This is a genomic window from Agromyces albus, assembly GCF_004134825.1.
GTDB lineage: Bacteria > Actinomycetota > Actinomycetes > Actinomycetales > Microbacteriaceae > Agromyces > Agromyces albus.
Genome location: NZ_SDPN01000020.1, coordinates 1 through 57,263, shown reverse-complemented (window position 1 = coordinate 57,263; position 57,263 = coordinate 1). Strand labels below are relative to the sequence as shown.

Here is a 57,263-nt window from a genome sequence, read left to right as displayed (position 1 = left end):
GCATGGGTCGGGACCATCTTTTCGACGCTCGGCCTCGAACACGTTTCGTGGCGGCACTATCTGGGCCGGCTCGACGGCGAGCCGGTCGCCACGGCGACCCTGTTCCTCGGTGCCCGCGTGGCCGGCATCTACTTCGTCTTCACGGTGCCCGAAGCCCGGCACCGGGGGATCGGCGCAGCCCTGACCATGGCGCCGCTGCTCGAGGCACGGGCGCTCGGCTACCGCATCAGCGTCCTCGCAGCTTCCATGATGGGCGAACCGGTCTATCGCCGCCTCGGCTTCCGGGAATACTGTCGCATCGGGTTGTTCGAGTGGCGGGACAGGTAGCGTCCTTCTCCTCTCCGATCAGTACCCCGCACCAGAGTCGAGTGAGCGATCAAACGGCGTCGCGTAGAATCGATGGATGCCCCCGCCTCCGCTGGGGCTTGGTGAAAGGTGCTTCCCGGATGACCCTGCTCGAGACCATCTCCGGACCGCGAGACCTCGATGCGCTGAGTACCGAACAGCTTGAGCAGCTCGCACGCGAGATCCGCGAGTATCTCGTGGCATCCGTCTCGCAGACCGGAGGTCACCTCGGCCCCAACCTGGGCGTCGTCGAGCTCACGATCGCCATGCACCGGGTCTTCGACTCGCCGCGCGATGCGATCGTCTTCGACACCGGGCACCAGTCGTACGTGCACAAGCTCCTCACCGGACGCAGAGACCTCTCGACCCTTCGACAGACCGGTGGCCTCGCAGGGTATCCGCAGCGCTCGGAGTCCGAGCACGACATCGTCGAGAGCTCGCACGCGTCGAGCTCGCTCTCATGGGCCGACGGCATCTCGAAGGCGTTCGAGATGACCGGGCAGCACGACCGGCACGTCATCGCCGTCGTCGGCGACGGTGCCCTCACGGGCGGCATGACGTGGGAGGCGCTCAACAACATCTCCGACGACAACACGCGCAAGCTCATCGTCATCGTCAACGACAACGGACGCTCGTACGCTCCGACCATCGGCGGCATGGCGCGGTTCCTCAACACCGTGCGCACGAAGCAGACCTACCGCAACCTGCACCTGTCGAGCCGTCGGGTGTTCGATCGCCTCGGCGAGCCCGCGCGCGCCTTCTACCGCGGTGTGCGAGGTGGCCTGCACGGGTTCCTCAGCCGCTTCACTGGCAACGAAGCGCTCTACTCGAACCTCGACATCAAGTACATCGGCCCGATCGACGGCCACGACGAGCACGCGATGGAAGCTGCACTGCGCCAGGCGCGTGAGTACGGCGCCCCCGTGATCGTGCACGCCATCACCGACAAGGGCCGCGGCTACGAGCCCGCCCTCCGCGACGCTGCCGACCAGTTCCACGCCGTCGGCCAGATCGATCCCGAGACGGGCGAGTCCCTCGAACCGGCGTCGTCGCCGTCGTGGACCAACGTCTTCGCCGACGAGCTCGTGAACCTGGCCGAGCACAACGAACGGCTCGTGGGGATCACGGCGGCGATGCTGCGGCCCACCGGCTTGCACCGCATGGCGGAGCGCTTCCCGACCCGCGTCTTCGACGTCGGCATCGCCGAGCAGCACGCCGCCACGTCGGCGGCCGGGCTCGCGTTCGGCGGGCTGCATCCCGTCGTCGCCGTCTACGCGACCTTCATCAACCGCGCGTTCGACCAGGTGCTGATGGATGTCGCGCTGCACAAGGCGGGCGTGACGTTCGTGCTCGACCGCGCCGGCGTCACCGGTCCCGACGGGCCGAGCCACCACGGCGTATGGGACCTCTCGATCCTCCAGGTCGTGCCCGGCATCCGCATCGCGGCGCCGCGAGACTCCGTGCGCCTCGCGGAAGAACTCGCCGAGGCGGTCGCCGTCGACGACGGGCCGACCGTGCTGCGATTTCCCAAGGGCACCGTCGGCGTCGACTACGACGCGGTGCGCCGCGCCGACGACGGAGTCGACGTGCTCGCCGAATCGGACCGCAACGACGTGCTCATCGTCACCGTCGGACCGATGGCCGGTATCGGCCTCGCGGTCGCCGAACGGCTCGAAGCGCAGGGCATCGGCGCGACCGTCATCGACCCGCGTTGGGTCGTGCCCGTGCCACGAAGCCTCATCGGTCTCGCCGCCGAGCACCGCATCGTCGTGAGCATCGAAGACGGCATCCGCGTCGGCGGCATCGGCACCCGCATCCGCCAAGACCTGCGCCAGGCCGGCGTCGACACCGCGGTGACCGAGGTCGGGCTCCCCGACGAGTTCCTCGACCACGGGTCGCGCGCCGACATCCTCGAACGCGTCGGCCTCACGCCGCAGCACATCGCTCGCGACGTCACGGCGATGGTGCTCGGCTCGAAGCTCCCGCACGCCCGCGGAGTCTCGACCGACACCGGATCCACCACCGTGCGCGCAGGCTCCGGCGACCGCTGAGTCTCCGCCGCCTCCCGGTTGTGGCCACCGGCCGACCGCGAGCGGCCACGCAGACGGCAGCGGCCCCCGACTTCCGTCGAGGGCCGCTTCGTCGTTCGGCTACGCGCCGACACCCTTGATCGGCGGGTGGTGGAACGTGTCGCCGAAGACCCGTTCGCTCGCACCCACGCGGTCGAGGTAGGGCGTCACGCCGCCCATCTGGAACGGGAAGCCCGCGCCGAGGAGCATGCAGAGATCGACGTCTTCAGGTGCCTCGACGACGCCGTCTTCGAGCATGCGGTGCACCTCGTCGGCGAGGCCGTCTTGCAGACGAGTGAGGATCTCATCGGCCGTCAACGGGTTCTTGCCGCCCGACACGAGCTTCAGCGCGCCCTTGTCGAAGCCCTTGACCTTGCCCTTGTCGTCTTTGTCGAGGAGCTTGCCGTAGTCGGCGAGCTTGTGCAGGTTCTCGCTGCGGTAGAACCGGTCGGGGAACGCCGAGTGGTGGGTGTCGAGCACGTGAGCGCCGACCTTGAGTCCCACGAGGTCGAGCAGCTGCGACGGAGGCATCGGCAGCCCGAGCGGCGCGATGGCCTCGTCGACGACCTCGAACGAGGTGCCGTTGTCGACGGCGTACATCGCCTCGCCGAGGAGCTTCGCGAGCACGCGATTGACCACGAAACCGGGAGTATCGGCGGTGATCACGGCGTTCTTCTTCAGGTTCTTCGCCGTGACCATCGCGGTCGACAGCGTCGCGTCATCTGTGTGCGGGGTCTTCACGACCTCGATGAGCGGCATGACCGCGACGGGCGTGAAGAAGTGGAATCCGACGACGCGCTCGGGGTGCTCGAGCTTCGCCCCGATCTGCTCGACCGACAGCGACGACGTGTTCGTGGCGAGCACGGCTTCGGGGGAGACGAACTGCTCCACCTCGGCGAACACGTTCTGCTTGATCTCGAGCTCCTCGAAGACCGCCTCGATCACCCAGTCGCAGTCCGCGAAATCGGCCTTGTCGGTGGTGCCGGTGACGAGTGCCTTCAACCGGTTCGCCTCATCGGGGGAGATGCGGCCCTTGCCGAGGAGGGCCTCGATCTCTTCGGTGATGTGGGCGACGCCCTTGTCGACGCGCTCCTGGTCGAGGTCGGTGATGACGACCGGAACCCGCAGACGGCGCACGAACAGCAGGGCGAGCTGGCTCGCCATGTATCCGGCGCCGAGCACGCCGACCTTCGTGACCTTCTTCGCGAGCGCCGTGTCGGGCGCACCGGCGGGTCGCTTCGCGCGCTTCTGCACGAGATTGAAGGCATAGACGGATGCCTGGAGCTGGTCGCCCGCGATGAGCTCGGCGAGCGCTTCGTCTTCACGCGCGAACGCCTCGGCCTTCGAGCCGTTCTTCGCGGCCTTCAGCAGGTCGAGGGCGATGTACGGCGACCTCGGCACCGATCCGATGCGGCTCTTCAGCATCTTCGAGGCGATGCCGATCGCGACATCCCACTTCACGAGCCGCTCGACCTTGCCGGGCTCGTTCGGGCGCTTGACCTTGATGCGGCCGGACACGACCCCGTCTGCCCACCTGATCGAGTCCTCGAGGAAGCTCACCGCCGGGAACAGCGCATCGGCGATGCCGAGCTCGAGCACATCCGACGCCTTGAGCGTGCGGTTCTGCTTCAGCGGGTTCTCGATGACGACCTTCAGCGCGTTCTCGATGCCGATGAGGTTCGGCAGCAGGTAGGCGCCGCCCCAACCCGGGATGAGCCCGAGGAACACCTCGGGAAGCGCGACGGCCGGAACCGAGGCATCCACGGTGCGGTAGTCGGCGTTCAGCGCGATCTCGAGACCGCCGCCGAGCGCGAGGCCGTTGATGAAGGCGAACGACGGCACGCCGAGTTCTGAGGCCTTGCCGAGCGCGTAGTGCCCGAGCTGTCCCATCTTGCGCGCGGTCTCGGCGTCGGGGATCTCGGCGACCTTGGTGAGGTCGGCGCCCGCGGCGAGGATGAACGGCTTGCCGGTCACACCGACGGCGTGGATCTCACCCGCCGACGCGCGCGCCTTCAGGGCGTCGAGCGTCTTCGCGTATTCGAGTAGCGAGACCGGGCCGAGGGTGTTCGGCCGAGTGTGGTCGCGTCCGTTGTCGAGCGTGACGAGCGCGAGGGTCTTGCCGTCGGAGAGGGGGATATCGCGCACGAACGAGCGCGTGACCACCTCGTCGTCGGAGAGGGCGGCGAGCGAATCGAAGTCGATGGTCGTGTAGTCGGTCATCCGCGGGCCTTCTTCGCCTTCTTGTTGAAGTTCGGGTTCTCCCAGATCATGGTGCCGCCCTGGCCGAGGCCGACGCACATGCTCGTGATGCCGTAGCGCACGTCGGGACGCTCGGTGAACTGGCTCGCGAGCTGGTTCATGAGGCGCACGCCCGAGGAGGCGAGCGGATGCCCCACCGCGATCGCACCGCCCCACGGGTTGACTCGGGGGTCGTCGTCGGCGATGCCGTAGTGATCGAGGAACGAGAGCACCTGCACGGCGAACGCCTCGTTCATCTCGAAGAGGTCGATGTCGTCGATGGAGAGGCCCGCCTTGCGCAGCGCCTTCTCGGTGGCGGGAATGGGGCCGATGCCCATGATCTCGGGGTCGACACCGGCGAAGGCGAAGCTCACGAGCTTCATCTTCGGCGTCAGTCCGAGCTCCTTCGCCGCGGCGCCGGAGGCGAGGATCGCCGCCGTCGCGCCGTCGTTCAGGCCCGAGGCGTTGCCCGCGGTGATGCGGCCGTGCGGACGGAACGGCGTCTTCAACGCTGCGAGGCCCTCGAGCGTCGTCTCGGGGCGCATCATCTCGTCACGCGTGGCGAGACCCCAGCCCTCCTCGGTGCGGATCGCAATCGGCACGAGGTCTTGCTGGATCTTGCCGGCGGCGTACGCGGCAGCCGTCTTCTGCTGGCTCGCCATCGCATACCGGTCGCTTCGCTCCTTCGTGAGCTGCGGGAACCGGTCGTGGATGCGCTCGGCGGTCGCGCCCATCACGAGGGCGTCCTCGCCCACGAGGCGCTCGCTCAGGAAGCGTGGATTCGGGTCGACGCCCGACCCCATGGGGTGGTGGCCCATGTGCTCGACGCCGCCCGCGATGGCGAGGTCGTACATGCCGTATCCGATCGACCCCGACATCATCGCGGTGGCCGTCATGGCGCCGGCGCACATGCGGTCGATCGAGAAGCCCGGCACGGTCTTCGGGAGCCCTGCGAGCAGCGCCGCCGTACGACCGATGGTCAGGCCCTGGTCGCCGGTCTGCGTCGTGGCCGCGATCGCGACGTCGTCGATGCGTTCCTTCGGTACGTTCGGGTTGCGTTCGAGGAGCGCGACGATCGCCTTCACGACGAGGTCATCGGCTCGGGTGTTCCAGTACATGCCCTTGTCGCCGGCCTTGCCGAACGGGGTGCGGACCCCGTCGACGAACACGACTTCAGCTTGATCAGCCACGCTGCAGCTCACTTTCGATCAGGATGTCTCCGATCCTACGAAGCGCGTTGTGGGGCCGCTGAATCGCTTGACGGAACCTACGAAGCGCTCGTCGCGGCGTCCTCGACGGTTTGTGCCGCCTCGACAAAGGCATCGGCGATTGTCTGTGAGGTTGCCTCAATCTGCCATGGTCGGGCGCCGAGCCTCGCGAGCACCTCGCCGACGGCGTCGGCCGTGACCTCGGCGGGCGGGCTCCACGCGACGCGTCGCAAGTGGTCGGGAGTCAGCAGGTTCTCGACCGGCATCTCGACCTGCTCGGCGATGTCGAGGATCCCGGCACGCGCGATGCGGAGCCGCGCGTCGGCCTCGGGATTGCGCGCAGCCCAGGCGCGCGGCGGAGGTGGCGAGTCATTCGGCACGCGCACGGCCGGCAGATCGGTGGTCGTGAGGCCGCGCTCGATGGCCGCCCACCAGCGATCCAGCTCGGAACGGCTCGCTCGCCCGTTGAACTCGCGGAGGTCGGCGAGGGCGCGTCGGGTCGTCGGCATCACGCGGGCCGCGGCCAGCAGGGAGGCATCCGGAACCAGGCGGCCCGGTGCCACATCGAGCTCGGAGGCAAGCGCATCACGTGTCAGCCACAGCTCGCGCGCGACCGCCAGGTTGCGGGCGTTGCGCATCGCGTGGATGCCCGAGAGTCGTCGCCACGGTTCGGCCGCCGCGGGCTTCGCCTCTTTGTGCAGCACGGCGTCGAACTCCTGCGCGGCGATATCGGCCTTGCCCGTCTCGTCGAGCCGTGCGCCGAGCTTCTCGCGGATGTCGATGAGCAGCTCGACGTCGAGCGCCGCGTAGCGGAGCCACGATTCGGGCAATGGGCGGGTCGACCAGTCGGATGCCGAATGCTCCTTCGCGAGCCGGATGTCGAGGAGCTCCTCCACGACCGACGCGAGCCCGACGCGCGGCATCCCGAGCAGCCTCGCGGCGAGCTCGGTATCGAAGATGCGCTCGGGATCGAGGCCGACCTCTCGGAGGCACGCAAGGTCCTGGCTCGCCGCGTGCAGCACCCATTCGTCGGAGTGGATGGCGCCCTGGAGAGCCGAGAAGTCGGGGATCTGCGGCGGATCGAAGAGGAACGTCCCGGATCCGCGGCGATACATCTGAATGAGGTAGGCGCGCTGCGAATAGCGGAAACCGCTCGCGCGCTCGGCGTCGACGGCGATCGGACCCTCGCCGCCGGCGAGACGCGCGACGGCGTCATCGAACTCGGCGGGAGACTCGATCACCCGGAATTCATCCACGGTTGGACCTCCGACGGGGAAGGGCGGTCACCCCTTCCGATCTGGGCGGCAGTCCTGCCAACATGCACAACAACTCGCTCCAGCCTTCCACATGTGCGCCCGCAGACGAATCGAGGGGGGTCCAGGAGGCCCGCAACTCGATCTGCGCACCGTCGCCCTGGCGTGCGAGTTCGCCGAATCCGGTGGAGAGGATCTTCGTCGCGGTGCCGGATGCCGCGATGTATCGTGCGCCGCGAGCGTCGAGTGCATCGACGAGCCACGACCACGCGACATCCGCGAGGAACGGGTCGAGTCCGATGTCGGTCTCGAGGGGTGCCTGCGCGAAGCACACGACCCGGAACCGTCCGCCCCACGCCTCGGGCTCGCTGGGATCGTAGAGGAGCACGAATCGCCCCGTGCCGAGTTCGGAGTCGTCGCCGTGGCGGCTCGGCATGACATCCGCCGACAGGGCCACGGCGTAGGGGGCGAGCGAGCCCGGCGCCGGAATCTCGGTGACCACGAGCTCAGGACGCGGCGAGGCCGCACGCAGCGAGTCGAGTGCGGCCGCGAACTCGGGCGGCGGAGCGATCGCAGAGTCGGGCACGAGTGCAGACTAGAGTCTCGACTGGGGCGGATGCCGACGGCACGCCGCACCGCATGCACACGATGACCGCTTCGCTCTGGGAGGGCACGGATGAGTCGGCGCGAGAGCACGGCAAGGATGATCGGGATCGCAGCGGGAGCCTCGGCTCTCCTCATCGCCGGGGTCGCCGCGCTGACCGCGGCCGTGACGGTGCGCTTCGCGCGCAAGGTCGTGATCCCGATCTCCACTCGGGAGGAAGACGTGCGCGTCATCGGGGTCGACCTCGCGAGCGGTGCGATCACGCTCGCGACATCCGACGAGGCTCGCATGAGCGGACGCTACGGCTTCTGGTTCGACCGTGACGCCGGACACGCCCGCCTCGGCGACGTCATCGACGACGAGCACCGCACGGTGCGTCGCCGCATCGAGTCCGTCGACTTCGGGCGCCTCGAGCGCACGTCGCGCGGGCGCATGAACGCGTCGTTCCACCTCGGTCCGTGGGAGCTCGGGCACCCGTACGAGAACGTGGTCGTCGAGACGTCGCTCGGCCCGGCGCCCGCGTGGCTGGTGCCCGCGGAGTCGCCGTCGGGCCGCTGGGTGATCCAGGTGCACGGCCGGGGCGCGACGCGTCACGAGGCCCTGCGCGCGGTCGAGCCCGCGCGGGAGGCGGGGTGGAACTCCCTGCTCATCTCCTATCGGAACGACGGCGAAGCGCCCGAGAGCGAGGATCGTCGCTATGGGCTCGGCGGAACGGAATGGGCCGACGTCGTCGCCGCAGTGCAGTTCGCGGTCGACCACGGGGCCCAGCACGTGGTGCTCATGGGGTGGTCGATGGGCGGATCGATCGTGTTGCAGGCGGTGCTCCGCTCCGCTGCGGTGCGCGAGCGGCTCGTCGGCATCATGCTCGACTCGCCGGCGATCGACTGGGTGGACATCCTCAGATTCCAAGGGCGGGCGTCGAGGCTGCCGAACGGCATGGCCGATGCGGTGGCGCGCGTTCTCGGCGGACCGTTCAGCGGCGGCCTGACGGGGCTCGCAGCCCCCATCACGTTCGCCGAGCTCGACCCGGTTGCCCGCGCCGAGGAGTTCGCGGTGCCGATCCTGCTCATGCACAGCGTCGACGACGGGCTCGTACCGATCGACGGTTCCCGACGATTCGCCGCCGCGCGGCCCGATCTCATCGAGTTCGAGGTCTTCGAGGGTGCGCGGCACACGAAGCTCTGGAATCACGACCCCGAGCGATGGACGAACCTCATCGCGGGCTGGCTCGCACGGCGCGCAGAGGGCGTCGAACGACTCGGCGACGAAGCGCAGATCGTCGGCTGAGGATCAGCCCGCGAGGCGCTGACGCAGCTGACGCTTGGTGCGGGCGAGCATCCCCGTCATGCCGCGGACCCGCAGTGGGGAGACGGCCTCGCCGAGTCCGAGCGACTGCGGGTAGTCGTCGGGGATCGCGAACACCTCGTCGACCGTGAGACCGTCGAGGCCCTGCGCGAGGATCGAGGCGAAGCCGCGCGTCGTCGGCGATTCGGCCGGCGCGGTCGCGTAGAGGTGCACGCGGCCTTCATCGACCTCGAGGAAGATGAAGACCGGGGACTGGCACTCCTCGACCCGCTCGAGCAGGTCGGGGTGGTCGGCGTATCGCGCCGGCAGGGCGGGCAGCTCGTTCGAGAACTCGAGCAGCAGCTGCAGGCGATCGCGCACGTCGAGCGCGAGGAAGTCCTCGCGGGTCTCGGCGAGTCGGGCGGGCAGGGTCGTGGCATCCATCGGTTCTATTGTCCCACTCCAGTCTGCGACCCCGCCCGCGCCGCCGCTCAGCGGCTCGGAACCTCGCCGCGCTCGGCGCCCGTGACGATCGGCACGCGCACGGCGCTGCCCCACTCGGTCCACGATCCGTCGTAGTTGCGCACGTTCTCGAAGCCGAGGAGGTGGGTGAGCACGAACCACGTGTGGCTGGAGCGCTCGCCGATGCGGCAGTACGCGATCACGTCGTCGCCGTCGGCGAGACCGACCTCGTCGCGGTAGATGGCATCGAGCTCTTCACGCGTCTTGAACGTGCCGTCGCCGGCGGCGGCACGAGCCCACGGAACGGATGCCGCGGTGGGGATGTGCCCGGCGCGCAGCGCGCTCTCTTCGGGGTAGGCGGGAGCGGTCGTGCGCTCCCCGTTGTACTCCTCGGGCGAGCGCACGTCGATGAGCGGATTGCCGAAGTGCGCGAGCACGTCGTCTTTGAACGCGCGGATGGCGGAGTCATCGCGCTTCACGACGGGGTATTCGACGGGTGTCGCCTGGGGGACGTCGGTCGTGATCTCGCGGCCCTCGGCGATCCACAGGTCGCGACCGCCGTCGAGGAGGCGCACGTCTTCGTGGCCGAAGAGCGTGAACACCCAGAGAGCGTACGCGGCCCACCAGTTGTTCTTGTCGCCGTAGATGACGACCGTCGAGTCTCGCGAGATGCCCTTCGAGCCGAGCAATGCGGCGAACTGCTCGTCGTCGACGTAGTCGCGGACGACGGGGTCGTTGAGGTCGGTGTGCCAGTCGATCTTCACCGCACCCGGGATGTGCCCGGTCTCGTAGAGGAGCACGTCTTCATCGGATTCGACCACGACGAGGCCGGGTTCACCGAGGTGTTCGGCGAGCCACTGGGTGGTGACGAGACGCTCCGGGTGGGCGTACTCGGCGAACTTCGCTGCGGAGTCGAACTCGGCGGACATGGGACCTCCTGGGATCGTCCGATCGGACGGGCTGTGCGGGGGAGCGGACTAGGCTGTTGACCTGTCCACCTCGAATCTACGCGGCGCGGCGGTCGAAGTCAGTACCCCCGTCATCCGGTGCAATACGGGAGCCACTCAAGCATGACCTCGGCATCGACCAACGTCCTCATCCGCCTCATCGAGCGAAATCCGTCGATCTCCGGTGCCGAGATCGCCTCCGAGCTGGTGCCGCCGCCGCAGTTCGAGCACGCGTCGTTCGAGTCCTATCGGCCCGACCCCGACTTCCCCTCCCAGCAGGAGGCGCTCGATCGGCTCGGCGAGTTCGCGGCCGTCTGGCGCGCGCAGCGGCCCGGCGGGTTCTTCTCGCGGAACCGCAAGCCCAAGGCGGAGCTGCCCGGCGTCTACCTCGACGGCGGATTCGGCGTGGGCAAGACCCACCTGCTCGCCGCGCTCTGGCACATCGCGCCAGGACCCAAGTACTTCGGCACCTTCATCGAGTACACGGCGCTCGTCGGCGCGCTCGGCTACGCGGCCGCGCTGAACCTGCTCAGGGGCGCGCGGCTCATCTGCATCGACGAGTTCGAGCTCGACGATCCGGGCGACACGATGCTCATGACCAGGTTCCTCGGCGAGCTCATGGCCGGCGGCACGCGAGTCGCGGCGACGTCGAACACGCCTCCGAACGCGCTCGGTGAGGGTCGCTTCGCGGCAGCCGACTTCCTGCGCGAGATCCATGCCCTCTCCGCGAACTTCCAGACGCACCGCATCGATGGCCTCGACTACCGGCGCCGCGACACCGAGGGGCACGCGGAGGCCCTTCCCGACACGGCCGACGTCACCCGCACCGCCGAGGCCCTCGCGTCACGCGGGCATCTCGTGTCGCTTGACGGGTTCGACGAGCTCATCGCACATCTCGCCACGGTGCATCCAGCGAAGTACATCAAGCTCATCGACGGCGTCGAGATCATCGCGCTCGAGGGCGTGCACGAACTGAACGACCAGAACGCCGCCCTGCGGCTCGTCGCGTTCATCGACCGCGTCTACGACGCCGAGGTGCCCATCGTCGCGAGCGGCATCCCCCTCGATGAGGTCTTCGACGGCGAGATGATGGCCGGCGGCTACCGCAAGAAGTACCTGCGCGCGATGTCGCGGATGATCGCGCTGACGACCGGCGAACTACCGCCGCACGACTGAATCACGGCTCGATTCACATCGAACGCCCCGCGATCCGAAACATGCTGTTTACATACCGCTCGTTTACGTAACGGCTCGGAAACGGAACGCGATCCGATCGGAAACCTCAGCTGGTGAAACTGGGGCCCACAGGATCCCCCTGATTTCCGAGAGAGGTTCGAGATGGATCAAGGCAACACAGCGTTCCTACTGATCATGGCGGCATTGGTGCTGCTCATGACTCCCGGGCTCGCGTTCTTCTACGGCGGACTCGTCAAGGCCAAGAGCGTCATCAGCATGATGATGATGAGCTTCGGCGCCATCGGCCTCATCGGAGTCCTCTGGGTGCTGTACGGCTACGCGATCGCGTTCCCGGGCGCGGAGGGCCTCGTTGCGCCCTGGTCCATCGACTGGTCGGCGCTCGGTCTGACCAGCCTTCTGGAAACTCCCGAAGACGCTGCCTACCCGCCGCTCGCGTTCGTGGCGTTCCAGGCGACCTTCGCGATCATCACGGTCGCGCTCATCTCGGGTGCGATCGCCGACCGTGCCAAGTTCGGCGCCTGGATGATCTTCGCGGGAGTGTGGGCGACGCTCGTCTACTTCCCCGTCGCGAGCTGGGTGTTCAACTTCGGCCTTGCAGATGACGGCAGCTTCGCCTACGGAGGCTGGATCACCTACGGGATGCAGGAGTTCTTCGGTGTCGGTGCGCTCGACTTCGCCGGTGGTACCGCGGTGCACATCAACGCCGGTGCTGCTGCACTCGCCCTGGCCCTCGTGCTCGGCAAGCGTGTCGGCTTCTCGAAGGGTGCACACGTTCCCCACAACCCGCCCTTCGTGCTCCTCGGCGCCGGCCTCCTCTGGTTCGGCTGGTTCGGCTTCAATGCGGGCTCCGAGCTCGCCGCTGACGGCGCCGCCGCGCTCGCGTGGATCAACACGCTGGCGGCACCGGCTGCGGCTCTGCTCGCCTGGCTCGTCGTGGAGAAGATCAGGGATGGCAAGCCGACCTCCGTCGGAGCCGCATCTGGCGCCGTCGCGGGTCTCGTCGCCATCACGCCGGCGTGTGCGTTCCTGACGCCGTTCTGGGCGATCGTGCTCGGTATCGTCGCTGGAGCCGTATGTGCCCTCGCGGTCGACCTGAAGTTCAAGCTCGGCTTCGACGACTCGCTCGACGTGGTCGGCATCCACCTCGTCGGCGGCCTCATCGGCACGCTCTACCTGGGCTTCTTCGCGAACGGCACCGGTCTCATCTACAGCGGCAACCTCACGCAGCTGCTCGTGCAGGCGATCGCGGCCTTCTCGGTCATGATCTACTCGTTCGTGCTCGCCTTGGTCATCGGGTTCGTCATCCAGAAGACGATCGGGTTCCGCGTGAAGAACGAGGACGAGATCGCCGGCATCGACACGGTCGTGCACGGCGAAGAGGGCTACAAGCTCGAGACCGTCTGATCGACCGCTTGGTCCCCCGGGGGACCCGAGGGCGGTGAGGAAGCGGCTGGTGTGCGGGTGTGTCGAACACCAGCCGCTTCCTCACCGCCCTCGGGCGTGTCATCAGCTCGTTGTCCCGAGGCGGTCGGCAGCAGGGTTCGACGGATGTCACGAGCCCCTCGTCCGTCGCGATCGACGAGCGCTCTCCGGGGCAGTCGGGCGCGTTCGCCACGGTCGAGATCGACCCGCGCCGACTCCGCGGAGTACGGCTCGCCTACGCACCGACTCGCGACGGCGATCCCGATCCCGGTGAGATCGTCTGGACGTGGGTGCCGTTCGAGGAGCGCGACGGCCGCGGCAAGGACCGCCCGGTTGTGATCGTCTCAGCGGCGGCGACTCCAGGCGGGGGATTCCTCGCCGTGCAGCTCACGAGCAAGCCGCACGACGGCGACCCCGACTTCGTCTCGCTCGGCGACGGCGCGTGGGATCTCGAGGGGCGGCCGAGCTGGGCCCGCATCGACCGAGTCTTCCGTGTGCACACCGACGGAATGCGCCGTGAGGCGGCCTCGCTCGATGCCGATCGCTTTCGGCTCCTGGCCGACGTGCTGCGCCGCCGCTACGGCTGGACCTGACGCCGTCGTCCACCTCCGCGAGCCGTCAGTGTCGCGGCGGGCGATGCAGTCCGAACGGCGATCCCTGATCGTCGCGGCAGAGCCGGAACTCGCCGTAGATCGCGACGGATTCCTCGTCGCCGGCATCAGCGATCGGCTCCGCCGTGCCGCCCAGGCGTTCGACCGCCGCGACCGCGGCCTCGAGGTCGTCCACACGGAAGAAGACGTACGGTGAGGCTCCTGCGTCGCCGCCGTGGACGCCCGCCGGTACACCGACTCCGCTGATGACATAGCCGTCGCCGCCCGGGCCGGGTTCGAACGACCACCCGAAGAGCTTCCCGTAGAACGATCGGGCCGTCATGGCATCCGTCGCCCCGAATTCGATGAACGACACTTCGCCGGCCATGGTGCCTCCTCGCGTCGATGCGATCCTCTGCGTCACGCTAGACGCCCGGAGGAGATGCCACAACGGGCGGAGCGGGCCGGAGATGGGGGAGAAACTGAAGAACGCCCCCAGCGGAGTGGGGGCGTACGTGGGCGATGCCGGGCTCGAACCGACGACCTCTTCCGTGTGAAGGAAGCGCGCTACCAGCTGCGCCAATCGCCCAAATGCTGCGGTTTCAGAACTCGTCATGACCGCGGATTCGATACTAGCCGACGCGACAGGCCGAATGCACATCGGGCGTGACCGCGGGACGCGTGGCCATCGACACGCCCGGGAAACGGGCCCCGAATCCGCGACTGACCGGGCGGAACCGGCCACACGGCCGCCTCGGTTTGTGAATCGATCGGGGAATCCGTTAGAGTCTCTCTGCACGCAGTAATGCGGGCAATGCGGATGTGGCGCAGTGGTAGCGCATCACCTTGCCAAGGTGAGGGTCGCGAGTTCGAATCTCGTCATCCGCTCTGATCAGGATCGGGCGAAAGCCCGATTCCTGTTCTTTTGGTGGTGAACCCATACACGGTGGATTGGCCGAGAGGCGAGGCAGCGGCCTGCAAAGCCGTATACACGGGTTCGAATCCCGTATCCACCTCCAAGCTGAGAACCCGTTCTCGACTTGGGCGATTGGCGCAGCGGTAGCGCGCTTCCCTGACACGGAAGAGGTCACTGGTTCGATCCCAGTATCGCCCACCACGAAGCCCCGGCTCTATGCCGGGGCTTTTCTTGTTCCTCCGTGACATCACGACGCGATCTCGAGCACCAACGACGGGTGGCTGATGCGGGTGCTGTACCAGGCAGGGGCCACGGCGGCGCCGCACTACAGTTGAAGGGTTCGTTTCGACTCACAGGGAGTGGTACACAGTGGCCGACGGCTTCGAGCTCTTCACCGATCGATCCGTTGTCGCGATGCGCGTCAACGGCGAGCTCAAGGACCTCGCGACGACGGTGACCGAGACCGATGTCGTAGAGCCCGTGACGATCGACTCGCCCGACGGCCTCGACATCCTCCGCCACTCCACTGCCCACGTTCTGGCGCAAGCCGTGCAGGCGGTCAATCCCGACGCGAAGCTCGGCATCGGCCCGCCCGTCACCGACGGCTTCTACTACGACTTCGACGTCACCGAGGCGTTCACGCCCGAAGACCTGAAGGCGCTCGACAAGGAGATGGCCCGAATCATCCGTGCCGGCCAGCGCTTCATGCGCAGGGTCGTGACGGATGACGCGGCGCGCGAGGAACTCGCGAGCGAGCCCTACAAGCTCGAGCTCATCGGGCTGAAGGGCGCAGCCGGACACGGCGAGTCGAGCGGCGACGACCACGAGTCGGTCGAGGTCGGCGCGGGCGAACTCACGATCTACGACAACGTCGACCCGAAGAGCGGCGAGACCGTCTGGAAAGACCTCTGCCGCGGCCCGCACCTGCCGAACACCCGCATGATCGGCAATGGCTGGTCGCTCACTCGCATCGCCGCCGCCTACTGGCGCGGGTCCGAGAAGAACCCGCAGCTGCAGCGCATCTACGGCACCGCGTGGCCGACGAAAGACGAGCTGCGCGCCTACCAGCACCGGCTCGAGGAGGCGGCGAAGCGCGACCACCGCAAGCTCGGGCGCGAACTCGACCTGTTCAGCTTCCCCGAGGAGATCGGCTCCGGGCTCTCGGTGTGGCACCCGCGCGGCGGCATCGTGCGCATGGAGATGGAGCAGCACGCGCGGCGTCGTCACATCGCCGACGGCTACACGTACGTCTACACGCCGCACATCTCGAAGGAGGATCTCTTCCTCCAGTCGAACCACCTCATCACCTACAAGGAGGGCATGTTCCCTCCCATCCGCATGGATGAGGAACGCGACGCCGACGGCAACGTCACGAAGCAGGGCCAGGACTACTACCTGAAGCCCATGAACTGCCCGATGCACATCCTCATCTACAAGGAGCGCGGCCGCAGCTACCGCGACCTGCCGATGCGGCTCGCTGAGAACGGCACCGTGTACCGGAACGAGCTCTCCGGCGCGCTGCACGGACTCACCCGGGTGCGCGGCTTCACGCAAGACGACTCGCACCTCTTCGTCACCCCGGATCAGCTCGAGGAGGAAGCCACCAAGGTCATCGCATTCGTCATCTCGATGCTGCGCGACTTCGGCCTCGACGATTTCGAACTCGAGCTCTCGATGCGCGATGACCAGAAAGACAAGTGGATCGGCTCCGAGGAGTTCTGGGAATACTCCACGAACGCGCTCCGCAACGTCGCCCGAGCGAGTGGGCTAAAGCTCACCGAGATGCCCGGCGAGGCGGCGTTCTACGGACCGAAGATCGACCTGAAGACACGTGACGCGATCGGCCGCACCTGGCAGCTCTCGACCGTGCAGGTCGATCCCAACCTGCCCGAGCGCTTCGAACTCGAGTTCACCGATCGCGACGGTCAGCGCAAACGCCCCATCATGATCCACCGGGCACTGTTCGGCTCGATCGAGCGGTTCTTCGCCATCCTTCTCGAGCACTACGCCGGAGCATTCCCGGTCTGGCTCGCTCCGGTGCAGGTCGTCGGCATTCCCGTCGCCGACGAGTACGCCGACTACCTCGGCGACATCATCGAGCAGCTGAAACGCGCCGGCGTGCGAGCGGAACTCGACACGAGCGACGATCGCATGCAGAAGAAGATCCGCACGCACACCACGCAGAAGATTCCGTTCCAGCTCATCGCGGGCGAGAACGATCGCGCGGGTGAGACGGTCAGCTTCCGATTCCGCGACGGCAGCCAGGAGAATGGCGTGCCGATCCCCGAAGCGGTCTCGCTCATCCTCCTCGCCATCGACGATCGCCGACAGGTGACCACGAGGGACGACTTGTTCGCATGACGGCCTACCAGCCCGACGAGTTCGATGGCGTGCCGACGGATGCCGCGGCCGATCTCGCCGGCGTGCCCGATGCGTTCCAGCGCCTCTGGACGCCGCACCGGCTCGTCTACATCCAGCACGGGCAGCAGCCCGACGAGCACGCCTGTCCGTTCTGCCGCGCGCCCGAGATGAGCGACGAGCAATCGCTCATCGTCGCTCGAGGCGAGCACGCCTACGTCCTGCTGAACCTCTACCCGTACAACAGTGGTCACCTGCTCGTGTGCCCGTACCGCCACGTCGCGACGTACGACGAGGCGACGCCCGACGAGATCGCCGAGATCGGCGAGCTCACGCAGATCGCGATGCGGGTCGTGAAGCAGGTCTCGCACTGCGACGGGTTCAACATCGGCATGAACCAGGGCCGCATCGCCGGAGCCGGCATCGCCGAACACCTGCACCAGCACCTCGTGCCGCGCTGGGCGCTCGACTCGAACTTCTTCCCGATCATCGCCGGCACGAAGGCGCTGCCGCGCCTCCTCGGCGAGGTGCGGCAGGAGATCGCCGACGCCTGGCCGGCCTGAACCAGCGCGAGCGCGGTGTGGACGCCACGTCCAACGAGCGCTCCCGCGCACTCCACCGCGGCAGAGACCGCATCCATTCCGAAGACTAGGATTGACCTCATGACCGAGAGCTCCGTTCCCGCGCCCGTCGGCACGTCACTGACCGGCTCGAGCCGTGTCAAGCGCGGCCTCGCCGAGATGCTGAAGGGCGGCGTCATCATGGACGTCGTCACCGCCGAGCAGGCGCGCATCGCCGAAGACGCCGGCGCCGTCGCCGTGATGGCCCTCGAGCGCGTTCCCGCCGACATCCGCGCCCAGGGCGGCGTGGCCCGCATGAGCGACCCCGATCTCATCGAGGCGATCATCGCCGAGGTCTCGATCCCCGTCATGGCGAAGGCCCGCATCGGGCACTTCGTCGAGGCGCAGGTGCTGCAGGCGCTCGACGTCGACTACATCGACGAGTCCGAGGTGCTCTCACCGGCCGACTACGTCAACCACATCGACAAGTGGGCGTTCAACACCCCGTTCGTGTGCGGTGCCACGAACCTCGGCGAAGCGCTCCGCCGCATCAACGAGGGTGCCGCGATGATCCGTTCCAAGGGCGAGGCCGGCACCGGCGACGTGTCCGAGGCGACGAAGCACATCCGCAAGATCAGCTCCGAGATCAACCAGCTGAAGTCCATGACCCGCGACGAGCTGTACGTCGCCGCGAAAGAGTTGCAGGCGCCCTACGAGCTCGTGCTCGAGGTGGCAGAGACCGGCAAGCTGCCGGTCGTGCTCTTCGTGGCGGGCGGCGTCGCCACTCCGGCGGATGCCGCGATGATGATGCAGCTCGGCGCCGACGGCGTGTTCGTGGGCTCCGGCATCTTCAAGTCGGGCAACCCCGAGGCTCGGGCCGCGGCCGTGGTCAAGGCGACCACCTTCTACGACGACCCTTCGGTCATCGCCGACGTGTCGCGTGGCCTCGGCGAGGCGATGGTCGGCATCAACGTCGGCGACCTCGCGGCCCCGCACCGCCTCGCAGAGCGCGGCTGGTGACGACAAACCTCCGCAGCGAATCGATCGCGCCCGACGATGCGGTCCACACGGGACCGCGCGTCGGCGTGCTCGCCCTGCAGGGCGATTTCCGTGAGCACGCACATGTGCTCGGACGGCTCGGCGCGCACGTGTCGCTCGTGCGACGCCCCGAGGAGCTCGACGCCGTCGACGGCCTCGTGATCCCGGGCGGCGAGTCGAGTGTCATGGACAAGCTGTCGCGCACGTTCGGACTCGCCGAGCCGCTGAAGGAGGCCATCGCCGGTGGGATGCCGGTCTACGGCACCTGTGCCGGCCTCATCATGCTCGCCGACACGCTGCTCGACGCGATCGCCGGCCAGCAGAGCCTCGGCGGGCTCGACGTCGTGGTGCGCCGCAATGCCTTCGGTTCGCAGAACCAATCGTTCGAGACCGACCTCGAGGTCCCCGCGCTCGGCGAGCCGCCCGTGCACGCCGTATTCATCCGCGGCCCGGTCGTCGAGTCGGTCGGTCCGGCCGCGACGCCGCTCGCCTCGCTCGCCGATGGGCGCGTCGTGGCGGTCGAGCAGGGCAACCTCCTCGGCACGAGCTTCCACCCCGAGATCACGGGGGAGTACCGCTTCCACGAGTACTTCCTGGCGAAGGTCGCAGCCCGGGTCACTCGATGAGTGCGTAGGCCGAGTGCTGAAGCAGGATCGTCGTTCGTCCGATGCTCAGCATGGATCGGAGCCTACACTCGCCCCATGACGCAGTACATCGCCCTGCTCCGCGGCGTGAACGTCGGGGGCATCACCGTGAAGTCCGCCGAGCTGCGGAGCCTCTTCGAGGAACTCGGCTTCGAAGAGGTGCGCACCGTGCTCGCGAGCGGCAACGTCGTGTTCGAGAACTCGACGCGCACGGCCCGCAGCACAGTGAAGCGGCGCATCGAGGACGCGCTGCGCGACCGGTTCGAGTACGACGCGTGGATCATCCTCGTGACGCGGTCCGAGTTGCAACGGGCAATCGACGGGTTCCCGTTCGATGCCGACGACCCTGCGCGACAGCCGTGGGTGATCTTCGCGTCGGAGTCCGCAGTTGTCGACGAGCTCATGCGCTTCGCCGTCGACGCCGATCCCGAGGTCGATCCGCTCGCACGCGGCGACGGCGTCGTCTACTGGAACCCGGTGAAGGGCACGACCGTCGACACCCCGTTCGCGAAGCTGCTCGCGAAGCCGAAGTTCAAACCGCTGACCACGAATCGCAACCTCAGGACATTGCTGAAGATCCTCGGCTGAGGTGGATCAGGGAATGCCCGGATCCGGGAGCCGGGTTTCCACGGGTGCGGCGCCGCGCGGCATCCGCTTGAATACGTGCCATGACCACCCGACTCCCAAGTTCCGGCGCGCCCGGGCCCGGCGACGCCGCCGCTACGACCTGCCGCAGCGACGAGATCGTGCTCATCCACCGGCTCCTGCGCCGCCTGTTGGGCGAGGCGCCAGGCCTCGTGCGCGACGTCGCGCCCGGTGACGAGAAGCGCGTCGCGTTCCTCGCGGACCACCTGCGCTCGCTGGTAGCGCTCCTGCACATGCACCACCACGCCGAGGACGAGTTCTTCTGGGACCGGATGACCGAGCGGGCGCCGGCCTGCGGCGTGCACGTGGCGGTCATGCGACGGCAGCACCGGGCTGTGTCCGATCAGCTCGACGAGATCGAGGTGCTCCTGGACGAATGGGTGTCCGACACGAGTGCCGCGAAGCTCGCCGACGCGCTCGACGCGGTCGACCGCACTCTCTCCGAGCACCTCGTCGACGAGGAGCGCGACGCATTCCCGGTACTCGATGCCGTGCTGTCCGACGCCGAGTGGGACGAGATCTCCGAGCACGCCCAGCGCGAGAAGCCCCCGCTTCCGCTGTTCCTGCTGCTCGGGCTGCTGATGGAGAGCGTCCCCGAGGCCGATCGTGCGGCGTGGATGGCCCGCGAGCTGCCCGCGCCCATGCGCCTGGCGTACCGCCTCGTCGGTCGTCGCCAGTACGAGCGGGGGATGCGTCGACTCCATCCCGAGCGCGGGGCGTCGTCGACAACCGCTTGACGTCGGATCTCGCCCGCCGTGGCGCTGGCGTCGGCGTCGTGAAGTCGACCGAGGCCAAGCGTCGCCTCGTGACTCTGCGCGGCTTCCGCTCGTCGACTCGGCGCAGTGCGAGCGCTGCAATAGAATGGTGCCTCGGCGGATGCACCCGCCGCGCAGCGATTCAGGAGCGACATGTCCGGGCATTCCAAGTGGGCGACGACGAAGCACAAGAAGGCGATCATCGACTCGCGCCGTGCGAAGTCGTTCGCGAAGCTCATCAAGAACATCGAGGTCGCTGCGAAGATGGGCGGCGCCGACCTCTCGGGCAACCCCACCCTCGTCGACGCCGTGCAGAAGGCGAAGAAGACCTCCGTCCCGAACGACAACATCGACCGGGCGATCAAGCGCGGCGCCGGCCTGACCGGTGAGTCGATCGAGTACATCACGATCATGTACGAGGGCTACGGGCCCAACGGCGTCGCCCTCCTCATCGAGTGCCTCACCGACAACCGGAATCGCGCCGCCGCCGAGGTGCGCACGCTCATGTCGCGCAATGGCGGCACCATGGCCGACCCCGGCTCGGTCGCCTACAACTTCGCCCGCAAGGGCGTGATCGTCGTCGCCAAGACCGATGGCCTGACCGAAGACGACGTGCTCGGCGCGGTGCTCGACGCCGGCGCCGAAGAGGTCACCGACGAGGGCGAGACCTTCGAGGTCGTCACCGAGGCATCCGACATGGTCGCCGCACGAACGGCGCTACAGGAGGCCGGCATCGACTACGACTCGGCGGATGCCGCGTTCGTGCCCTCGCTCAAGGTCGAGATCGACGCCGAGACGGCCCGCAAGGTGTTCCGCCTCATCGATGCGCTCGAAGACAGCGACGACGTGCAGAACATCTACAGCAACTTCGACCTGACCCCCGAGGTGCAGGCCGAACTCGAGGCGGAGTAGCGCATCGCCGTGCGCGTGCTCGGCATCGACCCCGGCTTGACGCGATGCGGCGTCGGCATCGTCGATGTGGAGCCGAACCGCACGGCACGGCTCGTCGACGTCGTCGTGCTCCGTTCGCCTCCCGACCTCCCGATCGAGCAGCGTCTCGCGCGCATCGCCGACGGCATCGAGGCGATCATCGAGGAGCACCGGCCGCACGCGGTCGCCCTCGAGCGGGTCTTCGCCCGTAGTGACGTCTCGACGATCATGGGCACGGCGCAGATCTCGGGCGTCGCGATGCTCATCGCCGCGCGGAGGGCGCTTCCGGTCGCCCTGCACACCCCCAGCGAGGTGAAGGCCGCGATCACCGGATACGGCCGGGCTGACAAGAAACAGGTCGGCGCGATGGTCGCCCGCATCCTCGGGCTCGACGAGGTGCCGAAGCCCGCGGATGCCGCCGACGCACTCGCACTCGCGATCTGCCACGCCTGGCGCACCGGCGGTGTCGCGGGCGCCGCCGTTCGCGACGGCCGCGCCGGACTCGTCGAGGGCGCAGGCCTCACGCCGGCACAGCGTGCATGGATCGCCGCCGAGCGCTCCGCCGCCGTGTCGGGGGCGGCCCGTAGGCTGAAGGAGTGATCTCCTCTCTTCGCGGCCGCGTGCTCACCGCAGCCGGCAGCTCGGTCGTGATCGAGGTCGGCGGCGTGGGATTCCACGTCAACACCACTCCCGCTCTCGCGCTCGCGAGCCGTGAGGGCCACGAGCTCGCCGTGCACACGACGCTCGTCGTCCGAGAGGACTCGCTGACATTGTTCGGCTTCGCCTCGCGGGCCGAGCTCGACGTCTTCGACCTGCTCATCGGCGTCACGGGCGTCGGCCCGAAATCCGCACTCGGCGTGCTCTCGGCGCTCTCACCCGACCAGGTCGCGCTCGCCGTCCAGCGCGACGACGACGCCGTCTTCCGCAAGGTGAGCGGCATCGGCCCGAAGACGGCCAAGCTCATCACCGTGTCGCTCGCCGGCAAGCTCGTCGCGACCGCCCCGCCCGCTGCGTCCACGGTCGTCACCGGCGGCGTCGCCGAGAGCGTGCTCGCAGCGCTCACCGGGCTCGGCTGGTCGGAGCGGGTCGCTGCCGAGGCGGTCGAGGAGACCATCGGCGCGGCATCCGACACCGAAGCGGCCTCCGTGCCCACACTTCTGCGGTTGACGCTCTCGCGGCTCGGCCCTGCGCAGCACTCGGGCAGGTCTCGATGAGCATGAGTGGGATGAACGAGGGCGACCTCGACCTCACCGACCCCGTGCTCTCGTCCGAGGCCGAGCTCGCGTTCGAAGGCGCGCTCCGCCCCAAGAGCCTCGAGGAGTTCGTCGGCCAGACCCGGGTGCGTGGGCAGTTGCAGCTGCTCCTCACCGCGGCCACGATGCAGCAGCGCACGCCCGACCACATCCTGCTGGCCGGTCCGCCGGGGCTCGGCAAGACGACGCTCGCGATGATCGTCGCGTACGAGGGCGGGCGCCCGCTGCGAATGTCGAGCGGTCCGGCGATCCAGCACGCGGGCGACCTCGCGGCAATCCTCAGCTCGCTCGTGCCGGGCGAAGTGCTCTTCATCGACGAGGTCCACCGCATGGCGCGGTCGGCCGAAGAGATGCTCTACCTGGCCATGGAGGACTTCCGCATCGACATCATGGTCGGCAAGGGAGCCGGGGCGACCTCGGTGCCACTCGACCTCGCGCCATTCACGCTCGTCGGTGCCACGACCCGCTCCGGACTCCTCCCCAATCCGCTGCGCGACCGGTTCGGCTTCACGGCGCACCTCGAGTTCTATGACGAAGCCGAGCTCGAACAGGTGCTCGTGCGCGCGGCGACGATGCTCGGGCTCGATGTCGATCGCGAAGCGCTCGCCGAGATCGCCGGCCGCTGCCGTGGCACACCTCGCATTGCGAACCGGCTGCTGCGGCGGGTGCGCGACTACGCCCTCGTGCACGGTGGCCGCGCCGACCTCGGTGCGGTGCGTGCCGCGCTCGACCTCTACGACGTCGACCCGCTCGGCCTCGACCGCCTCGACCGCGCCGTCATGGAGACGATCCTCACGAGGTTCGGCGGAGGGCCGGTGGGCCTCAACACGCTCGCCGTGTCGGTCGGTGAGGAGTCCGAGACCATCGAGGCGGTCGTCGAGCCGTTCCTCGTGCGCATCGGTCTCATCACGCGCACGCCCCGCGGGCGAATGGCGACACCTTCGGCCTGGCGGCACTTCGGCATCCCCGAGGTCGGAGCCACCCTCGCCATCGATGACCTATAATCCTTTGAGGCGAAGCCCTCGCCGCCAATGACTTCGTGCGGTCGCCGCACACCGGAAGGTTCCTCCCCTCATGCCGTTCGATCCCTTCACTCTCATCATGCTCGCCGTCCTGGCGGTGCTGATCTTCTTCATGTTCCGCAACTCGCGCAAGCGTCAGGCCGAGGCCCGCAACCTGCAGGCGAAGGTGCAGCCGGGAGCGAAGGTCATGACCAACTTCGGCGTGTTCGGCACCATCCTCTCGATCGACGAAGAAGAGAACCAGGTGCTGCTCGAGACGTCGCCCGGCACCGTGCTCACGGTGCACCGCCAGACCGTCGCACGCGTGGTGGAGCCCGAGGCCGCTGTCGTCGCCGACGACGAGCCGGCGGTGCTCGAAAACGGTGAGCCCGCGTTCGGTGAGCGCGTCGACGACGCGGCCGACGAGAAGCCCGACACCAAGAAGTCGGAAGACTAAGCTCCCAACCCCGAGGCTCGGCTCGCGCGTCGTCGCGCGGGCTCCTGCAGAGAAAGCAGAAACGTGGCTGCACCATCGAAGCGGTCATCCCGCCCGACGCCTGTCCGGAAGGCCTGGCGTTCGCTCACCTGGCTGGGCGTCATCATCGCCTTGCTCTTCGGCATCAACGCGGCCGGAGTGATCTGGGGCGACGGGTCATGGTCGCCGAAGCTCGCCCTCGACCTCGAGGGCGGCACCCAGATCATCCTCGCGCCCAAGGTCGAGAGCGGTGAGACCGTCTCGCAGGAGCAGCTCGACCAGGCCGTCTCGATCATCCGCCAGCGCGTCGACGCCTCCGGTGTGGCCGAGGCCGAGATCAACACCGAGGGCTCGAACGTCGTCGTTCGCATCCCCGGGGAGCTCGACGACCAGACCCGGGCCCGCATCGAGCAGTCGGCGAAGCTCGAACTGCGCGCCGTGCTCCTCGCGGATGTCGCCACGAACGAGTCGATCGATCCGAGTGCGAGCCCCGAGCCCACCGACGGCGCGGCCGAGGAGCTCGAGTCGACGCCGACGGCGGAGCCCACCGACGGCAGCGACCTCGCGTGGATCACTCCAGCACTGCAAGACCAGTTCGACAGCTTCAATTGCTCGACGATGGATGAAGCATCCACGAATGTCGCGCCGACCGACGAGCCGCTCGTGACCTGCGACGTCGCACGCAGCGCGAAGTACCTCCTCGGACCCGTCGAGGCGAGCGGCGAGAACATCGTCGACGCGACGAACGGCACCGTGTCGACCCAGACGGGCGCTTCGACCGGCCAGTGGGCGGTCAACATCGTCTTCGACGCCAAGGGCACCGAGGACTTCGCCAAGGTCAGCACCCGACTCTTCGGCCTGCAGGGCGAAGGCGCCTCGCCGCGCGACCAGTTCGCGTTCGTGCTCGACGGAGCCGTGCTCACGGCACCTCAGATGAACGGTGCGATCACCGACGGGCGACCGCAGATCACGGGCAGCTTCACGCAGGAGTCGTCGAAGGCGCTGGCCGACCAGTTGAAGTTCGGCGCCTTGCCGATCAGCTTCACGGTGCAGTCGTCCGATACCATCTCGGCCACGCTCGGCACGTCGCAGCTGCAGAGCGGCCTCGTCGCGGGCCTGATCGGCCTGATCCTCGTGGTCATCTACACGCTCTTCCAGTACCGCCTGCTCGGCACGGTGACCATCGCGTCGCTCATCATCGCCGGCATCATCACCTATCTCCTGATCACGATCCTGTCGTGGCGTCAGGGCTATCGACTCTCGCTCGCCGGCATCGCCGGACTGATCGTCGCGATCGGATTCACGGCCGACTCGTTCATCGTCTACTTCGAACGTGTGAGAGACGAGCTTCGCGACGGCAGACCCATCGTCGGCGCCGTCGAAGCCGGCTGGAAGCGCGCCTTCCGCACGGTGCTCGCGTCGAAGGGCGTGAACCTCCTCGCGGCAGTCGTGCTCTTCATCCTCGCGGTCGGCAACGTGAAGGGCTTCGCCTACACGCTCGGACTCACGACGATCATCGACGTCCTCGTCGTGATCCTCTTCACCCACCCCATGCTGCAGCTGCTCGCGCAGACGAGGTTCTTCTCGAGCGGTCACCCGTGGTCCGGACTCGATCCGAACGCCCTCGGCGCGGTTTACCGTGGCCGTGCTGAGTTCCGCAAGCCCGTCGCGGTCGCACCGCGAAAGGTGGCGTCGAGCTCGAAGGAGGCGCAGCGCCGCCAGACCATCGCCGAGCGCAAGGCCGCATCCGTCGGTGCCGGCTCTACGTCGAACGACGGGAAGGAGTCCTGATGGCCAGTCGCCTCACGACCTTCGGCAACGACCTCTACACGGGCAAGCGCTCGTTCAACTTCGTCGGCGGACGCAAGAAGTGGTACGCGATCGCCGGGGTGCTGATCATCCTCTCGGTGCTCGTGCCGGTGGTGAGCGGATTCAACTTCGGCATCGAGTTCCGCGGCGGTTCGCAGTTCCAGATCTCCGGTGTTACGGATGCCGCTCCTGAGCCCGCGATCGAAGCGGTCGCCGAGATCGTGCCCGACACGGCGGCGAAGGTCACCATCGTCGGCTCCGAGGGCGTGCGCGTGCAGACTGACCAGCTTGCGCAAGACGACTCTCGAGCGGTCAGCTCGGCACTCGCCGAGGCCTACGGCGTAGCCGAGTCAGAGGTCACGTCCTCCTTCATCGGACCGAGCTGGGGTGCGGATGTCACCCGGCAGGCAGTCGTCGGCCTCGTCGCGTTCCTGTTGCTCGCCTTCGTCATCATGGCGCTCTACTTCCGCACGTGGAAGATGTCGGTTGCCGCGATGCTCGCATTGGTCGGCGACCTCGTGGTCACGGTCGGCGTCTATGCCGCGGTCGGGTTCGAGATCACCCCCGCAGCCATGATCGGCGTCCTGACGATCCTCAGCTACTCGCTGTACGACACGGTCGTCGTGTTCGACAAGATCCGCGAGAACACGGCAGAGGACGGCACCGAATCGCGTCGCACGTTCGCCGAGTCGGTGAACCTCGCGGTGAACCAGACGCTCGTTCGTTCCATCAACACGAGTATCGTGGCGGCTCTGCCGGTCGCGGCGATCCTGTTCATCGGCGCTGGAGTGCTCGGGGCTGACACGCTCCGCGACATCTCGCTCGCACTGCTCATCGGCATCATCGTGGGCACGTGGTCGACGGTCTTCATCGCCGCTCCGCTCTACTCGCAATTGCGCGAGGGTGAGGCCGCGATCAGCCGCCACGACCAGAAGGTGCTGAAGGAGCGCGAGCGCGCGACCTCCGCGAATGCCGACCTCGAGGCGTTGCCTGCCACATGATGTTCGCGTCAGGCGTCAGCCTGCCGGCGGGGGCGGCACTCCGGAACGGCGATAATTGAGTTCTGGAGGTGCTGAGCGATGACGGAGACCGGGGTCAACTCGACGGCATCGCTGCGCCGTCTGGTGCCACGCATCTTCTCGAAGGCGCAGCCCTCCGGGGCCGTCGACACGCTGCTGCGTACCGTGCGGATGCATCACCCGAAAGCCGACATCTCGCTCGTCGAGCGCGCCTATACCGTGGCGGAGCGCGCGCACGAGGGCCAGAAGCGCAAGAGTGGTGAGCCCTACATCACGCATCCCGTCGCGGTCGCGCAGATCCTCGCCGACCTCGGCATCGGGTCGAAGACCATCGCTGCGGCGCTGCTGCACGACACTGTGGAAGACACGTCGTACACGCTCGATCAGGTGCGGGCCGACTTCGGCGACGAGATCGCGATGCTCGTCGACGGCGTCACGAAGCTCGACAAGGTCAAGTACGGCGACTCCACGCAGGCGGAGACCGTTCGCAAGATGATCGTCGCGATGTCGAAGGACATCCGCGTGCTCATCATCAAGCTCGCCGACCGACTGCACAACGCCCGCACCTGGGGATTCGTCCCGGCGGAGTCCGCGGCGCGCAAGGCCACCGAGACGCTCGAGATCTATGCGCCGCTCGCGCACCGGCTCGGTATCCAGGCCATCAAGCTCGAGCTCGAAGACCTCTCGTTCGCGGTGCTGTACCCCAAGCTCTACGCCGAGATCGAGAGCCTCGTGAAGCAGCGCACCCCGCAGCGCGAGGAGTTCGTGCAGAACGTCATCGACCTCGTGAACGACGACCTGAAGAGCGCGAAGATCCGTGGCAAGGTCGTGGGGCGCCCGAAGCAGTACTACTCGATCTACCAGAAGATGATCGTGCGCGGCCGGGACTTCGATGAGATCTACGACCTCGTCGGCATCCGCGTGCTCGTCAACTCGGTGCGTGACTGCTATGCCGTGCTCGGTGCGATCCATGCACGATGGACCCCGCTGCCGGGTCGTTTCAAGGACTACATCGCCACACCGAAGTTCAACCTGTACCAGTCGCTGCACACGACTGTCATCGGCCCCAAGGGTCGCGCGGTCGAAATCCAGATCCGAACGCACGACATGCACCAGCGCGCCGAGTTCGGCGTCGCGGCGCACTGGAAGTACAAGGAGCGGCTCGCCGCGGGCCGTACCGCCGACAAGCAGACGGGCGGCCAGAGCGAGACCGACATGGCCTGGCTCGCGCACATCTCCGATTGGCAGGCCGAGACCGCCGATCCGGGGGAGTTCCTCGACTCGCTGCGGTTCGAGATCGGCGCCAAGGAGGTCTACGTCTTCACGCCGAAGGGCCGCGTGATCGGCCTTCCCGCCGGCTCCACTCCTGTCGACTTCGCCTACGCGGTGCACACCGAGGTCGGGCACCGCACGATGGGCGCGAAGGTCAACGGCCGGCTCGTGCCGCTCGAGAGCGAGCTGTCGAGCGGCGACGTCGTCGAGGTGTTCACGTCGAAGAACCCCGACTCGGGCCCCAGCAAGGACTGGCTGGGCTTCGTGAAGAGCCCGCGTGCCCGGAACAAGATCCGCCAGTGGTTCACGAAGGAACGACGCGACGAGGCGATCGAGCAGGGCCGCGATGCGATCGCACGTGCCATGCGCAAGCAGAACCTGCCGCTGCAGAAGCTGATGAGCCAGGAGTCGTTCGCCGAGGTTGCAGCACAGCTGCACTACGACGACGTCTCGTCGCTGTATGCCGCGGTCGGCGAGGGGCACGTCTCGACCCAGTCGGTGCTCGAAAAGGTCGTCGCGCTCGTGCGCGACGTCGATGAAGGCGACGAACCCGACCTGCCGATCCCGGTGCGCTCGCGCCCGCTGCCACGCAGCTCGGACTCGGGTGTGCTCGTGCGCGGAGCTCCCGACATCCTCGTGAAGCTCGCGCGTTGTTGCACACCGGTTCCCGGTGACGCCATCGTCGGCTTCATCACGAGAGGCTCGGGCGTCTCGGTGCACCAGGCGAACTGCCACAACGTGCAGTCGTTGATGCGCGAGCCCGAGCGCATGATCGACGTGGAGTGGGCGCCGAGCTCGAAGAGCATCTTCCTCGTGCACATCCAGATCGAAGCCCTCGATCGTGCCGGATTGCTGTCGGATGTCACGCGCGTGCTCTCGGAACACCACGTCAACATCCTCTCGGCGAACGTCTCCACCTCGACCGATCGCCTGGCGATCAGCAGATTCGTCTTCGAGATGGGCGACACGACGCACCTCGATCGCGTGCTCAACGCCGTGCGCCGCATCGATGCGGTCTACGACGTCTATCGGGTGAGCGACGGCTGAGCCTGCCGCACTGACCCGGCGAGCCGTGCACGGTCGAGGCGTTCGAGCGCGCGCAGCTTGTGCGGCATCCGCCGGGCCTCGTCGAATCGCAGCTGCACCTCATCGGCAAGGCCCGGGCGGTCGGCGAAGAGCGCCGCGACCACGGATTCGGACTCGTCGTCGGTGAGCGCGGACTCGCGCAAGAGGTCGAATGCGGTGCGGGCGACGGACGTGCAGCGGGAGGCGCCGAAGTCGACGATGTCGGCCTCGTCGATCGTGACCTCGCGAACGATCGACCGATGATCGCTGATGACCGCGATCCTCGACCGGTGCGGCACGCAGAACTGCGCGATCGCCGGAGGAGCATGCAGCGCGCCGTAGACCCAGGCGGCCGACAGGCGCTCGATCACGAGTGCCCGGGGTGAGCGAAGCGCTACGACGGCCGCGCGAAGGGAGGGAAGGTCGGGTTCGTCGATCGGGCTCCAGCCGTCGTCGATCGCGACGAGCTCGCCGTCGATGCGCGCCGCGCAGAGTTCGGCGAGGGGGAGATCATCGGTGCCGAGCACCGCGGGGAGTCGAGCCATGGAGCCCATGGTGCGGCAATCCGGCCAGCAGAATGCCGTTGAGCCCTGAACTGTGGACAACCGAGAGTCGCGGCGTGACGCCGCGGCAGAGTCAGCGGCGCCGAGCGGCTTGCGGTGCGCCGCTCGGCGCTCGGAGGTCGGACGTGAACCGCCCGCGGCGAATCAGCCGCCGACGGCCTTCAGCCATGCGCGTCGAGCCTCGAGCGCCTCGCGGGCGGTGGCCGCCGCTTTCGCGTCACCCGATGCCTCAGCGGCGGCGAGTTCGTCTTCGAGCTTGGCGATGGCGTCTTGGAGCTGGCCGAGCATGCCCTCGGATCGAGCCTTCTTCTCGGGATCTTCGCGCTGCCAGTGCTCGTCTTCGAGCGACCGCACGTGCGTCTCGACCTTGCGGAGTCGGTCTTCGACGACGCGGATCTGGTCGCGGGGGACCTTTCCGATCTCGTCCCATGCGCGCTGGAGGCGGTTCAGGGACGAACGCGCCTGCTTCGGGTCGCGCTCGGTGAGGAGCTTCTCGGCCTCATCGAGCAGCGCGAGCTTCTCGGTGAGGTTCGCCTGGTAGGCCTCGTCCTCTTGAGCGTCGATCTCGGCCTTGGCCTGGAAGAGCACGTCGCCGGCTGCCTTGAACTTCGCCCACAGCGTGTCGTCGAGCTTCTTGCCGGCGCGGCCCGCGAGCTTCCACTCGTCGAGCAGGCTGCGGTAGTCGGCCACGGCGTCGGCGCCACGGGGCGCGAGGGCCTCGGCACGCTCGATGAGCTGCTGCTTGCGCGACCGCACGTCGCGATGGGCGGCGTCGAGTTCGGCGAAGAACGCCTTGCGGTGCTGCTCGATCGTCGATCGCGCGGTGCGGAAGCGCTTCCAGAGTTCGTTGGCCTCGTTCTTCGGCAGGCGGGGACCATCTTGCTGCTGGCGTTGCCACGTCGCGAAGAGCTCGTCGAGCTCGGCGGTGGCCTGCTTCCACTGCGTCTTGGCGGGATCTTGCGCGGCCAGCGCCTCGGCCTGCTCGACGACCTTGGTGCGCTCGGCGATCGCCTCGGCCACCGCGGCCTTCGCCTCAGCCTGCTGCTGCTCGGTGAGCTCCTGTGCGGTGCCGGAGAGCGCCTCGAGGCGGCGCGCGAGTGCCTCGAGGTCGCCGACGGCTTTGGCCTCGGCCACCGACTCGCGCAGCTTCGTCACGGCCTTCGCGACATCCGCGGCCGGAGCGCCCCTGCGAACGCGCTGCTCGAGCAGGGTCACCTGTCCGGCGAGATCGGCGTACTTGCGCTCGAAGTACGCCATGGCCTCCTCAGCCGAGCCGTCGGGATATTGACCGACGGCACGCTCGCCCTCGTTCGTCCGCACGAAGACGGTGCCCGTCTCGTCGACGCGGCCCCACGGTTGCTGCTCTGATTCGGACACGGCCTCACCTTGTCATAGGTCGGGTGCCGCCCGGGGGCGGCGTTGCGGCATCAAGCCTATTGCACCGCTCACAGGCGGCGCGGATCGTCACTCGATCGTGAACCCGCTGATCGTGACGGGCACCGCGGGGGCGCCGTCGCTCTGGCCGTCGGCCGTGCCGGCGTCGGTGATGCCCGCTCGGAGCGCGCCGAGCCCGCTCGTGACGCGACCGACGACGGTGTACCCGCCGGCCTCATCGGCCGTGAGGGTCGTGTCTTCGTAGACGATGAAGAACTGGCTGCCCTGGCTGTAGGCGTTCTGCTGCTGGCGGGCGATCGCGATCGTGCCGGCGGGGTACTGGTTGTCGGCGGGCGCGTTCTCGATGGGGCCGTAGCTGTAGCCGGGACCACCGCTGCCATCGCCGACCGGGTCACCGCACTGGAGCACCCAGATGTTGTCTTTCGTCAGGCGGTGGCAGCCGAGCCCGTTGTAGAAGCCCGCCTGGATCAGGTTGATCTCGCTCGAGGCGGCCTGCGGCGCGGCGGCACCGTCGAGCTCGATCCCGAGTGGGATGTCGTTGAGCGTGAGCGTGCCGGTCCAGGTGCGTCCTTCTGCGAGGTCGGCGGAGGGCACGTCGCCATGGTTCTCGCCGGGAGGCGTGGACGGCGCGGGCGTCTCGGTCGCCGCCGGCTCGGTCGCGCCCGGTCCGCCGCTGAAGTAGAAGAGCTGCGCGCCCGTCGCGAGGGCGAGCACGACGACGAGCGCGAGGCTCGCGATGACGTTGTCGCGAGTGCGGCGGCGCTGCTTTCGGACGTGCACTTCCTGCCGGGCCTGGTAGGTGCGCAGGCGCGCTCGTTCTTCACGCGCCTGTCGGTCGTTCGATGCCACGCATGCTCCTTCTCGGGACTCCTGCGTGCCGACTCTACGCAAGCCCCGGTGTGCGCACCAATCGCCGACCCGCCGGCACCCTCGAACCTCGACGTTGCGCGGCTTCCACGCACCGGGTTTCCATGTCGGATGCCGCGACTACGCTGAGAAGCATGGTGGACTCCGGCCCGGGCCTGCGCTCCGGCGCTACCCCCCTCGCGGTGCGCATGCGACCGACGAGCCTCGACGAGGTCGCCGGCCAGCGACACCTCCTCACCCCGGGTTCGCCGCTCGTGGCACTCGCCGGCGACCGCTCGGGCGAGTCCGGCTCCGTCTCCGTCATCCTGTGGGGGCCGCCCGGAACGGGCAAGACCACGCTCGCGCAGGCGATCGCGCGCTCATCGGGGCGTAAATTCGTCGAGCTCTCGGCCGTGAGCGCCGGAGTGCGCGACGTCCGCCAGGTGATGGAGGAGGCGCGAGCGAGCCGCGATCTGTACGGGCTCTCCACGGTGCTCTTCCTCGACGAGATCCACCGCTTCACGAAGGCCCAGCAAGACGCCCTGCTGCCGGGAGTCGAGAACGGTTGGGTCATCCTCGTCGCCGCGACCACCGAGAATCCGTCGTTCTCGGTCATCTCGCCGCTCCTGTCGCGTTCGCTCCTGCTCACGCTCGAACTCCTCACCGACGACGACCTCGGCGTGCTCGTCGACCGCGCGGTCGAAGATCCGCGTGGGCTGGCAGGCAGGTTCGAGCTCGATGCCGAGGCACGTGCCGCGATCATCCGGCTCGCCTCGGGCGACGCCCGCCGCGCGCTCACGGCCCTCGAGGCGGCATCCGTGGCGGCCGCGCAGTCCACGCCGGCGGCCGAAGACGAATCGTCGGCGACCGACGACGCCGAGACGGATGCCGCAGCACCCGCGAAGCCCGTCATCACCGCCGACATCGTGGCGCGCGCCGTCGACCGCGCGCTGCTCCGCTACGACCGCAACGGCGACGAGCACTACGACGTGATCAGCGCGTTCATCAAGTCGGTGCGGGGGAGCGACGTCGACGCGTCCCTGCACTACCTCGCCCGCATGATCGAGGCGGGCGAAGATCCACGGTTCATCGCGCGGCGCATCATCGTGCTCGCCTCCGAAGACATCGGCCTCGCCGATCCGAGTGCGCTCGGCGTCGCGGTGGCAGCAGCCGATGCCGTGCAGTACATCGGCATGCCCGAGGGCCGCATCCCACTTGCGCAAGCGGTCGTGCACCTGGCGACGGCGCCGAAGTCGAACGCCGCCTATATGGGCATCGACCGAGCCATCGCCGACGTGCGCGAGGGCAAGGCGGGGCGTGTGCCCAAGCACCTCCGCGACGCGCACTATCCCGGCGCCAAGCGGCTCGGGCACGGCAAGGGCTATCGGTATCCGCACGACGATGCGATCGGCGTCGTTGCGCAGGAGTACCTGCCCGAGTCGCTCCGCGGCGCGGTGTACTACGAGCCGACCGAGCACGGCAACGAGCGCGACGTCTCGGCCCGTCTCGCGAAGATCAGGCGCATCGTGCGCGGCGAGCGCTGATACTGGCGATGGCGCGTGGGCAACGGGCCTTCGGCGTGATAGCATATCCGTTGGCCTGAAGCCTGATTCTCGCGTGCGGCTGCGCGGTTTCCACGGTGAAGGGGCGAGACCTGTAGCCGGTCTGCCCGTGGCGAACCCCTCTGACAAGACTTCCGGCGCCCAGCGCGCCTGGAACCAACCGTTTGAGATTCTTCCGAAAGGACATTCGTGTCGAACCAGTCACGCAGCAAGACCCGCCTCTCCCGCGCACTCGGCGTCGCCCTGACCCCGAAGGCCGCCCGCTACATGGAGAAGCGTCCCTACGCTCCCGGTGAGCACGGCCGCACCAAGCGCAAGACCGACTCCGACTACGCCGTGCGTCTGCGCGAGAAGCAGCGTCTTCGCGCCCAGTACGGCATCCGCGAGAAGCAGCTTCGCATCGCGTTCAACGAGGCCCGCCGCACCGAGGGCCTGACGGGTGAGAACCTCGTCGAGCTGCTCGAGATGCGCCTCGACGCGCTCGTGCTCCGCGCCGGCTTCGCCCGCACCATCACGCAGGCTCGCCAGTTCGTGGTGCACCGCCACATCCTCGTCGACGGCCAGCTCGTCGACCGTCCCTCGTTCCGCGTGAAGCCGGGTCAGCTCGTGCACGTCAAGGCACGCAGCGAGGGCACCGAGCCCTTCCAGGTCGCGGCCGCAGGCGGTCACGTCGACCTGCTCCCGCGTGTGCCGGGTTACCTCGAGGTCGAGCTCGACAAGCTCCAGGCCCGCCTCCTGCGTCGCCCGAAGCGCGCCGAGGTCCCCGTCACGTGTGACGTGCAGCTCGTCGTGGAGTACTACGCCGCTCGCTGACGCAACGGCATCAGAACAGGGGTCGCGGGGTTTCCCGCGGCCCCTGTTCCGTCTTCGGCGCCCGCATTGCGCGCCACTAGACTGGTTCGAGGCGTGCCGAGCGCACCGCATCGGCGAGAGATCGAGCAGGGAGCATTCCGTGAAGAGCATTCTGTGGTTCACCGCCGGCGTTGCAGCCGGGTTCGTCGTCGCGCACCAGATGAACCAGACCAAGCAGGGTCAGGACTTCTTCTCATCCATCGACGCGAAGGCCCGTGCATTCGGCAATGCCATCGCCGAGGGGTACCACGCCCGCGACGCCGAGCTGCGAGCCGAATCGGGCGACGCAGTCCCGGGTCGCTGAGCGCCCGACCACGTTGAGGCCCGGATGACCCGGGCGTGATCCAGAACGGAACCATGCAGACTGCCGACATCCGCCAGCGTTGGCTGGACTTCTTCGCCGAGCGCGGACACGCCGTCGTGCCCTCGGCCTCGCTCGTCTCCGACGACCCGACGCTGCTCTTCACGGTCGCCGGAATGGTGCCGTTCGTGCCGTACCTCACGGGGTTGGTTCCGGCGCCGTACCCGCGGGCCACGAGCGTGCAGAAGTGCATCCGCACGAACGACATCGAGGAAGTCGGCAAGACCCCGCGACACGGCACGTTCTTCCAGATGAACGGCAACTTCTCGTTCGGCGACTACTTCAAGGAAGGCGCCATCGGCATGGCGTGGGAGCTGCTCACCACTCCCGAGGCCGATGGCGGGTACGGCTTCGACCCGAACGACCTCTGGGTCACCGTCTACAAAGACGACGACGAGGCGATCGAGCTCTGGAAGCAGATCGCCGGCCTGCCCGAGGAGCGCATCCAGCGCCTCGACAAAGACACGAACTACTGGCACACCGGCCAGCCCGGCCCTGCCGGCCCGTGCTCGGAGATCTTCTTCGATCGCGGCCCCGCGTATGGTGCCGACGGCGGCCCGGCCACCGATGACGACCGCTATGTCGAGATCTGGAACCTCGTGTTCATGCAGTACCTCATCGACGACGTGAAGTCGAAGACCGACTTCCGCATCGTCAGGGAGCTGCCGAAGAAGAACATCGACACCGGCATGGGCCTCGAGCGCGTCGCGTTCATCAAGCAGGGCGTCGAGAACATGTACGAGATCGACCAGGTGCGTCCCGTGCTCGATCGCGCAGCGGAGCTCTCGGGGCGTCGGTACGGAGCCGATCACGACGACGATGTGCGAATGCGCATCATCGCCGACCACATCCGCTCCGCGCTCATGCTCATGAGCGATGGCGTGAGCCCGTCGAACGAGGGGCGCGGCTACATCCTCCGCAGGCTCCTGCGTCGCAGCATCCGTGCCATGCGCCTCCTCGGAGTGGAGGGTCCGACGTTCCGCGAGCTGTTCGCGGCATCGCGTGACGCGATGAAGGCGGCCTACCCCGAGGTCGCGACCGACTACACGCACATCGAGCAGCTTGCGCTCGGCGAAGAGGAGACGTTCCTCCGCACGCTCACCGCGGGCACGGGCATCCTCGACCTCGCCGTCGAGAAGACCAAGCGCGCTGGCAGCGCGGAGCTCGCCGGCGACACCGCCTTCCTCCTGCACGACACCTACGGGTTCCCGATCGAGCTGACGCTCGAGATGGCCGAGGAAGCCGGCCTCGCGGTCGATCGAGGGGCGTTCGACTCGCTCATGACCGACCAGCGCAGCCGTGCGAAGGCCGACGCGAAGTCGAAGAAGAAGGTGCTCGCCGACCTCTCCGTGTACGCGGACTTCCGCGCCAAGGGCGAGACGATCTTCACCGGATACTCCGACCTGACCACGCAGTCCAGCGTGCTCGGGCTCCTCGTCGACGGCCGGCCCGTCTCTCGAGCGAGTGCGGGGCAGACGGCCGAGGTGATCCTCGCCGAGACCTCGCTCTATGCCGAGTCCGGCGGTCAGGCGCCCGATCAGGGCCGCATCGTCGGCGACGGGTTCGAGCTCGAGGTGCTCGACGTGCAGAAGCCGATCAAGGGCCTCATCAGCCACACCGTGAAGGTCAGCCTCGGCGAGGTCGGCGTGGGAGTGCCCGCGACGACGCTCGTCGACGAGCAATACCGGCGGGGCGCCACCCAGGCGCACTCCGGCACGCACATCGTGCACGCGGCCCTCCGCCAGGTGCTCGGGCCGAACGCACACCAGTCGGGATCGTTCAACAAGGCGGGCTACCTGCGCCTCGACTACGGCTGGAACTCGGCACTCTCGTCCGAGACCCGCAGCGAGATCGAGGAGATCTCCAACGCCGCGATTCGCGACAACCTCGAGGTCCGCACCCGCGAGATGCCGCTCGACGAGGCGAAGTCCCTCGGCGCGATGGCGCTCTTCGGCGAGAAGTACGGCGACGTCGTACGTGTCGTCGACATCGGCGGGCCATGGTCGCGAGAGCTGTGCGCCGGCACGCACGTGTCGACGAGTGCCGAGATCGGCATGATCAACATCGTCGGCGAGTCATCCGTCGGCGCTTCGAACCGTCGAGTCGAATCGCTCGTCGGGCTCGAGGCGTTCCGCAGGTTCGCCGCCGAGCGAGCGCTCGTCTCCGAGCTCACCTCGACCCTGAAGACGCGGCCCGAGCAACTCGTCGACCGCGTCGGCGAGCTCGTCTCGAGCCTGAAGGCAGCCGAGAAGCGCATCCAGGCCTTCGAGTCGAAGGCGCTGAACGACCGGGTGCCGGCACTTGCGGCGAAAGCCGTGCGCACGGGCGACGTGCTCCTCGTGGCGGAATCGGTCGGGACGCTCGGCTCGGGCGACGAGCTTCGCTCCCTGGCCCTCTCCGTGCGAGCCCAGCTCGGCGCCGTGGCATCCGTCGTGGCACTGGCCGGCGAGGTGGGCGGCAAGCCGCTCGCGATCGTGGCGACGTCGCCCGCGGCTCGAGACGCCGGCGCGAACGCCGGCGCTCTCGCGAAGGCGATGGCCGCGGTGCTCGGCGGCGGTGGCGGCGGCAAGCCCGACCTCGCACAGGGCGGGGGCAACGACGTGTCGGCGATCCCTGCAGCGCTCGACGCCGTACGACGAGAGCTCGGCCGGTAGACACGATGCGACTGGGCGTGCGGCTCGGCATCGATGTGGGGCGAGCGCGCATCGGTGTCGCGCGTTGCGATGCCGGGGCGCTCCTCGCCGTGCCTGTGGAGACGGTTCCGCGCGCGCCCGATGGCGACGCCGACATCCGCCGCGTGCTCGAGCTCACGGAGGAGTTCGGCGCTTTCGAACTCGTGGTGGGGCATCCGCTCTCGTTGTCGGGTGCGGCGACCGCATCGACCGACGATGCCGTCGCCTTCGCCGAGCGTCTGGCACGTGCCGGGGCATCCGTGCGACTCGTCGATGAGCGGCTCTCCACCGTGAGCGCCCAGCAGGCGCTTCGGGCCTCGGGGCGGTCGAGTCGCACCCAACGTCCAGTCATCGACCAAGTTGCAGCCGTTATCATTCTGCAACACGCCATCGACACGGAGCGGGCGTCGGGCGTGGAGCCCGGCCGGATGCTCACGACAGACGAAGGGTCGTCCCCCCTGTGACCCACCTTCCTCCTGCCTCGCCGGCCGGCGGATCCGAGCGCCCCCCGATGACCCGCCGCGAGGCCCGGGAGGCCGAGCAGCGCAGGGCCGCCCTGCTGCAGCGGGAGCAGCAGGAGCAGGAGCAGCAGCAGGGAGCCGGCCGGTCGTCGACGACGCCGCCACATGCGCAGCACCCGCCCGAGCAGCAGATGGCCCAAGAGGCCGCCGAGCGACAGCAGGCGTCCCACGCGCTGTCCGATGACCGACGTACGCCACAGTGGCCGGCCGAGCAGCAGGCCGCTTCGCAATGGCAGGCCGGCCAGCAGGGCATCCCACCACAACAGACGGCGCACGAGGCCCCGTTCCAGTGGCAGCTCGATCCCCCCGATTCGCAGCCGCAGGAGCATGAGGAGGACATCCTTCTGCCATGGGGCGAGGAGCCACAGCCGCGGTCAGGCGACCCCGACGACGAGCCCACCTCGCGTCGATTGAGCCGTTCGGAGCGGCGCGCCCTCAAGCACGGGGGGTATCACGACGACGACAAGCCCCGCAGGAAGGGACCTTGGGGGTGCCTGGTCGGACTCCTCGTCGTCGTCGCACTCGCCGTGGGCGCGTTCTTCTTCCTCCAGGGCCCGATCAACGCGCTCATCGAGCGATTCACTCCCGCCGAGGACTACACGGGAGCCGGCACCGGCGAGGTGATCTTCATGATCCACGAAGGCGACACCGGCGCCGATATCGCCGAGAACCTCGTCGACGAGGGAGTCACCGCCTCCTACGACGCCTTCTACGACCTGCTGCTCGAGCAGTCGCCCGATCCCGAGTTCCATCCGGGCGCGTACCAGCTGGCCGAGCAGATGAGCGCCCAGGCAGCGCTCGACGCGCTCCTCGACCCGACGAAGAAGCTCGAGAACACGTTCGTCATCCAAGAGGGGATGTGGGCGAAGAACGCCCTCGCCGAGGCGGCGGCCGTCTCCGAGATCCCGATCGAGGAGCTGCAGGCCGCGGCCGCCGACCTGCGGGCGCTCAGCCTGCCTCCCGAGGCGACGAGCGTCGAGGGATTCCTGTTCCCCGCCACGTACACCGTCGCTCCGGGCATGACGGCCCCCGACCTCGTGAAGACGCTCGTCGATCGCTCGTTCCAGGCGCTCGACGCTGCAGGGGTCGCGCCGCAGGACCGATGGCGCACCGTCGTGAAGGCCTCGCTCATCGAGCGTGAGGCAGGGCTCCGCGACGACTACTACAAGGTGTCGCGGGTCATCGAGAACCGGCTGAACCCCGAGCTCTTCGAGAGCGGCCTCCTGCAGTTCGACTCGACCGTGCACTACGGCGTCGGCGACGACTCCGTCGTCACGACGACCGATGCCCAGCGCTCCGACCCGGCGAACCCCTACAACACCTACGTGCATCCGGGTCTGCCGCCCGGTCCGATCGGCAACCCAGGCGATCTCGCGATCGACGCGGCGATCAATCCGGCCGACGGACCGTGGCTGTACTTCGTGACGGTCGACCTCGACTCCGGTGAGACGGTGTTCTCGTCGACGATCGAGGAGCACGAGGCCGCCGTCGTGCGGTTCCGCGCCTGGCTCGACGAGCACCCCGAGTACGGGGACTGACGCGATGCGCCGACTCGCGGTGCTCGGTTCGCCGATCGCCCACTCGAAGAGCCCGGGACTCCACCGCGCCGCCTACCGGCTGCTCGGCCTCGATTGGGAGTATTCCGCGATCGAGATGCGCGGCGATGGCCTCGCCGCATTCATCCAGGGACTGGATGACTCGTGGCGGGGGCTCTCGCTCACGATGCCGCTCAAGCAGGACGTGCTTCCGCTGCTCGACGACGTCGAGGAGCTCGCGGTGCTCGCCGGCGCAGCGAACACCGTGCTCTTCGAGGACGGCAGGCGGCGCGGATTCAACACCGACGTCGCTGGCATCGTGCGCGCGCTCGGTGAGGCAGGTGTCGCCCGCGTGCATCACGGGGTCGTGATCGGCGGCGGCGCTACCGCCGCGTCCGCACTCGTCGCGATGGCCGAGCTGGGCGCAGCGCACGTGCGGGTGCTCGTGCGACGGCGGGGCGCCGCCGCGGAGCTGATCGGGCTCGGCTCGCGACTGGGCCTCGTGGTCGACGAGGCACGCATCGACGAGCTCGCGCTGGCGCGCGAGGCGGAGCTCGTCGTGAGCACCGTTCCCGGTGGCACGGACCTCGGCGTCGCAGTATCCGACACCCTTGTCCACACCGCGGCCCTGCTCGACGTCGCATACGACCCGTGGCCGTCGCCGCTCGCCGCCGGCTGGATCGCCGCGGGCGGCACGGTCGTGCACGGACTCGGGATGCTGCTGCACCAAGCGCTCATCCAGGTGCGGATCTTCGTTCACGGCGATCCACTCGCGCCGCTTCCCGACGAAGACGCCGTGCTCGCCGTCATGCGCGAAACCCTGTAGCGCGGCTGTGGAAGGATAGAGGGCATGCTCCGTTGGCTCACTGCCGGAGAGTCGCACGGTCCTGAGCTCGTCGCGATCCTCGAGGGTCTTCCCGCCGGTATCCCCGTCTCGCTCGACGATATTCGCGCCGACCTCGCGCGCCGCAAGCTCGGCTACGGCCGGGGCGCGCGCATGAAGTTCGAGCAGGACGAATTGTCCATCTCGGGTGGGGTGCGCCACGGGCTCAGCCTCGGCAGCCCGATCGCCCTGCGCATCGGCAATACCGAATGGCCCAAATGGTCTGAGGTGATGAGCCCCGAGCCGGTCGATCCCGACTCGCTCGGCCGCGGCCGCGGCGCCCCGCTGACCCGGCCCCGACCCGGGCACGCCGATCTCGTCGGCATGCAGAAGTACGGCTTCGACGAGGCGCGCCCTGTGCTCGAGCGAGCCAGCGCACGCGAGACTGCCGCCCGCGTCGCCCTCGGCGCCGTCGCTCGATCGTTCCTCGCCGAGCTCGGCGTGCGCCTCGTGGCGCACACGCTCGCGATCGGCCCCGTGCGCGTTCCCGAGGGCCGGCCGCTGCCGCTGCCCGACGATGTCGATCAGCTCGACGCCGACCCGCTGCGGTGCTTCGACCCCGAGACCTCCGCGGCGATGGTCGCCGAGGTCGACGCGGCGCACAAAGACGGCGACACCCTCGGCGGCGTCGTCGAGGTGCTCGCGTACGGCGTCCCGCCCGGACTCGGCTCCTACGTGCACTGGGACCGCCGACTCGACGCGCAACTCGCGGCGGCACTCATGGGCATTCAGGCGATCAAGGGCGTCGAGGTCGGCGACGGATTCCTCACCACGACGCGTCGCGGCTCGGTGGCGCACGACGAGCTCCACCAGGGCGAGGGTCGAATCCTGCGCGGCAGCGACCGTGCCGGTGGCACGGAGGGCGGCATGAGCACCGGCACCGTGCTGCGGGTGCGCGCCGGCATGAAGCCCATCGCGACCGTTCCGCACGCACTGCCCACAGTCGACGTCGCCACGGGCGAGCCCGCCGTGGCGCACCACCAGCGTTCCGACGTCGTCGCAGTGCCGGCGGCCGGGGTCGTGGCCGAGGCCATGGTCGCCCTGACCCTCGCGAACGCGATGCTCGAGAAGTTCGGCGGCGACTCCGTGGCGGAGACGCGACGCAACCTCGACGCCTACCTCGCGGCGATCCCGGCGACGCTCCGCACCGCGGGCGCCTCGGAGACCGCCGCGGCCGATCGTGCCTGACGAGCGCCGCACGGGCCTGCCGATCGTGCTCATCGGCCCGATGGGTGCCGGCAAGTCACGCGTGGGCCAACGGCTCGCCTCGGCCGTCGACGCCCCCTTCATCGACACCGACGTCCGGATCACCGAGCGCTACGGCCCGATCGACGAGATCTTCGCTCGCGAGGGCGAGGAGTACTTCCGCATCATCGAGCGCGAGATCGTCGCCGACGCGCTGCGGGAGGAGTCCGTGATCTCGCTCGGCGGGGGCGCCGTGCTGCACCCCGAGACGCAGGCCGACCTCGAAGACCTGCCGGTCGTATGGCTGCAGGTCTCGGCCGAGGCGGTCGCACCGCGACTCTCGGGCAGCACCAGACCGCTCCTCGCCGAAGGCGGCATCGGCGCGTGGAAGGCGATCCTCGAGTCGCGCCGGCCCGTGTATGAGGCGCTCGCCGACCTGCGCATCGACACCTCGCGTCGCTCGGTCGCGCGGATCGTCGAGGAGATCACCGAGTGGTTCGGAGGAGCACGATGACGGCGAGCGAGACGCGAACGACGATCCACGTCGGGGGCGACGACGGGTACGACGTCGTGATCGGGCGAGCGGTGCTCGCCGAGCTCCCCGAAGTGCTCGGCACGGCGCCGAAGAAGGTGCTCGTGGTGCATCCGTCCACCCTCGGCGCTCGCGCCGCGGCCTTGCGCGAAGAACTGCAGGGCCGATACGAGGTGCTGCTCGCCGAAGTGCCCGACGCCGAGGCGGCCAAGCGCGTCGAGGTCGCCGCGTTCTGCTGGCAGGTGCTCGGCCAGGCCGACTTCACGCGCAGCGACGCCGTCATCGGTCTCGGCGGCGGCGCGATCACCGATCTCGCCGGCTTCGTCGCCGCCACATGGCTGCGGGGCGTGCGAGTCGTCCAGGTGCCCACGACAGTGCTCGGAATGGTCGACGCCTCGGTCGGCGGCAAGACCGGCATCAACACGAACGAGGGCAAGAACCTCGTGGGCGTGTTCCACGCGCCCGCGGCGGTGCTCTGCGACCTCGACCTGCTCGACACGCTCCCGAAGAACGAGATCCTGGCCGGATTCGCCGAGATCGTGAAGGCTGGGTTCATTCGCTACCCCGAGATCCTCGACGTGATCGAGGCCGACCCCGAGGCGGCGACCGACCCGGCGACGCCCGAGTTCCGTCGCGTCGTCGAGCTCGCCATCCGCATGAAGGCCGAGGTCGTGAGCGAGGACTTCACCGAGCAGGGCCTGCGCGAGATCCTGAACTACGGCCACACGCTCGGGCATGCGATCGAGCACGCCGAGCGCTACCAGTGGCGCCACGGCGCGGCGGTCGCGGTCGGCATGATGTTCGCCGCCGAGCTCGGTCGGCTGAGCGGACGCCTCTCCGACGAGGTCGTCGATCGGCATCGCCGCGTGCTCGAGCTGCTGAGCCTGCCGACGACGTACCCGGCAGGCCGGTGGAACACGCTGCTCGCCACCATGCAGCGCGACAAGAAGGCCCGCGGGGGAGCACTGCGGTTCATCGTGCTCGACGATATCGCGCGGCCCACGGTGCTGCACGCTCCCGACCAGTCGCTGCTCTTCGCCGCGTACCAGGAGATCGGCTCCTGACACGGAGCGAGGGTGGGGATGCCACGGCATCCCCACCCTCGCTCCGCGATGCGGTGCTCAGTCGATGGCAGCGACCGCGACGTCGGGATTGTCGCTGAACAGTCCGTCGAGGCCTGCCTCCACGAAGACCCGGATCTCGCCGGCGAGGTCGCCGATCCCGGCGGGGTCGGCGCTCGAGCGGAACTCGGCCGGAAGGAAGGCGTTCTCGCGTCGGAAGGTCCAGCCGTGCACGTCGAGCCCGGCCGCGTGCGCGTCGGCGATGACCGGGGTCGGCGTGCCGAGCGTGCCGTCGGCCTTGCGGGGGATCGCGACGCTCTTCTCGATGCCGATGCCGTCGGCGTAGCCCGCGATCTCGGCGAGCCCTGCCGGGGTCACGAGGTCGGCGTACGTACGCGCATCGCCGGCGGCGGTGAAGTCGTACGGCCGGCCGCTCGAGCTGATGAGCTGGGCGAGAGCGACCTCGGTCAGGCCGTCGAGCTCCTTGAGGTTCGCGACCTCGAAGCTCTGCACGATGACCGGGGCGTCGGCGTCGTCGACGCCGTTCCGCGCGAGCTGGGCGACGAGCGGCTCCTCGAGCGAGAGTCCGATCGAGTCGAAGTACGTCGGGTGCTTCGTCTCGGGGTACACGCCGATGGGCTCACCCTGGCAGCTCACGGAGTGCCGTGCGAGGTCGATGACCTCGTCGAGCGTCGGCACCTGGTAGAGGCCGTTGAACGCGGTGTTCTGCGGACGAATCTGGGGAAGCCGCTCGATCGCGCGGAGGGTCTTCAGCTCGGCGAGCGTGAAGTCCTCGGTGAACCAGCCCGTGACCGTGGCGCCGTCGATCGTCTTCGTGGCCTTGCGGGCGGCGAACTCGGTGCGGGCCGCGACATCCGTCGTGCCGCTGATCTCGTTCTCGTGGCGGGCGACGAGGACGCCGTCTTTCGTCGCGACCACGTCGGGCTCGATGAAGTCCGCGCACTGCGTGATCGCCGTCTCATAGGCGGCGAGCGTGTGCTCGGGGCGGTAGCCGCTCGCGCCCCGGTGGCTCACGACCGTGATGTCCGAGGAGGGCACCCGTTCCTTCTCGAGGTCGATGAGGTCGAACTCGGTGTCATCCGGCGTGCCCGTGATGCGTGCGTCATTGCCCGGGTAGTTGTTGTCGTTGCCGATGAGGAGGCGCCCGTCGCGGAGCCGCACGACCGTCTCGAACGACTGCACGGGCAGCGAGAACACCTCGCCCGTCCCGTAGCCGTCGCCCGCGCCGAGGAGGTCGGGGTTGGCGATGCGCAGCGCGTCGAGCACGAGCGACTTCTCGACGTAGCCCTCGTGGTCGGTGCGCGAGAGGTCGATCTCGTAGACGCGCTTGGTGACCGCCTGCTCGCCCTCGAAGTCGTCGCGCTCGACGAGGAGCAGCACGTCATTGCGCACGGTGAACGCGTCACCGACGACGTTCGCGTCCTGGTCGGCCTGGTAGTTCCACGTGCGCCCGGTGTAGGCGCCGGTGGTCGTGTCGAACTCGAGGATCTCGCGGCGCCGGAGGTCGGGGTCGTCGGCGTATGCGCCCTCCAGCACCGGGTAGAGGTGTCGACCGCTGGTCGATCCCGCGAGTGCCTCGAACCCGCGGCTCGCGCGCACCCGGGGCGTCTCGCCGGCCGCGAGATAGGGGTTCTGGGGCGACTTTGCGCCGCCCGGCAGCGGGACCGGCTTCTCGAGGAGCGTGCCGTCGGCGCCGAAGTGCAGGAGGAACGGGCCGAACTCCTCGCCGACCCAGAACGAGCCGTCCTTCGCCTGCACGATCGACTCGATGTCGAAGTCCGCTCCCGTGAGCAGACGCTCGGGGGTCGACTCGTTCACGATCGGGAAGTCGAGCACGTGGTTCGCGTCGTTGTAGGAGATGAAGCGCTCGATCGTGATGTCACCCGCGCCGCCGTCGGCCGTCTCCCAGTCGGGGCGCACGAGGTAGTTGCGCAGCAGGAAGTCGGCCGAGTTCGCCTTCGAGCCGAAGCCGTTGTCGGGCTGGGCCCAGAAGGTGCCATCGCCGTTGTCGATCATCGCGGAGAATCCGGGCACGACCTGACCGGCGAACGGGCCGGTGCGGCCGTTCGCGGCCGAGGCCAGCGCACCGGACGGCGGCCCCGCCTCGAGGTGATCCGCCGACAACGTCGCGCGGGCGACGAGCGTCGGCTCGACGATCTTGGCCGAAGGGCCCTGCGGCTCGCCGTTGCCGGCCGCGATCGCGGGAGAGGGGATGAGGATGACGGCCGCGGTGGCGGCCGCCGCGGCCAGGGCGAGGAAGCGCGTCTGCGCGCGAGCTGAGCGATGTGGCATGCACGCAACACAATCGGGCGGAGCGCACGTTGGAGTGGCCGCCGGAAATCTCGATGCCGACCAGTCGGTGAACACGGGGTGGTTGCGCCGAGAGAGGCGCAACCCGCTGTCACCCTCCCGTTCACTGGTGGATAGGCTTGCCGCGTGACTTCCACCATCCTCGTCCTCAACGGACCGAACCTCGGCCGGCTCGGCACGCGCGAGCCCGAGGTGTATGGCAGCGAGACGCTCGCCGACATCGAGGCGTCGCTCGCGGCATCCGTGCCCGACGGGGTGTCGATCGACCTCCGGCAGACCGATGACGAGGCCGAGCTCATCGCGTGGATCCACCACGCCGTCGACGAGCGAGTGCCGGTCGTGCTGAATCCGGCTGCCTTTACTCATTACAGCTACGCGCTTCGGGATGCCGCCGCGCAGCTCAGGCAAGCGGGCGTGCCGCTCGTCGAAGTGCACCTCTCGAACCCGCACACGCGCGAGACCTTCCGGCACACGAGTGTCATCTCGGGGGTCGCGACTGGCGTCATCGCGGGCTTCGGATCCGACTCCTACCGGCTGGCCGTCGATTGGATCCTGCGGCACGCGTGAGCCGGGATTCTGCCGCGCGCCCGGCGGGGGTGCCCTGCATTGGCGCCGTCCAACGGCAGCGACTACACTCGACCGACTGAACTCTGTGTTCCGGCCGACTCCGGCCGAGCAATTTCGCAACTGAACGGATCACATTCGCATGGCAAGCACCGCTGACATCAAGAACGGCGTCGTCCTGAACATCGACGGCCAGCTCTGGAGCGTCATCGAGTTCCAGCACGTCAAGCCCGGCAAGGGCGGTGCGTTCGTCCGGACGAAGCTGAAGAACGTGGTCTCGGGCAAGACCGTCGACCGCACCTACAACGCGGGCACGAAGATCGACGTCGAGAACGTCGACCGCCGCGACTTCACCTACCTCTACAACGACGGCGAAGCCTTCGTCTTCATGGACGCGAGCGACTACGACCAGCTCACGGTGCCCGCCACGGTCGTCGGCGACGCTGCGAACTTCATGCTCGAGAACCAGTCCGTCACGATCGCCCTGAACAACGGCAATCCGCTCTACGTCGAGCTCCCGGCATCCGTCGTGCTCGAGATCACCTACACCGAGCCCGGCCTGCAGGGCGACCGGTCCACCGGCGGAACGAAGCCGGCGACCGTCGAGACCGGCTATGAGATCCAGGTTCCGCTCTTCCTCGAGACCGGCACCAAGGTCAAGGTCGACACTCGAACCGGTGACTACCTCGGCCGCGTGAACGACTAGTGAGCGCTCGCACCAAGGCGCGCAAGCGCGCGCTCGACATGCTGTACTCGGCCGACATGCGGCAGGTGCCGGTCGAGCAGATGCTCGTCGTCGAGGCGGAGAAGGCCGTCAACGAGCCCGAGCGCGCGGCTTCGTGGCTCTACGCGCGCGAGATCGTCGACGGCATCGTCGACCACCGCGCCGAGATCGACGAGCTCATCGAGACCCACTCACGCGGGTGGACCCTCGACCGCATGCCGGCGGTCGACCGGGCGCTCCTGCGCATCGGGGTCTGGGAGATCCTCTACAACGACGCGGTGCCCGACCCCGTCGCGATCTCCGAAGCCGTGGAAGCGGCGACCGTGCTCTCGACCGACGACTCGGCCGGCTTCGTGAACGGCCTGCTCGCGGCGATCTCGCACTCCAAGGGGTAGGTCGAAGCACCCCCGACGACGAGACGGAGGGTGTGCTCGACGACCTCCCGGGGGCCGTCGTGCTCGGCGAGACGGGCGGCGAGTCGCTGCGCGTTCGTGCGGTAGGAGGCATCCGTCGATACGCGTCGCCAGGCCCGCAGCACGGCCAGTGCCGACGGACGGCCGGTGCGGAGGTCGACGCCCGCGCCCGCCCACGCGACCGGCACAGCGGATGCCTCGACGTCGCGCCACCGCGTCGAGAGTCCCAGTGCTGGCCTGCCACCTGACCCAGTGCTTACCCCTGTGCAGGTTGGGTGACAGCCCTCGCCGGATTCCCGCGTTCACCCGGATCACGCGGCCGGTCGCGGCCGATTCACTGGTTGACGGTGCCGAACACGGCATCCCAACACAACCCGTGAACCGCTCTGGAAGGAGCACCCGACCATGTCGTCCATCTCCGCCCCGACTCCCGGCCTGCAGCCCGTCGGTACCCGTCCCGCCCCCATCGGCCGGATCGCTCTGCTCGAGCGCGTCCACTCGGCCGAGGCCATGCTGAAGTCGCTGCTCGAGCGCTGGAGCGCTCACGCGCTGCGCATCGCCCTCGGCACGGTGTTCGTCGTCTTCGGCGTGCTCAAGTTCTTCCCCGGAGTCAGCCCGGTCGAGTCGCTCGTGACCGCGACCTGGGGAGTGCTCACCTTCGGCATCGTCGGCGGGCAGCTCGCCCTCGTGCTGACGGCGGCCATCGAGACCGTCGCCGGCCTCGCACTCATCTCGGGCGTCTTCGCGCGTTTCGGTCTCGTGATGCTCGCCGTCGCGTTCGTCGGCATCTTCTCGCCGCTCGTGTTCTTCCCGGCGGAGCTGTTCGCCGACGGGGGACCGACGCTGCTCGGACAGTACGTGCTGAAGAACATCGTGCTCGTCGCGGCGGCGCTCGTCGTCGCCTCGCGCGTGCTCCACGGACCGTCGCGATCGTCACGTCCGTCGCGATGATCGCGGATCCCCGCGATCCGGACGGGAGGGCGAGGCGCTGAGCGCCTCGCCCTCCTGCATGTCCGGGCGGGTCGCGGCGCCGCTGATATGATCGAGGCACTGACAACCTTGAAGCCCGTCCTGTGAGGCGGAGAAGGGAGTCCGCATGGCTGTGCGCATCGTGCTGCAGCAAGCTGACCTCGACCGGGCGCTCACTCGTATCGCCCATGAGATCCTCGAGTCGAATCGCGGGGCCGATGGCCTCGTGCTCCTCGGTATTCCGACTCGCGGCGTCGTGCTCGCCGAGCGGCTCGCGGCGATCGTCGGCCGCATCGCGGCGACCGAGATCCCGTCCGGCGCCCTCGACGTCACGATGTACCGCGACGACCTCGGCCGCAACCCCGTGCGTGCACCGCAACCGACGGCCGTTCCCGAAGGCGGCATCGACGGCAAGACCGTCGTGCTCGTCGACGACGTGCTCTACTCGGGCCGCACGATCCGCGCGGCATTCGACGCGCTCGCCGACCTCGGTCGCGCCCGGGCGGTGCGTCTCGCGGTGCTCGTCGATCGCGGTCACCGCGAGTTCCCGATCCGGGCGGACTTCGTCGGCAAGAACCTGCCGAGCTCGGCGCGCGAGCGCATCAACGTGCGGCTCGCAGAGATCGACGGCGACGATGCCGTCACGATCGACGGGCGCGACGACTGATGCGGCACCTGCTGAGCACCCGCGATCTCGAGCGGCCCGAGGCGATCGGCCTGCTCGACGTCGCTGAGGACATGGCCGCCGTGCAGGAGCGCGAGGTGAAGAAGCTCCCGACGCTCCGCGGCAAGACCGTCGTGAACCTCTTCTTCGAGGACTCCACGCGCACGCGGATCTCCTTCGAGGCCGCAGCCAAGCGCCTCTCGGCCGACGTCATCAACTTCAGTGCGAAAGGCTCGAGCGTCTCGAAGGGCGAGAGCCTCAAAGACACCGCGCAGACCCTGCAGGCGATGGGCGCCGACGGCGTCGTGATCCGGCATCACGCCTCGGGCGCGCCGCAGACGCTCGCCACGAGCGGCTGGATCGACGCAGGCGTCGTGAACGCCGGCGACGGCACCCACGAGCATCCGACCCAGGCACTCCTCGACGCGTTCACACTCCGGCGTCGCCTGCACGGGCGCGCCTCGCGCGGGCGCGGCCTCGACGGCACTCGCGTCGTGATCGTCGGCGACATCCTGCACTCCCGCGTCGCGCGATCGAACGTGTGGCTGCTCACGACCCTCGGCGCCGAGGTCGAGCTCGTCGGCCCGCCGACCCTCATGCCCGTCGACACGAGCGCATGGCCGGCGCGAATCGGCTACGACCTCGACGCCGCACTCGATGAGGTGCCCGACGCCGTCATGATGCTCCGCATCCAGGCGGAGCGCATGCACGCCGCGTATTTCCCGAACAGCCGCGAGTACGCGCGCATCTGGGGGCTCGACGACGCCAGGTTCGACCGGTTGCCCCCGACTACGATGGTCATGCACCCGGGCCCGATGAACCGCGGGCTGGAGATCGCCGCCCGCGCCGCAGATTCGCCGCAATCCACGGTGCGCGAGCAGGTCGCGAACGGAGTATCAGTGAGAATGGCCGCCCTCTACCTCCTGTTGTCGGGCGAACGGGGGGAGTCGTGATGCGCGAGTCGCACCTCATCACCGGCGCGACGCTGCCGAACGGCGAGCGCGCCGACATCCTCGTCCAGAACGGCCTCATCGCGAAGGTCGGCACCGTGACGGATGCCGCCGGCGCGACGGTCGTCGACGGCGACGGCCTCATCGCACTGCCCGGACTCGTCGACCTGCACACGCACTTGCGCGAACCGGGCTACGAGCAGAGCGAGACGGTGCTCACGGGCACGCAAGCCGCCGCAGCGGGCGGGTTCACCGCCGTCTTCGCGATGGCGAACACGTTCCCGGTCGCCGACACGGCGGGCGTCGTCGAGCAGGAGGCGAGCCTCGGCCGCGCCGCCGGTTACGCCACCGTGCAGCCCATCGGCGCGGTCACGGTGGGCCTGAAGGGTGCCGAACTCGCCGAGCTCGGGGCCATGGCCCGCTCCCGCGCGAACGTGCGCGTCTTCTCCGACGACGGCTTCTGCGTGTCCGACCCGCTGCTCATGCGCCGCGCCCTCGAGTACGTCAAGGCCTTCGACGGGGTCATAGCCCAGCACGCCCAGGAGCCGCGCCTCACCGAGGGCGCGCAGATGAACGAAGGCGCCCTCTCGGGCGAGCTCGGCCTCACGGGCTGGCCAGCCGTCGCCGAGGAGTCGATCATCGCCCGCGACGTGCTCCTCGCCGAGCACGTCGGCAGCCGCCTGCACGTGTGCCACGTGTCGACCGCAGGATCGGTCGAGGTGATCCGCTGGGCGAAGGCGCGCGGCATCGACGTGACCGCCGAGGTCACGCCGCATCACCTGCTGCTCACCGAAGACCTCGTGGCCGGCTACGACCCGCGTTTCAAGGTGAATCCTCCGCTGCGGCGCACCGAAGACGTGCAGGCGCTGCGCGCCGCCCTCGCCGACGGCACGATCGACATCGTCGCGACCGACCATGCGCCGCATCCGGTCGAGGCGAAGGAGAGCGAGTGGGACGCCGCCGCGAACGGCATGGTGGGCCTCGAGTCCGCCTTGGCCGTCGTGCACGCCGCAGTCGTCGAGACGGGCCTCATGGGCTGGGCGGATGTCGCGCGAGTGCTCTCCGAGGCGCCGGCCCGCATCGGTCGCCTCCGCGGCCACGGGGGCGCGCTCGTCGCCGGGTCGCCGGCTGAACTCACGCTCTACGACCCGAGCGCGGCATCCGCGTTCGATCTCGATCGCCTCGCCGGCCGGAGCACGAACTCGCCGTATCTCGGACGAACCCTGCCGGGTGCGGTCGTCGCGACCTTCCACAGCGGGTACCCGACGTATCTCGACGGTGTCCTGCGCCCCGCCGACGAGGTGGCGCAGCGCGCCGCCGAGGCACGGGAGGACGCCCATGGATAAGTGGATCGGCGCGATCGTCTGCCTCGTCATCGTCGCCCTCGCCGTCTGGCTGATGTACCGCTCGTGGCGGCGCCGCACGGTGCGCGACGAGTCGCTCTCGGCCTACCCGGTTCCGGCGAGCCATGCCGAGCCGCTCTTCGAGACCGAAGTGCTCTACGTCGCGACGACGCCCGTCGGCGAGCCGCTCGAGCGGCTCGCCGTGCACGGGCTCGCGTATCGCGGCTCCGCGCGGATCGAGGTGCTCCGCGAGGGCATCATCCTCCGCATCGCGGGGGAGTCGACGAGCTTCATCCCCGCCGACCGGCTGTCCGGCGCCGAGATGGCGAGCTACGCGATCGACCGCGGCGTGGAGCCCGAGGGCCTCATCGCCGTGACCTGGATCGCCAGCGAGCGCGACACCGCCGTGGCTTCGCCACGCGTCGACAGCTACCTCCGGGCCAGGTACCCGGGCGACCCGGCCCGGATCATCCAGGCCATCAACGACATCGCCGCCGCGCCCGTCGCGCCGCGGCCGAAGCAGAAGCAAGAGAGTGAGGCCTCGGATGACTGAGACCACCACCATCGCCCGCACGAGCGAACCCGCCGTGCTCGTGCTCGAAGACGGACGCCGCTTCGAGGGACGCGCTTACGGGGCCCGCGGACGCACGCTCGGCGAGGCCGTCTTCGCCACCGGCATGACCGGCTACCAGGAGACCCTCACCGACCCGTCGTACGCCGGACAGATCGTCATGATGACGGCGCCGCACATCGGCAACACGGGAATGAACGACGAAGACATGGAGTCGGCCCGCATCTGGGTCGCGGGCTTCATCGTGCGCGACCCCTCCCGCGTCGTCTCCAACTTCCGCTCGCAGCGGAGTCTCGACGACGACCTCGCCGAGGCGGGCATCGTCGGCATCAGCGGCATCGACACTCGCGCCGTCACCCGCCACCTCCGCTCGGCGGGCGCGATGCGGTCCGGCATCTTCTCGGGCGAGGATGCCTCGCTCACGGCGGGCGAGCAGCTCGACCTCGTTCGCGCCGCCGCCGAGATGACCGGGCGCAACCTCTCGGGCACGGTCTCGACACAAGAGCCCTACACGCTCGCCGCGGAAGGCGAGCGGGTCGGTTCGGTCGCTGTGCTCGACCTCGGCGTGAAGACCTCGACGCTCCGCTACCTCGCCCAGCGCGGCTTCGACGTGCACGTGGTGCCGCAGTCGATCACCGCAGAAGAGGTGCTCGCGATGGCCCCCGACGCGCTGTTCTTCTCGAACGGACCCGGCGACCCCGGGGCATCCGATCGCCATGTCGACCTGCTGCGCACGACGCTGCGCGCGGGCCTGCCCTACTTCGGCATCTGCTTCGGCAACCAGCTGCTCGGCCGCGCCCTCGGCTTCGGCACGTACAAGCTGCCCTTCGGACACCGCGGAATCAACCAGCCCGTGCTCGACAAGGCGACCGGCCGGGTCGAGATCACGTCGCACAACCACGGCTTCGCGGTCGACGCGCCCATCGAGGGTGTGAGCGACTCGAGTGAGGGATTCGGCCGGGTCGAGGTGAGCCACTACGACCTGAACGACAACGTGGTCGAGGGCCTCAACTGCCTCGACATCCGGGCGTTCTCGGTGCAATACCACCCCGAATCCGCCGCAGGGCCACACGATGCCAACTACCTCTTCGACCGATTCCGCGACATGGTGCTCGCCAGCAAGGAGACCGAAGTCTGATGCCCAAGCGCGACGACATCAACAGCGTCCTCGTCATCGGCTCGGGTCCGATCGTCATCGGCCAGGCGGCCGAGTTCGACTACTCGGGCACCCAGGCCTGCCGGGTGCTGCGAGCCGAGGGCGTTCGCGTCATCCTCGTGAATCCGAACCCGGCCACGATCATGACCGACCCCGACTTCGCCGATGCCACGTACATCGAGCCGATCACGCCCGACATCATCGAGTCGATCATCATCAAGGAGCGCCCAGACGCGGTGCTGCCGACACTCGGCGGGCAGACGGCGCTGAACGCCGCGATCGCGCTGCACGACGCTGGCATCCTCGAGAAGCACGGCGTCGAGCTCATCGGCGCCAAGGTCGAGGCGATCCGCAAGGGTGAAGACCGCCAGCTCTTCAAAGACCTCGTGATCGAGGCCGGTGCGGATGTCGCGCGCTCCCACGTCGCGAAGAACCTCGACGAGGCCAAGGCCTTCGCGGAAGACCTCGGCTACCCCCTCGTGGTGCGCCCGTCCTTCACGATGGGCGGACTCGGCTCGGGCTTCGCGTACACCGAGGAAGACCTCGTGCGCTACGTGACACAGGGCCTGCACGATTCGCCGACCACCGAGGTGCTGCTCGAGGAGTCGATCCTCGGCTGGAAGGAGTACGAGCTCGAGCTCATGCGCGACACGCACGACAACACGGTCGTCGTCTGCTCGATCGAGAACGTCGACCCAGTCGGCGTGCACACCGGCGACTCCATCACGGTCGCGCCCGCGCTCACCCTGACCGACCGCGAGTACCAGCAGCTGCGCGACATCGGCATCGACATCATCCGCGCCGTCGGCGTCGACACCGGCGGCTGCAACATCCAGTTCGCGATCGACCCCGCCGACGGGCGCATCATCGTCATCGAGATGAACCCGCGGGTGTCGCGTTCGTCGGCGCTCGCCTCGAAGGCCACCGGATTCCCGATCGCGAAGATCGCCGCGAAGCTCGCGATCGGCTACCGGCTCGACGAGATCCCGAACGACATCACGCGCGTCACGCCCGCGAGCTTCGAGCCGACGCTCGACTACGTCGTGGTGAAGGTGCCCCGCTTCGCATTCGAGAAGTTCCCCGCCGCCGATCCCACGCTCACGACGACCATGAAGTCGGTCGGCGAGGCCATGGCGATCGGCCGCAACTACGCGACGGCGCTGCAGAAGGCGCTCCGCTCGCTCGAGAAGCGCGGTTCGTCGTTCCACTGGGGCGACGAGGAACGCAGCGCGGCCGAGCTCGTCGAGGCATCCCGCACCCCCACCGACGGGCGCATCGTGCTCGTGCAGCAGGCACTGCGCAAGGGTGCCACGATCGCCGAGCTCTTCGAGGCGACGAAGATCGATCCCTGGTTCCTCGACCAGATCGTGCTGATCAACGAGGTCGCCGAGACCGTCGCGTCCGCTGAGAACCTCGACACCGACCTCCTCATCCTCGCGAAGGACCACGGCTTCTCCGACGCGCAGATCGGACAGCTCCGCGGCTTCGGCGAAGCCGATGCTCGCGAGGTGCGCCACATCCTCGGCATCCGCCCGGTCTACAAGACCGTCGACACGTGCGCGGGGGAGTTCCCGGCGCTCACCCCCTACCACTACTCGAGCTACGACCTCGAGACCGAGGTCGAGCCCTCCGACCGGCGCAAGGTCGTCATCCTCGGCTCGGGGCCGAACCGCATCGGCCAGGGCGTCGAGTTCGACTACTCGTGCGTGCACGCGTCGTTCGCGCTCTCGGCGGCCGGGTTCGAGACGATCATGATCAACTGCAACCCCGAGACGGTCTCGACCGACTACGACACGAGCGACCGGCTCTACTTCGAGCCGCTCACGCTCGAAGACGTGCTCGAGGTGATCCACGCCGAGTCGCAGACCGGCGAGCTCGTCGGCGTCGTCGTGCAGCTCGGCGGCCAGACCGCACTCGGCCTCGCGAAGGGCCTCGAGGCGGCGGGCATCCCGATCCTCGGCACGAGCCCCGACGCCATCGACACCGCCGAGGAGCGCGGGCTCTTCTCCGGCATCCTCGACGCAGCGGGCCTGCTCGCCCCGAAGAACGGCACCGCGATCGACGTCGCGGGCGCCGTGCACGTCGCCGAGGGCATCGGCTACCCGGTGCTCGTGCGACCGAGCTACGTGCTCGGCGGTCGTGGCATGGAGATCGTGTACGACTCGGCGTCGCTCGCCGACTACTTCGTGCGCATCGAGGGCCAGGGCATCGTCGGCCCGACGCATCCGCTGCTCGTCGACCGCTTCCTCGACGACGCGATCGAGATTGACGTCGACGCGATCTACGACGGCACCGACCTCTACATCGGCGGCGTCATGGAGCACATCGAGGAAGCCGGCATCCACTCCGGCGACTCGAGCTGCACGCTCCCGCCCGTGACCCTCGGCCGCGCCGAGGTCGACCGCGTGCGCGAGGCGACCCGCGGCATCGCCGAGGGGATCGGCGTTCGAGGCCTGCTCAACGTGCAGTTCGCCGTCGCGGCGGGCGTGCTCTACGTGCTCGAGGCGAACCCGCGCGCGAGCCGCACGGTGCCATTCGTCTCGAAGGCGCTCGGCATCCCGCTCGCGAAGGCGGCCTCTCGCGTCATGGTCGGCGCGACGATCGCCGAGCTCATCGACGAGGGGATGCTCCCCGCGTCCGACGGCTCTCGCGTGCCGCTCGACGCCCCGGTGTCCGTCAAGGAGGCCGTGCTGCCCTTCCACCGCTTCCGCACCCGCGAGGGCACCATGGTCGACTCCGTGCTCGGCCCCGAGATGCGTTCGACGGGCGAGGTCATGGGCATCGACAAGGACTTCCCGACGGCGTTCGCGAAGAGCCAGCTCGCCGCGTACGGCGGCATGCCGCTCACGGGCACCGTGTTCGTTTCGGTCTCCGATCGCGACAAACGGGCGATCATCCTTCCGGTGCTCCGGCTGAAGCAGCTCGGCTACGAGATCGCGGCGACCGAGGGCACCGCCGAGGTGCTCCGCCGCAACGGCATCGAGGCCGGCGTCGTGCTGAAGTTCAGCGACAAGCCCACGGCCGATGCGGCATCCGTCGTCGAGCTCATCCACCGGGGCGAGATCGACGTCGTGGTGAATACGCCGAGCGGCCGCTCGGCTCGCGCCGACGGTTATGAGATCCGCGCCGCGGCCGTGGCATCCGACATCCCGCTGTTCACCACCATTGCCGAACTGTCGGCCGCGGTCGCCTCGCTCGACGCGGTGCGCACGGGCTTCGAGGTCACGAGCCTGCAGGAGTACCAGGCCCGGCGGGAGGCGCACGTATGAGCGGCCCGACGTCGTTCGGCGATCGACTCGATGCCGTCTTCGCGACCCGCGGCCGGCTCTGCGTCGGCATCGACCCGCACGCCTCGCTCCTCTCCGAGTGGGGCCAGTCCGATTCCGCCGAGGGCGTGCGCGAGTTCGGCCTGCGGGTCGTCGAGGCCGCTGCGAACCACACCGGCATCGTGAAGCCGCAGGTCGCCTTCTTCGAGCGCCACGGCGCCGCGGGCTATGCGGCGCTCGAGCGGATCATCCGCGAAGCTCGCGCCGCCGGGCTCCTCGTGATCGCCGACGTCAAGCGCGGCGACATCGGATCGAGCGTCGAGGCCTACGGTGAGGCGTGGCTGCGGCCGGGCTCGCCGCTCGAGGCCGACGCGATGACGATCAGCGCCTACCAGGGCCTCGGCTCGATCGAGTCCGTGCTGGTCGCGGCCGAGTCCGCGAACAAGGGCCTCTTCGTGCTCGCCGCGACGTCGAACCCCGAGGCGGCGGCCATCCAGCGCGCAGTGCTCCAGCAGTCGAGTCGTGCCGGCTCCACGGTCGCGCAGGCGATCACGTCGGGCGTCATCGCCTGGAACGAAGGGCGAGCGGATGCCGCGACCCGATCGTTCGGCTCGGTCGGCGTCGTGCTCGGCGCGACCAACGAGCTCTCGCTCGCCGGCATCGACACCGAGTCCGAGCCCTCGCGGCCCGGACTCCCGGTGCTCGCGCCGGGCTTCGGGTACCAGGGCGCAGAGCTCTCCGACTTCCGCAGGATCTACGGAGCGCTGGGGCCGGGCGTGATCGTGAGCGAGTCGCGCTCGATCCTCGGCGCAGGCCCTGACGGCATCGCCGACGCGATCGCGCGTCGCGCCGACGAGGTCGGAGCTGCGAGTGCCTGAGCGGGTATCGGTCTCACCGTCGGCGCCGCCCGAGGTCGATCGCGTCGCGGCATCCCGCGCGGCGGTGGCGGCGCGCCGCGCCCGCGCTGCGGTGAAGGCCGACGTCG

The 57,263-nt window shown here is 68.7% G+C and carries 52 protein-coding genes and 4 tRNA genes (1 of these 56 running past the window's edge); 44 read left to right on the top strand and 12 right to left on the bottom strand.

Annotated features, from left to right (window positions below; all coding sequences use genetic code 11):
• Window positions 1-327: the 3' end of a GNAT family N-acetyltransferase gene (locus ESP51_RS11860; RefSeq protein WP_129521108.1), read on the top strand. Its footprint begins 483 nt before the window's first position; 327 of the gene's 810 nt are visible here — the last part of the coding sequence; its start codon lies off the left edge, out of view; its stop codon occupies window positions 325-327.
• 119 nt (window positions 328-446) lie between these two features.
• Window positions 447-2,396 (top strand): 1-deoxy-D-xylulose-5-phosphate synthase, encoded by a 1,950-nt coding sequence (dxs, locus tag ESP51_RS11855; RefSeq protein ID WP_129521107.1) that lies wholly within the window; start codon window positions 447-449, stop codon window positions 2,394-2,396.
• 99 nt (window positions 2,397-2,495) lie between these two features.
• Here the strand turns inward: dxs and ESP51_RS11850 are convergent, their stop codons facing one another.
• The 4 genes from ESP51_RS11850 to ESP51_RS11835 form a co-directional block, all read right to left on the bottom strand.
• Window positions 2,496-4,634, bottom strand: a complete 2,139-nt coding sequence (locus ESP51_RS11850; protein ID WP_129521106.1) for a 3-hydroxyacyl-CoA dehydrogenase NAD-binding domain-containing protein — start codon at window positions 4,632-4,634, stop codon at window positions 2,496-2,498.
• The gene (locus tag ESP51_RS11845) at window positions 4,631-5,842 is read right to left on the bottom strand and encodes a thiolase family protein (protein ID WP_129521105.1); all 1,212 of its coding nucleotides are present in this window, start codon (window positions 5,840-5,842) and stop codon (window positions 4,631-4,633) included. The genes ESP51_RS11850 and ESP51_RS11845 overlap by 4 nt, the downstream gene beginning before the upstream one ends.
• Window positions 5,843-5,919: 77 nt before the next feature.
• Window positions 5,920-7,116 (bottom strand): ribonuclease D, encoded by a 1,197-nt coding sequence (locus ESP51_RS11840; RefSeq protein WP_129521104.1) that lies wholly within the window; start codon window positions 7,114-7,116, stop codon window positions 5,920-5,922.
• Window positions 7,109-7,699, bottom strand: a complete 591-nt coding sequence (locus ESP51_RS11835; protein WP_129521103.1) for a DUF3000 domain-containing protein — start codon at window positions 7,697-7,699, stop codon at window positions 7,109-7,111. Before ESP51_RS11835 ends, ESP51_RS11840 begins: the two co-directional genes overlap by 8 nt.
• 117 nt (window positions 7,700-7,816) lie before the next feature.
• Here ESP51_RS11835 and ESP51_RS11830 point away from each other — a divergent pair, with 117 nt between their 5' ends.
• Window positions 7,817-9,004 carry an alpha/beta hydrolase family protein gene (locus tag ESP51_RS11830; protein WP_164990499.1) on the top strand — a complete coding sequence of 396 codons (1,188 nt, stop codon included), beginning with the start codon at window positions 7,817-7,819 and terminating at the stop codon, window positions 9,002-9,004.
• A 3-nt stretch (window positions 9,005-9,007) separates the two neighbouring features.
• Here the strand turns inward: ESP51_RS11830 and ESP51_RS11825 are convergent, their stop codons facing one another.
• Window positions 9,008-9,445 (bottom strand): SufE family protein, encoded by a 438-nt coding sequence (locus ESP51_RS11825; RefSeq protein WP_129521101.1) that lies wholly within the window; start codon window positions 9,443-9,445, stop codon window positions 9,008-9,010.
• A gap of 47 nt (window positions 9,446-9,492) precedes the next feature.
• Window positions 9,493-10,392 (bottom strand): sulfurtransferase, encoded by a 900-nt coding sequence (locus tag ESP51_RS11820; protein ID WP_129521100.1) that lies wholly within the window; start codon window positions 10,390-10,392, stop codon window positions 9,493-9,495.
• Between the two features lie 141 nt (window positions 10,393-10,533).
• Here ESP51_RS11820 and zapE point away from each other — a divergent pair, with 141 nt between their 5' ends.
• The 3 genes from zapE to ESP51_RS11805 all read left to right on the top strand — a co-directional run bounded on the left by zapE (window position 10,534) and on the right by ESP51_RS11805 (window position 13,622).
• Window positions 10,534-11,586: a cell division protein ZapE gene (gene zapE / locus ESP51_RS11815; RefSeq protein ID WP_129521099.1), complete on the top strand. Its 1,053-nt coding sequence runs from the start codon at window positions 10,534-10,536 to the stop codon at window positions 11,584-11,586.
• Window positions 11,587-11,748: 162 nt separating this feature from the next.
• On the top strand, window positions 11,749-13,011 hold the full coding sequence (locus ESP51_RS11810; protein WP_129521098.1) for an ammonium transporter: 1,263 nt from the start codon (window positions 11,749-11,751) through the stop codon (window positions 13,009-13,011).
• Window positions 13,012-13,070: 59 nt separating this feature from the next.
• Window positions 13,071-13,622, top strand: coding sequence for a type II toxin-antitoxin system PemK/MazF family toxin (locus ESP51_RS11805; RefSeq protein ID WP_241843132.1), 552 nt, complete (start codon window positions 13,071-13,073; stop codon window positions 13,620-13,622).
• Window positions 13,623-13,647: 25 nt separating this feature from the next.
• Here the strand turns inward: ESP51_RS11805 and ESP51_RS11800 are convergent, their stop codons facing one another.
• Window positions 13,648-14,007, bottom strand: a complete 360-nt coding sequence (locus tag ESP51_RS11800; protein ID WP_129521097.1) for a VOC family protein — start codon at window positions 14,005-14,007, stop codon at window positions 13,648-13,650.
• Window positions 14,008-14,135: 128 nt separating this feature from the next.
• Window positions 14,136-14,208: transfer RNA gene (locus tag ESP51_RS11795), tRNA-Val, on the bottom strand.
• Window positions 14,209-14,435: 227 nt separating this feature from the next.
• Between ESP51_RS11795 and ESP51_RS11790 the strand changes: the two genes are divergently transcribed.
• From ESP51_RS11790 to ESP51_RS11710, 17 genes are all read left to right on the top strand, one after another.
• Window positions 14,436-14,507 (top strand) — tRNA-Gly (locus ESP51_RS11790).
• A gap of 57 nt (window positions 14,508-14,564) precedes the next feature.
• A tRNA-Cys gene (locus ESP51_RS11785) sits at window positions 14,565-14,638 on the top strand.
• Window positions 14,639-14,661: 23 nt separating this feature from the next.
• Window positions 14,662-14,736, top strand: a tRNA-Val gene (locus ESP51_RS11780).
• Between the two features lie 213 nt (window positions 14,737-14,949).
• Window positions 14,950-16,896, top strand: a complete 1,947-nt coding sequence (gene thrS / locus ESP51_RS11775; RefSeq protein WP_241843134.1) for a threonine--tRNA ligase — start codon at window positions 14,950-14,952, stop codon at window positions 16,894-16,896.
• Window positions 16,893-17,456 (top strand): HIT family protein, encoded by a 564-nt coding sequence (locus ESP51_RS11770; RefSeq protein WP_129521095.1) that lies wholly within the window; start codon window positions 16,893-16,895, stop codon window positions 17,454-17,456. Before thrS ends, ESP51_RS11770 begins: the two co-directional genes overlap by 4 nt.
• Window positions 17,457-17,555: 99 nt before the next feature.
• Window positions 17,556-18,473, top strand: a complete 918-nt coding sequence (pdxS, locus tag ESP51_RS11765) for a pyridoxal 5'-phosphate synthase lyase subunit PdxS (RefSeq protein ID WP_129521094.1) — start codon at window positions 17,556-17,558, stop codon at window positions 18,471-18,473.
• Window positions 18,470-19,117, top strand: coding sequence for a pyridoxal 5'-phosphate synthase glutaminase subunit PdxT (gene pdxT / locus ESP51_RS11760; RefSeq protein WP_422386846.1), 648 nt, complete (start codon window positions 18,470-18,472; stop codon window positions 19,115-19,117). Before pdxS ends, pdxT begins: the two co-directional genes overlap by 4 nt.
• Window positions 19,118-19,192: 75 nt before the next feature.
• Window positions 19,193-19,723, top strand: a complete 531-nt coding sequence (locus ESP51_RS11755) for a DUF1697 domain-containing protein (RefSeq protein WP_129521093.1) — start codon at window positions 19,193-19,195, stop codon at window positions 19,721-19,723.
• 80 nt (window positions 19,724-19,803) lie between these two features.
• Window positions 19,804-20,517: a hemerythrin domain-containing protein gene (locus tag ESP51_RS11750; RefSeq protein ID WP_129521092.1), complete on the top strand. Its 714-nt coding sequence runs from the start codon at window positions 19,804-19,806 to the stop codon at window positions 20,515-20,517.
• Window positions 20,518-20,688: 171 nt separating this feature from the next.
• Window positions 20,689-21,447, top strand: coding sequence for a YebC/PmpR family DNA-binding transcriptional regulator (locus ESP51_RS11745; RefSeq protein WP_129521091.1), 759 nt, complete (start codon window positions 20,689-20,691; stop codon window positions 21,445-21,447).
• A gap of 9 nt (window positions 21,448-21,456) precedes the next feature.
• A complete protein-coding gene (gene ruvC, locus ESP51_RS11740) occupies window positions 21,457-22,065 on the top strand; it encodes a crossover junction endodeoxyribonuclease RuvC (RefSeq protein ID WP_206737301.1) in 609 nt (202 codons plus the stop codon).
• On the top strand, window positions 22,062-22,679 hold the full coding sequence (gene ruvA, locus ESP51_RS11735) for a Holliday junction branch migration protein RuvA (RefSeq protein ID WP_129521089.1): 618 nt from the start codon (window positions 22,062-22,064) through the stop codon (window positions 22,677-22,679). The genes ruvC and ruvA overlap by 4 nt, the downstream gene beginning before the upstream one ends.
• 11 nt (window positions 22,680-22,690) lie before the next feature.
• On the top strand, window positions 22,691-23,722 hold the full coding sequence (gene ruvB / locus ESP51_RS11730; protein WP_129521088.1) for a Holliday junction branch migration DNA helicase RuvB: 1,032 nt from the start codon (window positions 22,691-22,693) through the stop codon (window positions 23,720-23,722).
• A gap of 70 nt (window positions 23,723-23,792) precedes the next feature.
• Window positions 23,793-24,176 carry a preprotein translocase subunit YajC gene (gene yajC, locus ESP51_RS11725; protein ID WP_129521087.1) on the top strand — a complete coding sequence of 128 codons (384 nt, stop codon included), beginning with the start codon at window positions 23,793-23,795 and terminating at the stop codon, window positions 24,174-24,176.
• A gap of 63 nt (window positions 24,177-24,239) precedes the next feature.
• On the top strand, window positions 24,240-25,985 hold the full coding sequence (gene secD, locus ESP51_RS11720; protein ID WP_241843131.1) for a protein translocase subunit SecD: 1,746 nt from the start codon (window positions 24,240-24,242) through the stop codon (window positions 25,983-25,985).
• Window positions 25,985-27,004, top strand: a complete 1,020-nt coding sequence (secF, locus tag ESP51_RS11715) for a protein translocase subunit SecF (protein WP_129521086.1) — start codon at window positions 25,985-25,987, stop codon at window positions 27,002-27,004. Before secD ends, secF begins: the two co-directional genes overlap by 1 nt.
• A gap of 78 nt (window positions 27,005-27,082) precedes the next feature.
• Complete coding sequence (locus ESP51_RS11710) at window positions 27,083-29,341, top strand: RelA/SpoT family protein (protein ID WP_129521085.1); 2,259 nt, start codon at window positions 27,083-27,085, stop codon at window positions 29,339-29,341.
• On the opposite strand, the gene ESP51_RS11705 is transcribed toward ESP51_RS11710, so the two are convergent.
• The 3 genes from ESP51_RS11705 to ESP51_RS11695 all read right to left on the bottom strand — a co-directional run bounded on the left by ESP51_RS11705 (window position 29,320) and on the right by ESP51_RS11695 (window position 32,166).
• Window positions 29,320-29,904: a hypothetical protein gene (locus ESP51_RS11705; protein WP_129521084.1), complete on the bottom strand. Its 585-nt coding sequence runs from the start codon at window positions 29,902-29,904 to the stop codon at window positions 29,320-29,322. The two genes, ESP51_RS11710 and ESP51_RS11705, sit on opposite strands and share 22 nt — an antisense overlap.
• Window positions 29,905-30,066: 162 nt before the next feature.
• Complete coding sequence (locus tag ESP51_RS11700; RefSeq protein WP_129521083.1) at window positions 30,067-31,299, bottom strand: DUF349 domain-containing protein; 1,233 nt, start codon at window positions 31,297-31,299, stop codon at window positions 30,067-30,069.
• Between the two features lie 87 nt (window positions 31,300-31,386).
• Window positions 31,387-32,166: a peptidylprolyl isomerase gene (locus ESP51_RS11695; protein WP_129521082.1), complete on the bottom strand. Its 780-nt coding sequence runs from the start codon at window positions 32,164-32,166 to the stop codon at window positions 31,387-31,389.
• A gap of 152 nt (window positions 32,167-32,318) precedes the next feature.
• Here ESP51_RS11695 and ESP51_RS11690 point away from each other — a divergent pair, with 152 nt between their 5' ends.
• From ESP51_RS11690 to aroB, 10 genes are all read left to right on the top strand, one after another.
• Complete coding sequence (locus ESP51_RS11690; protein ID WP_129521081.1) at window positions 32,319-33,707, top strand: replication-associated recombination protein A; 1,389 nt, start codon at window positions 32,319-32,321, stop codon at window positions 33,705-33,707.
• Window positions 33,708-33,914: 207 nt separating this feature from the next.
• A complete protein-coding gene (gene rpsD, locus ESP51_RS11685) occupies window positions 33,915-34,538 on the top strand; it encodes a 30S ribosomal protein S4 (RefSeq protein ID WP_129521080.1) in 624 nt (207 codons plus the stop codon).
• 139 nt (window positions 34,539-34,677) lie between these two features.
• Window positions 34,678-34,881, top strand: coding sequence for a hypothetical protein (locus tag ESP51_RS11680; RefSeq protein WP_129521079.1), 204 nt, complete (start codon window positions 34,678-34,680; stop codon window positions 34,879-34,881).
• A 53-nt stretch (window positions 34,882-34,934) separates the two neighbouring features.
• Window positions 34,935-37,592: an alanine--tRNA ligase gene (gene alaS, locus ESP51_RS11675; protein ID WP_129521078.1), complete on the top strand. Its 2,658-nt coding sequence runs from the start codon at window positions 34,935-34,937 to the stop codon at window positions 37,590-37,592.
• 5 nt (window positions 37,593-37,597) lie between these two features.
• Window positions 37,598-38,074, top strand: coding sequence for a Holliday junction resolvase RuvX (gene ruvX / locus ESP51_RS11670; RefSeq protein WP_129521077.1), 477 nt, complete (start codon window positions 37,598-37,600; stop codon window positions 38,072-38,074).
• A gap of 47 nt (window positions 38,075-38,121) precedes the next feature.
• Entirely contained in the window at window positions 38,122-39,669 is a 1,548-nt protein-coding gene (mltG, locus tag ESP51_RS11665; protein ID WP_129521076.1) for an endolytic transglycosylase MltG, read from the top strand.
• Between the two features lie 4 nt (window positions 39,670-39,673).
• Window positions 39,674-40,492 carry a shikimate dehydrogenase gene (locus ESP51_RS11660; RefSeq protein ID WP_129521075.1) on the top strand — a complete coding sequence of 273 codons (819 nt, stop codon included), beginning with the start codon at window positions 39,674-39,676 and terminating at the stop codon, window positions 40,490-40,492.
• A 24-nt stretch (window positions 40,493-40,516) separates the two neighbouring features.
• The gene (gene aroC, locus ESP51_RS11655) at window positions 40,517-41,737 is read left to right on the top strand and encodes a chorismate synthase (protein WP_129521074.1); all 1,221 of its coding nucleotides are present in this window, start codon (window positions 40,517-40,519) and stop codon (window positions 41,735-41,737) included.
• Entirely contained in the window at window positions 41,730-42,248 is a 519-nt protein-coding gene (locus ESP51_RS11650; protein WP_241843130.1) for a shikimate kinase, read from the top strand. Before aroC ends, ESP51_RS11650 begins: the two co-directional genes overlap by 8 nt.
• Window positions 42,245-43,330, top strand: a complete 1,086-nt coding sequence (gene aroB, locus ESP51_RS11645; protein ID WP_129521073.1) for a 3-dehydroquinate synthase — start codon at window positions 42,245-42,247, stop codon at window positions 43,328-43,330. The genes ESP51_RS11650 and aroB overlap by 4 nt, the downstream gene beginning before the upstream one ends.
• A gap of 57 nt (window positions 43,331-43,387) precedes the next feature.
• On the opposite strand, the gene ESP51_RS11640 is transcribed toward aroB, so the two are convergent.
• Complete coding sequence (locus ESP51_RS11640; protein WP_129521072.1) at window positions 43,388-45,640, bottom strand: esterase-like activity of phytase family protein; 2,253 nt, start codon at window positions 45,638-45,640, stop codon at window positions 43,388-43,390.
• Between the two features lie 144 nt (window positions 45,641-45,784).
• On the opposite strand from ESP51_RS11640, the gene ESP51_RS11635 reads away from it, so the two are divergent.
• The 11 genes from ESP51_RS11635 to pyrF all read left to right on the top strand — a co-directional run bounded on the left by ESP51_RS11635 (window position 45,785) and on the right by pyrF (window position 57,156).
• Window positions 45,785-46,225 (top strand): type II 3-dehydroquinate dehydratase, encoded by a 441-nt coding sequence (locus ESP51_RS11635; RefSeq protein WP_129521071.1) that lies wholly within the window; start codon window positions 45,785-45,787, stop codon window positions 46,223-46,225.
• A 139-nt stretch (window positions 46,226-46,364) separates the two neighbouring features.
• Window positions 46,365-46,928 (top strand): elongation factor P, encoded by a 564-nt coding sequence (efp, locus tag ESP51_RS11630; protein WP_129521070.1) that lies wholly within the window; start codon window positions 46,365-46,367, stop codon window positions 46,926-46,928.
• Window positions 46,928-47,341 carry a transcription antitermination factor NusB gene (gene nusB / locus ESP51_RS11625; RefSeq protein ID WP_129521069.1) on the top strand — a complete coding sequence of 138 codons (414 nt, stop codon included), beginning with the start codon at window positions 46,928-46,930 and terminating at the stop codon, window positions 47,339-47,341. Before efp ends, nusB begins: the two co-directional genes overlap by 1 nt.
• Before the next feature lie 423 nt (window positions 47,342-47,764).
• Entirely contained in the window at window positions 47,765-48,310 is a 546-nt protein-coding gene (locus ESP51_RS11620; RefSeq protein ID WP_129521068.1) for a DoxX family protein, read from the top strand.
• Between the two features lie 145 nt (window positions 48,311-48,455).
• Window positions 48,456-48,995, top strand: a complete 540-nt coding sequence (gene pyrR / locus ESP51_RS11615) for a bifunctional pyr operon transcriptional regulator/uracil phosphoribosyltransferase PyrR (protein ID WP_129521067.1) — start codon at window positions 48,456-48,458, stop codon at window positions 48,993-48,995.
• The gene (locus ESP51_RS11610) at window positions 48,995-49,945 is read left to right on the top strand and encodes an aspartate carbamoyltransferase catalytic subunit (protein ID WP_129521066.1); all 951 of its coding nucleotides are present in this window, start codon (window positions 48,995-48,997) and stop codon (window positions 49,943-49,945) included. Before pyrR ends, ESP51_RS11610 begins: the two co-directional genes overlap by 1 nt.
• Window positions 49,945-51,288, top strand: coding sequence for a dihydroorotase (locus ESP51_RS11605; protein ID WP_129521065.1), 1,344 nt, complete (start codon window positions 49,945-49,947; stop codon window positions 51,286-51,288). Before ESP51_RS11610 ends, ESP51_RS11605 begins: the two co-directional genes overlap by 1 nt.
• Window positions 51,281-51,838 carry a PH-like domain-containing protein gene (locus ESP51_RS11600; protein ID WP_129521064.1) on the top strand — a complete coding sequence of 186 codons (558 nt, stop codon included), beginning with the start codon at window positions 51,281-51,283 and terminating at the stop codon, window positions 51,836-51,838. The genes ESP51_RS11605 and ESP51_RS11600 overlap by 8 nt, the downstream gene beginning before the upstream one ends.
• Window positions 51,831-52,994, top strand: coding sequence for a glutamine-hydrolyzing carbamoyl-phosphate synthase small subunit (gene carA / locus ESP51_RS11595; RefSeq protein ID WP_206737300.1), 1,164 nt, complete (start codon window positions 51,831-51,833; stop codon window positions 52,992-52,994). Before ESP51_RS11600 ends, carA begins: the two co-directional genes overlap by 8 nt.
• Window positions 52,994-56,281, top strand: coding sequence for a carbamoyl-phosphate synthase large subunit (carB, locus tag ESP51_RS11590; protein ID WP_129521063.1), 3,288 nt, complete (start codon window positions 52,994-52,996; stop codon window positions 56,279-56,281). Before carA ends, carB begins: the two co-directional genes overlap by 1 nt.
• A complete protein-coding gene (pyrF, locus tag ESP51_RS11585; RefSeq protein ID WP_129521062.1) occupies window positions 56,278-57,156 on the top strand; it encodes an orotidine-5'-phosphate decarboxylase in 879 nt (292 codons plus the stop codon). The genes carB and pyrF overlap by 4 nt, the downstream gene beginning before the upstream one ends.
• Window positions 57,157-57,263 lie beyond the last annotated feature (107 nt).

Excerpts from the sequence above, each read along its gene's own strand:
- secF (WP_129521086.1), top strand. The coding sequence starts at position 25,985 with ATGGCCAGTCGCCTCACGACCTTCGGCAACGACCTCTACACGGGCAAG.
- efp (WP_129521070.1), top strand. The coding sequence starts at position 46,365 with ATGGCAAGCACCGCTGACATCAAGAACGGCGTCGTCCTGAACATCGAC.
- ESP51_RS11820 (WP_129521100.1), bottom strand. The coding sequence starts at position 10,392 with ATGTCCGCCGAGTTCGACTCCGCAGCGAAGTTCGCCGAGTACGCCCAC.
- ruvX (WP_129521077.1), top strand. The coding sequence starts at position 37,598 with ATGCGACTGGGCGTGCGGCTCGGCATCGATGTGGGGCGAGCGCGCATC.
- ESP51_RS11605 (WP_129521065.1), top strand. The coding sequence starts at position 49,945 with ATGCGCGAGTCGCACCTCATCACCGGCGCGACGCTGCCGAACGGCGAG.
- ESP51_RS11620 (WP_129521068.1), top strand. The coding sequence starts at position 47,765 with ATGTCGTCCATCTCCGCCCCGACTCCCGGCCTGCAGCCCGTCGGTACC.
- mltG (WP_129521076.1), top strand. The coding sequence starts at position 38,122 with ATGACCCGCCGCGAGGCCCGGGAGGCCGAGCAGCGCAGGGCCGCCCTG.
- ESP51_RS11770 (WP_129521095.1), top strand. The coding sequence starts at position 16,893 with ATGACGGCCTACCAGCCCGACGAGTTCGATGGCGTGCCGACGGATGCC.
- thrS (WP_241843134.1), top strand. The coding sequence starts at position 14,950 with ATGCGCGTCAACGGCGAGCTCAAGGACCTCGCGACGACGGTGACCGAG.
- ESP51_RS11600 (WP_129521064.1), top strand. The coding sequence starts at position 51,281 with ATGGATAAGTGGATCGGCGCGATCGTCTGCCTCGTCATCGTCGCCCTC.
- ESP51_RS11825 (WP_129521101.1), bottom strand. The coding sequence starts at position 9,445 with ATGGATGCCACGACCCTGCCCGCCCGACTCGCCGAGACCCGCGAGGAC.
- pdxS (WP_129521094.1), top strand. The coding sequence starts at position 17,556 with ATGACCGAGAGCTCCGTTCCCGCGCCCGTCGGCACGTCACTGACCGGC.
- ESP51_RS11750 (WP_129521092.1), top strand. The coding sequence starts at position 19,804 with ATGACCACCCGACTCCCAAGTTCCGGCGCGCCCGGGCCCGGCGACGCC.
- ESP51_RS11705 (WP_129521084.1), bottom strand. The coding sequence starts at position 29,904 with ATGGCTCGACTCCCCGCGGTGCTCGGCACCGATGATCTCCCCCTCGCC.
- ESP51_RS11640 (WP_129521072.1), bottom strand. The coding sequence starts at position 45,640 with ATGCCACATCGCTCAGCTCGCGCGCAGACGCGCTTCCTCGCCCTGGCC.
- ESP51_RS11710 (WP_129521085.1), top strand. The coding sequence starts at position 27,083 with ATGACGGAGACCGGGGTCAACTCGACGGCATCGCTGCGCCGTCTGGTG.
- aroC (WP_129521074.1), top strand. The coding sequence starts at position 40,517 with ATGCTCCGTTGGCTCACTGCCGGAGAGTCGCACGGTCCTGAGCTCGTC.
- carB (WP_129521063.1), top strand. The coding sequence starts at position 52,994 with ATGCCCAAGCGCGACGACATCAACAGCGTCCTCGTCATCGGCTCGGGT.
- yajC (WP_129521087.1), top strand. The coding sequence starts at position 23,793 with ATGCCGTTCGATCCCTTCACTCTCATCATGCTCGCCGTCCTGGCGGTG.
- carA (WP_206737300.1), top strand. The coding sequence starts at position 51,831 with ATGACTGAGACCACCACCATCGCCCGCACGAGCGAACCCGCCGTGCTC.
- ESP51_RS11810 (WP_129521098.1), top strand. The coding sequence starts at position 11,749 with ATGGATCAAGGCAACACAGCGTTCCTACTGATCATGGCGGCATTGGTG.
- ESP51_RS11800 (WP_129521097.1), bottom strand. The coding sequence starts at position 14,007 with ATGGCCGGCGAAGTGTCGTTCATCGAATTCGGGGCGACGGATGCCATG.
- ESP51_RS11755 (WP_129521093.1), top strand. The coding sequence starts at position 19,193 with ATGACGCAGTACATCGCCCTGCTCCGCGGCGTGAACGTCGGGGGCATC.
- ESP51_RS11850 (WP_129521106.1), bottom strand. The coding sequence starts at position 4,634 with ATGACCGACTACACGACCATCGACTTCGATTCGCTCGCCGCCCTCTCC.
- dxs (WP_129521107.1), top strand. The coding sequence starts at position 447 with ATGACCCTGCTCGAGACCATCTCCGGACCGCGAGACCTCGATGCGCTG.
- zapE (WP_129521099.1), top strand. The coding sequence starts at position 10,534 with ATGACCTCGGCATCGACCAACGTCCTCATCCGCCTCATCGAGCGAAAT.
- ESP51_RS11690 (WP_129521081.1), top strand. The coding sequence starts at position 32,319 with ATGGTGGACTCCGGCCCGGGCCTGCGCTCCGGCGCTACCCCCCTCGCG.
- ESP51_RS11745 (WP_129521091.1), top strand. The coding sequence starts at position 20,689 with ATGTCCGGGCATTCCAAGTGGGCGACGACGAAGCACAAGAAGGCGATC.
- alaS (WP_129521078.1), top strand. The coding sequence starts at position 34,935 with ATGCAGACTGCCGACATCCGCCAGCGTTGGCTGGACTTCTTCGCCGAG.
- ESP51_RS11830 (WP_164990499.1), top strand. The coding sequence starts at position 7,817 with ATGATCGGGATCGCAGCGGGAGCCTCGGCTCTCCTCATCGCCGGGGTC.
- pyrF (WP_129521062.1), top strand. The coding sequence starts at position 56,278 with ATGAGCGGCCCGACGTCGTTCGGCGATCGACTCGATGCCGTCTTCGCG.
- ruvB (WP_129521088.1), top strand. The coding sequence starts at position 22,691 with ATGAACGAGGGCGACCTCGACCTCACCGACCCCGTGCTCTCGTCCGAG.
- ESP51_RS11610 (WP_129521066.1), top strand. The coding sequence starts at position 48,995 with ATGCGGCACCTGCTGAGCACCCGCGATCTCGAGCGGCCCGAGGCGATC.
- aroB (WP_129521073.1), top strand. The coding sequence starts at position 42,245 with ATGACGGCGAGCGAGACGCGAACGACGATCCACGTCGGGGGCGACGAC.
- ESP51_RS11660 (WP_129521075.1), top strand. The coding sequence starts at position 39,674 with ATGCGCCGACTCGCGGTGCTCGGTTCGCCGATCGCCCACTCGAAGAGC.
- pyrR (WP_129521067.1), top strand. The coding sequence starts at position 48,456 with ATGGCTGTGCGCATCGTGCTGCAGCAAGCTGACCTCGACCGGGCGCTC.